The organism is Guptibacillus hwajinpoensis, assembly GCF_001039475.1.
In the GTDB taxonomy this organism is placed as follows: Bacteria; Bacillota; Bacilli; order Bacillales; family Guptibacillaceae; genus Guptibacillus; species Guptibacillus hwajinpoensis.
This window is the reverse complement of sequence record NZ_LELK01000012.1, coordinates 1-52,857: the sequence shown is the minus strand read 5'-3', so window position 1 is coordinate 52,857 and position 52,857 is coordinate 1. Positions and strand designations below refer to the sequence as shown.

At 40.3% G+C, this 52,857-nt stretch carries 54 protein-coding genes, 2 tRNA genes and 1 rRNA gene; 1 reads left to right on the top strand and 56 read right to left on the bottom strand.

Annotated features, from left to right (window positions below; all coding sequences use genetic code 11):
- Positions 1 to 284 precede the first annotated feature (284 nt).
- From lysS to metG, 45 genes are all read right to left on the bottom strand, one after another.
- A complete protein-coding gene (lysS, locus tag AB986_RS19980) occupies positions 285 to 1,778 on the bottom strand; it encodes a lysine--tRNA ligase (protein ID WP_048313414.1) in 1,494 nt (497 codons plus the stop codon).
- 340 nt (positions 1,779 to 2,118) lie between these two features.
- Positions 2,119 to 2,343, bottom strand: coding sequence for a helix-turn-helix domain-containing protein (locus AB986_RS19975; protein WP_048313413.1), 225 nt, complete (start codon positions 2,341 to 2,343; stop codon positions 2,119 to 2,121).
- Complete coding sequence (gene folK / locus AB986_RS19970) at positions 2,295 to 2,819, bottom strand: 2-amino-4-hydroxy-6-hydroxymethyldihydropteridine diphosphokinase (protein ID WP_048313412.1); 525 nt, start codon at positions 2,817 to 2,819, stop codon at positions 2,295 to 2,297. The genes AB986_RS19975 and folK overlap by 49 nt, the downstream gene beginning before the upstream one ends.
- Positions 2,812 to 3,177, bottom strand: coding sequence for a dihydroneopterin aldolase (gene folB, locus AB986_RS19965; RefSeq protein WP_048313411.1), 366 nt, complete (start codon positions 3,175 to 3,177; stop codon positions 2,812 to 2,814). Before folB ends, folK begins: the two co-directional genes overlap by 8 nt.
- 17 nt (positions 3,178 to 3,194) lie before the next feature.
- Positions 3,195 to 4,019 (bottom strand): dihydropteroate synthase, encoded by an 825-nt coding sequence (gene folP / locus AB986_RS19960; protein WP_407921930.1) that lies wholly within the window; start codon positions 4,017 to 4,019, stop codon positions 3,195 to 3,197.
- A 69-nt stretch (positions 4,020 to 4,088) separates the two neighbouring features.
- Complete coding sequence (pabC, locus tag AB986_RS19955; protein WP_048313410.1) at positions 4,089 to 4,943, bottom strand: aminodeoxychorismate lyase; 855 nt, start codon at positions 4,941 to 4,943, stop codon at positions 4,089 to 4,091.
- On the bottom strand, positions 4,934 to 5,518 hold the full coding sequence (gene pabA / locus AB986_RS19950; RefSeq protein ID WP_048313409.1) for an aminodeoxychorismate/anthranilate synthase component II: 585 nt from the start codon (positions 5,516 to 5,518) through the stop codon (positions 4,934 to 4,936). The genes pabC and pabA overlap by 10 nt, the downstream gene beginning before the upstream one ends.
- Positions 5,519 to 5,536: 18 nt before the next feature.
- On the bottom strand, positions 5,537 to 6,913 hold the full coding sequence (locus AB986_RS19945) for an anthranilate synthase component I family protein (RefSeq protein WP_048313417.1): 1,377 nt from the start codon (positions 6,911 to 6,913) through the stop codon (positions 5,537 to 5,539).
- Positions 6,914 to 7,182: 269 nt separating this feature from the next.
- Complete coding sequence (gene cysK / locus AB986_RS19940; RefSeq protein WP_048313408.1) at positions 7,183 to 8,109, bottom strand: cysteine synthase A; 927 nt, start codon at positions 8,107 to 8,109, stop codon at positions 7,183 to 7,185.
- Positions 8,110 to 8,195: 86 nt separating this feature from the next.
- On the bottom strand, positions 8,196 to 9,077 hold the full coding sequence (gene hslO / locus AB986_RS19935; protein WP_048313407.1) for an Hsp33 family molecular chaperone HslO: 882 nt from the start codon (positions 9,075 to 9,077) through the stop codon (positions 8,196 to 8,198).
- A 197-nt stretch (positions 9,078 to 9,274) separates the two neighbouring features.
- A complete protein-coding gene (locus AB986_RS19930; protein ID WP_048313406.1) occupies positions 9,275 to 10,060 on the bottom strand; it encodes a type III pantothenate kinase in 786 nt (261 codons plus the stop codon).
- Between the two features lie 173 nt (positions 10,061 to 10,233).
- A complete protein-coding gene (gene ftsH, locus AB986_RS19925; protein WP_048313405.1) occupies positions 10,234 to 12,147 on the bottom strand; it encodes an ATP-dependent zinc metalloprotease FtsH in 1,914 nt (637 codons plus the stop codon).
- Positions 12,148 to 12,217: 70 nt separating this feature from the next.
- Positions 12,218 to 12,757, bottom strand: a complete 540-nt coding sequence (gene hpt / locus AB986_RS19920; protein ID WP_048313404.1) for a hypoxanthine phosphoribosyltransferase — start codon at positions 12,755 to 12,757, stop codon at positions 12,218 to 12,220.
- A complete protein-coding gene (tilS, locus tag AB986_RS19915) occupies positions 12,757 to 14,160 on the bottom strand; it encodes a tRNA lysidine(34) synthetase TilS (RefSeq protein WP_053216275.1) in 1,404 nt (467 codons plus the stop codon). Before tilS ends, hpt begins: the two co-directional genes overlap by 1 nt.
- Positions 14,161 to 14,250: 90 nt before the next feature.
- The gene (locus AB986_RS19910; protein WP_048313402.1) at positions 14,251 to 15,228 is read right to left on the bottom strand and encodes a serine/threonine protein kinase; all 978 of its coding nucleotides are present in this window, start codon (positions 15,226 to 15,228) and stop codon (positions 14,251 to 14,253) included.
- Positions 15,197 to 15,931 (bottom strand): VWA domain-containing protein, encoded by a 735-nt coding sequence (locus AB986_RS19905; RefSeq protein WP_048313401.1) that lies wholly within the window; start codon positions 15,929 to 15,931, stop codon positions 15,197 to 15,199. The genes AB986_RS19910 and AB986_RS19905 overlap by 32 nt, the downstream gene beginning before the upstream one ends.
- Positions 15,932 to 16,003: 72 nt before the next feature.
- Positions 16,004 to 18,463, bottom strand: a complete 2,460-nt coding sequence (spoIIE, locus tag AB986_RS19900; RefSeq protein WP_152671049.1) for a stage II sporulation protein E — start codon at positions 18,461 to 18,463, stop codon at positions 16,004 to 16,006.
- Between the two features lie 475 nt (positions 18,464 to 18,938).
- A tRNA-Glu gene (locus AB986_RS19895) sits at positions 18,939 to 19,013 on the bottom strand.
- 11 nt (positions 19,014 to 19,024) lie between these two features.
- Positions 19,025 to 19,101, bottom strand: a tRNA-Met gene (locus tag AB986_RS19890).
- Between the two features lie 188 nt (positions 19,102 to 19,289).
- A complete protein-coding gene (locus tag AB986_RS19885) occupies positions 19,290 to 19,775 on the bottom strand; it encodes a S1 domain-containing RNA-binding protein (RefSeq protein WP_048313400.1) in 486 nt (161 codons plus the stop codon).
- 74 nt (positions 19,776 to 19,849) lie between these two features.
- Positions 19,850 to 20,233, bottom strand: coding sequence for an FtsB family cell division protein (locus tag AB986_RS19880; RefSeq protein ID WP_048313399.1), 384 nt, complete (start codon positions 20,231 to 20,233; stop codon positions 19,850 to 19,852).
- Positions 20,234 to 20,244: 11 nt separating this feature from the next.
- Positions 20,245 to 20,835, bottom strand: a complete 591-nt coding sequence (yabQ, locus tag AB986_RS19875) for a spore cortex biosynthesis protein YabQ (protein WP_048313398.1) — start codon at positions 20,833 to 20,835, stop codon at positions 20,245 to 20,247.
- A complete protein-coding gene (yabP, locus tag AB986_RS19870) occupies positions 20,832 to 21,140 on the bottom strand; it encodes a sporulation protein YabP (protein WP_048313397.1) in 309 nt (102 codons plus the stop codon). Before yabP ends, yabQ begins: the two co-directional genes overlap by 4 nt.
- A gap of 149 nt (positions 21,141 to 21,289) precedes the next feature.
- Complete coding sequence (locus AB986_RS19865) at positions 21,290 to 21,550, bottom strand: RNA-binding S4 domain-containing protein (RefSeq protein ID WP_048313396.1); 261 nt, start codon at positions 21,548 to 21,550, stop codon at positions 21,290 to 21,292.
- A gap of 14 nt (positions 21,551 to 21,564) precedes the next feature.
- On the bottom strand, positions 21,565 to 23,022 hold the full coding sequence (gene yabN / locus AB986_RS19860; protein WP_048313395.1) for a bifunctional methyltransferase/pyrophosphohydrolase YabN: 1,458 nt from the start codon (positions 23,020 to 23,022) through the stop codon (positions 21,565 to 21,567).
- A 3-nt stretch (positions 23,023 to 23,025) separates the two neighbouring features.
- The gene (locus AB986_RS19855; protein ID WP_048313394.1) at positions 23,026 to 24,618 is read right to left on the bottom strand and encodes a putative polysaccharide biosynthesis protein; all 1,593 of its coding nucleotides are present in this window, start codon (positions 24,616 to 24,618) and stop codon (positions 23,026 to 23,028) included.
- Between the two features lie 129 nt (positions 24,619 to 24,747).
- Positions 24,748 to 25,278, bottom strand: a complete 531-nt coding sequence (gene spoVT / locus AB986_RS19850; protein WP_048313393.1) for a stage V sporulation protein T — start codon at positions 25,276 to 25,278, stop codon at positions 24,748 to 24,750.
- A gap of 239 nt (positions 25,279 to 25,517) precedes the next feature.
- The gene (mfd, locus tag AB986_RS19845) at positions 25,518 to 29,051 is read right to left on the bottom strand and encodes a transcription-repair coupling factor (RefSeq protein ID WP_048313415.1); all 3,534 of its coding nucleotides are present in this window, start codon (positions 29,049 to 29,051) and stop codon (positions 25,518 to 25,520) included.
- 91 nt (positions 29,052 to 29,142) lie between these two features.
- Positions 29,143 to 29,373 carry an anti-sigma-F factor Fin gene (gene fin / locus AB986_RS19840; RefSeq protein WP_048313392.1) on the bottom strand — a complete coding sequence of 77 codons (231 nt, stop codon included), beginning with the start codon at positions 29,371 to 29,373 and terminating at the stop codon, positions 29,143 to 29,145.
- A gap of 57 nt (positions 29,374 to 29,430) precedes the next feature.
- A complete protein-coding gene (gene pth, locus AB986_RS19835; RefSeq protein WP_048313391.1) occupies positions 29,431 to 29,988 on the bottom strand; it encodes an aminoacyl-tRNA hydrolase in 558 nt (185 codons plus the stop codon).
- Between the two features lie 121 nt (positions 29,989 to 30,109).
- Positions 30,110 to 30,760 carry a 50S ribosomal protein L25/general stress protein Ctc gene (locus AB986_RS19830; protein WP_048313390.1) on the bottom strand — a complete coding sequence of 217 codons (651 nt, stop codon included), beginning with the start codon at positions 30,758 to 30,760 and terminating at the stop codon, positions 30,110 to 30,112.
- Between the two features lie 76 nt (positions 30,761 to 30,836).
- Entirely contained in the window at positions 30,837 to 31,787 is a 951-nt protein-coding gene (locus AB986_RS19825; RefSeq protein ID WP_048313389.1) for a ribose-phosphate diphosphokinase, read from the bottom strand.
- 124 nt (positions 31,788 to 31,911) lie between these two features.
- Positions 31,912 to 33,279 carry a bifunctional UDP-N-acetylglucosamine diphosphorylase/glucosamine-1-phosphate N-acetyltransferase GlmU gene (glmU, locus tag AB986_RS19820; protein WP_048313388.1) on the bottom strand — a complete coding sequence of 456 codons (1,368 nt, stop codon included), beginning with the start codon at positions 33,277 to 33,279 and terminating at the stop codon, positions 31,912 to 31,914.
- A gap of 188 nt (positions 33,280 to 33,467) precedes the next feature.
- A complete protein-coding gene (gene spoVG, locus AB986_RS19815) occupies positions 33,468 to 33,758 on the bottom strand; it encodes a septation regulator SpoVG (protein WP_048313387.1) in 291 nt (96 codons plus the stop codon).
- Positions 33,759 to 33,913: 155 nt separating this feature from the next.
- Positions 33,914 to 34,288 (bottom strand): RidA family protein, encoded by a 375-nt coding sequence (locus AB986_RS19810; RefSeq protein WP_048313386.1) that lies wholly within the window; start codon positions 34,286 to 34,288, stop codon positions 33,914 to 33,916.
- A complete protein-coding gene (gene purR / locus AB986_RS19805) occupies positions 34,285 to 35,139 on the bottom strand; it encodes a pur operon repressor (RefSeq protein WP_048313385.1) in 855 nt (284 codons plus the stop codon). Before purR ends, AB986_RS19810 begins: the two co-directional genes overlap by 4 nt.
- Positions 35,140 to 35,200: 61 nt before the next feature.
- Positions 35,201 to 36,070: a 4-(cytidine 5'-diphospho)-2-C-methyl-D-erythritol kinase gene (gene ispE, locus AB986_RS19800; protein ID WP_048313384.1), complete on the bottom strand. Its 870-nt coding sequence runs from the start codon at positions 36,068 to 36,070 to the stop codon at positions 35,201 to 35,203.
- Between the two features lie 180 nt (positions 36,071 to 36,250).
- A complete protein-coding gene (locus AB986_RS19795; RefSeq protein WP_048313383.1) occupies positions 36,251 to 36,433 on the bottom strand; it encodes a small, acid-soluble spore protein, alpha/beta type in 183 nt (60 codons plus the stop codon).
- A gap of 140 nt (positions 36,434 to 36,573) precedes the next feature.
- Positions 36,574 to 36,831, bottom strand: a complete 258-nt coding sequence (veg, locus tag AB986_RS19790; protein WP_048313382.1) for a biofilm formation stimulator Veg — start codon at positions 36,829 to 36,831, stop codon at positions 36,574 to 36,576.
- Between the two features lie 216 nt (positions 36,832 to 37,047).
- The gene (gene yabG / locus AB986_RS19785; protein ID WP_048313381.1) at positions 37,048 to 37,926 is read right to left on the bottom strand and encodes a sporulation peptidase YabG; all 879 of its coding nucleotides are present in this window, start codon (positions 37,924 to 37,926) and stop codon (positions 37,048 to 37,050) included.
- Positions 37,927 to 38,103: 177 nt separating this feature from the next.
- Positions 38,104 to 38,985, bottom strand: a complete 882-nt coding sequence (gene rsmA, locus AB986_RS19780; RefSeq protein WP_048313380.1) for a 16S rRNA (adenine(1518)-N(6)/adenine(1519)-N(6))-dimethyltransferase RsmA — start codon at positions 38,983 to 38,985, stop codon at positions 38,104 to 38,106.
- A complete protein-coding gene (gene rnmV / locus AB986_RS19775) occupies positions 38,982 to 39,539 on the bottom strand; it encodes a ribonuclease M5 (protein ID WP_048313379.1) in 558 nt (185 codons plus the stop codon). Before rnmV ends, rsmA begins: the two co-directional genes overlap by 4 nt.
- A 146-nt stretch (positions 39,540 to 39,685) precedes the next feature.
- Positions 39,686 to 40,954, bottom strand: coding sequence for a resuscitation-promoting factor (locus AB986_RS19770; protein WP_048313378.1), 1,269 nt, complete (start codon positions 40,952 to 40,954; stop codon positions 39,686 to 39,688).
- 152 nt (positions 40,955 to 41,106) lie between these two features.
- Positions 41,107 to 41,877, bottom strand: a complete 771-nt coding sequence (locus AB986_RS19765; protein ID WP_048313377.1) for a TatD family hydrolase — start codon at positions 41,875 to 41,877, stop codon at positions 41,107 to 41,109.
- A gap of 279 nt (positions 41,878 to 42,156) precedes the next feature.
- Positions 42,157 to 44,097, bottom strand: coding sequence for a methionine--tRNA ligase (metG, locus tag AB986_RS19760; protein ID WP_048313376.1), 1,941 nt, complete (start codon positions 44,095 to 44,097; stop codon positions 42,157 to 42,159).
- Positions 44,098 to 44,626: 529 nt separating this feature from the next.
- Here metG and abrB point away from each other — a divergent pair.
- On the top strand, positions 44,627 to 44,905 hold the full coding sequence (gene abrB / locus AB986_RS19755) for a transition state genes transcriptional regulator AbrB (protein WP_048313375.1): 279 nt from the start codon (positions 44,627 to 44,629) through the stop codon (positions 44,903 to 44,905).
- A gap of 70 nt (positions 44,906 to 44,975) precedes the next feature.
- On the opposite strand, the gene rsmI is transcribed toward abrB, so the two are convergent.
- The 11 genes from rsmI to rrf form a co-directional block, all read right to left on the bottom strand.
- Positions 44,976 to 45,845, bottom strand: a complete 870-nt coding sequence (rsmI, locus tag AB986_RS19750; protein ID WP_048313374.1) for a 16S rRNA (cytidine(1402)-2'-O)-methyltransferase — start codon at positions 45,843 to 45,845, stop codon at positions 44,976 to 44,978.
- Positions 45,805 to 46,107, bottom strand: a complete 303-nt coding sequence (locus tag AB986_RS19745) for a GIY-YIG nuclease family protein (protein ID WP_048313373.1) — start codon at positions 46,105 to 46,107, stop codon at positions 45,805 to 45,807. The genes rsmI and AB986_RS19745 overlap by 41 nt, the downstream gene beginning before the upstream one ends.
- Complete coding sequence (locus tag AB986_RS19740; RefSeq protein ID WP_048313372.1) at positions 46,094 to 46,831, bottom strand: tRNA1(Val) (adenine(37)-N6)-methyltransferase; 738 nt, start codon at positions 46,829 to 46,831, stop codon at positions 46,094 to 46,096. Before AB986_RS19740 ends, AB986_RS19745 begins: the two co-directional genes overlap by 14 nt.
- Positions 46,832 to 47,046: 215 nt before the next feature.
- Positions 47,047 to 47,385 carry a DNA replication initiation control protein YabA gene (gene yabA / locus AB986_RS19735; protein ID WP_048313371.1) on the bottom strand — a complete coding sequence of 113 codons (339 nt, stop codon included), beginning with the start codon at positions 47,383 to 47,385 and terminating at the stop codon, positions 47,047 to 47,049.
- Positions 47,386 to 47,401: 16 nt separating this feature from the next.
- Positions 47,402 to 48,229, bottom strand: a complete 828-nt coding sequence (locus tag AB986_RS19730) for a PSP1 domain-containing protein (RefSeq protein ID WP_048313370.1) — start codon at positions 48,227 to 48,229, stop codon at positions 47,402 to 47,404.
- 4 nt (positions 48,230 to 48,233) lie between these two features.
- The gene (gene holB / locus AB986_RS19725; RefSeq protein ID WP_048313369.1) at positions 48,234 to 49,220 is read right to left on the bottom strand and encodes a DNA polymerase III subunit delta'; all 987 of its coding nucleotides are present in this window, start codon (positions 49,218 to 49,220) and stop codon (positions 48,234 to 48,236) included.
- Between the two features lie 26 nt (positions 49,221 to 49,246).
- Positions 49,247 to 49,576 (bottom strand): cyclic-di-AMP receptor, encoded by a 330-nt coding sequence (locus AB986_RS19720; protein ID WP_048313368.1) that lies wholly within the window; start codon positions 49,574 to 49,576, stop codon positions 49,247 to 49,249.
- A gap of 38 nt (positions 49,577 to 49,614) precedes the next feature.
- On the bottom strand, positions 49,615 to 50,253 hold the full coding sequence (tmk, locus tag AB986_RS19715) for a dTMP kinase (RefSeq protein ID WP_048313367.1): 639 nt from the start codon (positions 50,251 to 50,253) through the stop codon (positions 49,615 to 49,617).
- Between the two features lie 4 nt (positions 50,254 to 50,257).
- A complete protein-coding gene (locus AB986_RS19710) occupies positions 50,258 to 51,706 on the bottom strand; it encodes an aminotransferase class I/II-fold pyridoxal phosphate-dependent enzyme (protein ID WP_048313366.1) in 1,449 nt (482 codons plus the stop codon).
- Positions 51,707 to 51,871: 165 nt separating this feature from the next.
- Complete coding sequence (locus tag AB986_RS19705) at positions 51,872 to 52,069, bottom strand: sigma factor G inhibitor Gin (RefSeq protein WP_048313365.1); 198 nt, start codon at positions 52,067 to 52,069, stop codon at positions 51,872 to 51,874.
- Between the two features lie 510 nt (positions 52,070 to 52,579).
- A 5S ribosomal RNA gene (gene rrf, locus AB986_RS19700) occupies positions 52,580 to 52,696 on the bottom strand.
- Positions 52,697 to 52,857 lie beyond the last annotated feature (161 nt).

Here is a 52,857-nt window from a genome sequence, read left to right as displayed (position 1 = left end):
TAGCTTTTAAAACAATGTTTTGTTTCCGTAGAAACAACTACTTACATGGCGTTTCGTTCAGTTTTCAAAGATCAATTCGTTTTTTTAATGTCGTTTTCAGCGACTTTACTAATATAACATATCAAGTAAGTTTGCGTCAACAACTTTTTAAAATTATTTAAATCGTTGATGCCGTGTTTTTAACGGCGAGTATTAATATACCATGTAAAATTAAACCACGCAATACTTTTTCTAAAAAAAGAATTAAAAAATGAAGCCCTCGTTAGGGCTTCATTCTTAACCTATTATCTTTCGGTGTTTCTCATTTGAGGGAAAAGCAGCACATCTCTAATAGAAGGTGCATTAGTTAATAGCATAACAAGACGATCTATCCCGATTCCAAGCCCTCCGGTTGGAGGTAGTCCGTATTCGAGAGCCTCAATAAAATCATGATCCATCATGTGTGCTTCATCATTACCCTGTTCACGTTCAACAAGCTGTGCTTCAAAACGCTCTCTTTGATCGATTGGATCGTTGAGCTCAGTAAATGCATTTGCATGTTCACGTGCAACAATGAATAATTCGAATCGATCTGTAAATCGACCATCTTCAGGATTTTTCTTTGCTAGTGGTGAAATAGAAACAGGATGACCATAAACGAATGTAGGTTGGATTAAAGTATCTTCTACTTTTTGTTCGAAGAATTCATTTACAACATGTCCAAAATCCATTGTTTCTTTAACATCTACACCGTGCTCTTTTGCTAGGTCACGAGCTTCTTCATCAGTCATTTGCTGCCAGAAGTCTACGCCTGTTACTTCTTTCACTGCGTCTACCATATGAAGTCTCTTCCATTCAGGTTCTAGATTTATTTCATCTTCACCATATTGGACTGTTGTAGAGCCTGTTACTTCTTTCGCAATATGAGCAACCATTTGCTCGGTTAAAGACATTACATCTTTATAATCAGCGTAGGCTTCATAAAGTTCTAACATTGTGAACTCAGGATTGTGTCGAGTTGATACGCCCTCATTACGGAAGACGCGACCTATTTCATATACGCGTTCCATACCGCCAACGATCAATCTCTTCAAATGTAGTTCTATCGCAATACGCATATACAATTCCATATCAAGTGCATTATGATGCGTGACAAACGGACGTGCAGATGCTCCGCCTGGAATAGAATGCATCATAGGAGTTTCCACTTCAAGAAACCCTTGATCATCTAGATAGCGTCTCATTGATTGGATAATGCGACTTCTTGCAATAAACGTTTGTTTCGATTCAGGACTCATGATGAGATCTAAATAACGCTGACGATAGCGCTGCTCTACATCTTTTAAGCCATGAAATTTATCTGGAAGTGGACGAAGTGATTTAGAAAGCAGCTGCAAGTCGCTTACCTTTACAGATAGTTCGCCTACTTTTGTTTTAAACGCTTCACCACTAACACCGATAATATCTCCAATATCCATTGAATCGAATAGTTCGTATTGCTCATCACCTACTGCATCTTTACGAACATAGAACTGAATTTGACCAGTTAGATCTTGTACGTGCGCGAATCCGGCTTTCCCTTTTCCTCGCTTCGTCATAATTCTACCAGCTAATGAAACAGTCTTTTCTTGTTCAGCAAGTTCTTCCTTTGTGAAGGAATCGAACTCTTCTAGCATTTTGCTTGCAGTATGAGATCGGTCGAATCGATGTCCGAACGGATCAATGTTATTATTCTTAAGAACGTCAAGTTTTTCTCTTCTTACTTTTAGAAGATCATTTAGTTCAAGCTCCTGACTCATCTCTATCACTCCTGTCAATCTATGTTTATCCCGCTATTACTTTATCGGAAAGCAGGATGAATAGCAAGCATTGCCGTGCATATTATCAATGACAAACGCCCCGGGTGTATCGAGGCATATATGAAGAAAACTGCCAGTATTCTTACTGGCAGTTTGTCATTTCCTAGCTGTAGTATAGAAAATGCTAGTTCGAAAGTCAAACGGCTAGTTTCAATTCAATCTCTTGAATTATCCGTATAGGAGTTCAGCAAGACCATCTCTAGTATTTATCTTCTTCATACAACAGCCATTAGCGCTAACACCCAAAATAAGTGTTAACGGACTAGCTTCTAATATGCCTTCATCTCATTCCTTGGTTCTCTTCAGTAGGAAAGAGCTCGCGTAGCGGCACTCTAAGCTGCTCAGCTACTAATTGCATAAAATCTTTGGTCGGCTTTCGATTTCCGCGCTCAATCTCCCCTAATATCGAAACCGAGATACCCAGTTGTTTAGCAAGCTGCTCCTGAGTATAACCTTTTAACTTTCGAAAAGCGCGAATACGTCTCCCGCAGACTTCTTCTTCCATAGACGTACACCTTCTTTATCTTCTATGTGGTCAAGATAAGAATCAATTCTTTTGTTTGTAGTTGGAATAGTGGCATCCGGACTAAGTTCGTGAAGAGGAATAATCACAAAACCTCGCTCTAAAAGTCTAGGATGTGGAATCACGAGACCCTCTGCTACAATATTTTCGTGATTATAGAGTAATATGTCAAGATCTATTGTTCGAGGTCCCCAGCGAATATCTCGTTCTCTACCGAGAGACTGTTCGATTCCTTGAAGAATTTCTAATAGCTGAAAGGCATTCATTTCGGTTTCTAGAAACGCGACCATATTCAAAAAAGCAGCCTGCTCCGTTACACCTACCGGGGCCGTTTCATACAGGGAGGACACATCAGCGATATCTACCCCAGGATACTCTTGAATTCTTTTAAGGGATGTTTTAATGTAACTCTCTCGATCCCCAATATTGGAACCAATCCCAATATACACACTATTCATTCCGTTCCCTCTTCATCTCAATTGCCACTGAGTCATAATGACCATCAATTGGTGGATCTGGTTTAATTACTTTAACTGTACAAGCTTCGACAATTTCAAATGTCTTAAACATCTTAGTTGTAATTTCTTCAGCAATAGTTTCAACTAATTTTCTTGGTTCTCCCTCTACAATTGCTTTAATCGTATTATAAGCATCGGCATAATTAACCGTATAATTAAGATCATCTGATTCACTTGCCTTCGAAAGATCAGCTTCAAGTGTCAAATCTACACAGAAACGCTGACCAAGCTTGTTTTCCTCGGGAAAGACTCCGTGATAGCCATAAAACTTCATTCCGTTTAAATAGATCTTATCCATTCGCTTCATCCTCCTGATTAGTAATTCATTTGTGGCTTGAGCATAGCATCCATCATTCTTGCCATTCGTACAATAGGCTTTACATCGTGTACTCGGATAATGTGACAACCTCGCTCTATTCCAAGACAGACAGTAGCACCTGTTCCCTCAACCCTGTCGTCCGGTGGTGTATTTAACGTTTTTGCTACAATTGATTTCCTTGACGTTCCTAGTAAGACTGGATAGCCAATCGCTGCAAACTCGTCTAACCTTCTCATCACTTCAAGATTTTGTTCATGCGTTTTGGCAAAACCGATACCTGGATCTAGAATGATGTTACGATCAGATACACCCGCTTCAAGTGCAATCGCAATACTTTCTTCCACATCCGCTTTTATATCTTCCATTATGTCACCATAGTCTGCATCATAACGATTATGCATTAAGATAATTGGAACTGCATGGGATGCAGCTACTTTCGCCATTTCACTATCAGCTTTAGCTCCCCATACATCGTTAATGATATCGGCACCTGCTAATATTGCCTGATCAGCCACTTCTGCTTTGTAAGTGTCAATTGAAATGGGAACATCGACCACTTTTCTTACGGCTTTTATAACTGGAATGACACGATTAAGCTCTTCTTCTAATGATACCGGTGTAGCACCGGGACGAGTAGATTCCCCTCCAATATCAATAAGATCGGCGCCTTCCTCTACAAGTTGTAAAGCATGAGCTACTGCGTGATCGACCGTGTTATACTCTCCACCGTCTGAAAAAGAATCAGGCGTTGCGTTTAAAATCCCCATGATCCATGTTTTCTGATTCCAATCGATTAAGCTATCCCGCCACTCCATCACCATAGGATGATTCGTTTGTTTATTCATTACCGTCGTCAAACGGCTCACTCCTTTATGTCCATATGTTCTTGGTTAGCATTCAGTTCGACTAAATAGCGAAATGCGGTGTTGTTCATAGTGGTGGATGAGCCTGTTCGTGACAGAACCATCAAGTCCAGGTAACAGCACATGTTCGATCTGATATAGCGGAACAATTTCTTGAATAGAGTTCGTAATAAACGCTTCATCAGCTGCAAACAGTTCTTCTTTTTCAAAGCTACCCTCTATGGCCTTTATTCCAAGTTTCTGTGCAGCGTATAAAATGTATTGGCGCGTAATGCCATTTAATATACCAGTGCTTATAGCAGGTGTATATAAGACGCCTTCCTTAATCCAGAATAAGTTGGATACAATTCCCTCAGCGAGCACACCTTCCTGTGAGAGGAAAATGCCTTCTATAGAAGGATCATTTCCAACTTCGCGTTTCGCCAAAATATTATTTAAGTAATGGTGAGACTTGAGCCGTACAGCTCCTTCAGGCGAGTTTCTTCTCAGTGACAGAATGACGCCACGCTTCTCTTTACGAACTGGTTCACCAATAGGCTTTACATAGATGATGATTTGAGGTGAGTGATAAGGTTCTGTTTGAAGTCCTATTTCTCCTGATCCTGCGGATATGTTTAAGCGAACATAAGCATCCACCATATCGTTCGCCTGAATCGTCCGCTTCACCTCATCCAAGAGCTTCAGTTTTGTATAGGGTAGCGTAATCTGTAATTCTTCGAGCGATGCTTTCAATCGATCAAAATGATCATCAAACAAAAAAGGATGACCATTATATGTGCGAAACGTCTCAAAAACACCGATACCGTACAAATAACCATGATCGTAAACTGAAATGACCGCTTCTCTCTCATCTATAATATTACCGTTAATGTTTATAAACATGGCTCTTTCCGATGTGTATCAATAAAGTTTTTGAGAAGCGTCTTTCCAGTTCCCGTCATAATGGATTCAGGATGGAACTGCACTCCTTCAACAGCGAGCTCCTTATGTCGGATAGCCATAATTTCGCCTTCCTCAGTCCAAGCACTAATTTCAAAGCATTCTGGTAAGGTTTCTTTTTTAACAATTAAAGAATGATACCTTGTTGCGGTGAAAGGATTCTGAATCCCTTGGAAAATGGTTCTTCCATCATGGCTCATTTCGGAAGTTTTACCGTGCATTAATCGATCAGCTTTAACAACATCTCCACCGAACACTTGTGCAATCGACTGATGTCCAAGACAAACCCCAAAAATAGGAATGCGGCCAGCAAAGTGCTTGATGACTTCCATACTTATGCCTGCCTCATTCGGGCTGCACGGTCCAGGTGAAACCATAATAAACGCTGGATCAATCTCTTCAATTTCCTTAATCGTTATTTCGTCATTTCGCTTTACGACGAGCTCCTCACCCATCTCCCCCAAATACTGTACAAGGTTATACGTAAATGAATCGTAATTATCAATCATTAAAATCATAATTATTCCTCCTCTAAGCTAATCTCCGCTAGTCTCTTCACTTATTTCTTTCGCTTTCCAAAGTGCTCTTGCTTTTTTTAACGACTCTTTATATTCTGCTTCTGGATTAGAGTCAATGACAATGCCAGCACCTGCTTGAACGTGCGCGACTTGGTCTTTAATTAACATCGTACGAATTGCGATGTTCAATTCCATATCATCGTTGAAACCTATCCACCCAATAGAACCAGTGTAAACGCCACGACGAACAGGCTCAAGTTCTTCGATTATTTCCATCGTTCTAATTTTGGGGGCACCGGTAATTGTGCCACCTGGAAACGTTGCTTTGATTGCATCAAATGCCGTACTGCTAGGAGACGCAATGCCTCGAACGTTGGAAACAATGTGCTGAACGTGTGAATACTTTTCAATTACCATGAATTCATCAACTTCTACAGTTCCATACGTGCAGACTCGCCCAAGATCATTTCGCTCAAGATCAACTAGCATCACATGCTCAGCCCGCTCTTTTTCATTTTCAATCAGCGTCCTCGCTAGTCGTACATCTTCTGAATCATCTTTTCCACGTGACCTTGTGCCCGCTATTGGTCTTGTGCTTAATTCACGTCCCTTTTTCTTTATAAGGAGCTCTGGAGAAGCACTAACAATATCGAATGAATCTGTGTGGATGAGAGACATGTAAGGTGAGGGATTGATCTCTCTCAACATCTCATAAACCGATAAGGGATCACTATGCAATGTTCTCGATTCCCTCAGTGAAAGGTTCACTTGAAAAACATCTCCATTAGAGATATACTCCTGCACTTTTTGAACTGCATTAGCAAAAGTTTCTTCACTCATTGAAAAGAATTGCTTCGTTTTTTCTGTGTGAACAAAAGGTTTACTTGAAATAATATCAATCGGTTTCGTCCACTCTTGTTTATATGTTGTTAGTCGAGCTCGTCCTTCATGCTCCCGTCCTTTCTCAACTTGAGAAATGAACCACAATCTTTGTTCTTCATGATCATATACACCAACGTCTTCGTAGACAACAAAAGACAGTTCCGGAAGATCAAGGTCGTCATCAGAGAGGTTTGGTAAATTCTCTATTTGGCGTACGATATCATAACTGAAAAATCCCATCGCCCCTCCCTGGAAGTCAGGTAAACGGTGATCTGTACTACTCACATTCTGCTGCATCCATAACTGCATAAGATCCAATAAATTACCTTCTTGCGTCTTAGGTTCTTCACCGGATTCCGTAACCGTTAGGAAAGATCCTCTTCCATAAAGGTGAGCGATAGCCTTCATGCCAAACATACTATACCTACCACCACGAGTACTATCCAACAAAATATGCTCCGATTGATCTTTACTAAACTGTTTATACCGTTGGAACCACTCCTCAGACCCCATTTCAAGAGTCTCAAAAATCGGATTGCGTGCTGTTTTTTCTAGCTGGTCTAGCAATATTCTTCACACCCTATCAAAAGCTAAGCGTATGCTTCCGCTCTATTTATGCCTTTATTCTACATGAAGTGACGTATTGCTTCATCCTTTTTATACTCCCCTAACTCTTTACAGCAGGCCATTAGAAAAACTTTCCTTTAAATTTAGATCCACTCTGCATCAACTATCACTTTTTCGTATAAAAAAAAGCAGTCCTCTAAAGGACTGCTTCATTGTCACTCATCGTCAAATTGAAAAAGTGGTGTACTAAGATAGCGTTCACCATTACTTGGAATGACAGCTAACACTTTCTTACCCTTACCAAGCTTTTTCGCTACTTCCAGTGCTGCATAGATTGCAGCACCAGATGAAATACCACCTAGTACTCCTTCTTCACGAGCAGCTTTTCTAGCCCATTCAAACGCCTGATCATTCTGCACTTGAATAACTTCATCGTACACTTCAGTGTTTAGAATAGATGGTACAAAACCCGCTCCAATTCCTTGGATCTTATGAGGTCCAGGCTTACCACCAGATAAAATTGGCGAGTCAGTTGGTTCTACTGCATAGAGCTTAATGGAAGGGAAGTGCTTCTTGAGTTCTTCTCCAGCACCTGTAATGGTACCACCAGTACCGATTCCTGCTACAAATCCATCAAGGCTATCCATCTGGTCAATAATTTCTTTACCAGTTGTACGTCGGTGTACTTCAGGATTGGCTTCGTTTTGGAATTGTTGCGGCATAAAGTAACCATGTTCCTTTGCTAGTTCTTCCGCTTTGCGAATTGCTCCGCCCATACCCTCAGAACCAGGAGTTAAGACAAGCTTAGCTCCATACGCTTTTAATAGATTACGGCGCTCCACACTCATCGTATCAGGCATAACGAGCACAGCCTGATAGCCTTTTGCAGCAGCGACCATCGCAAGACCAATACCAGTATTACCGCTGGTCGGCTCAACGAACGTATCTCCAGCTTTGAGCTCACCCTTCTCTTCAGCAGCTTCAATCATTGCCAAAGCAATACGATCTTTCACACTGCTTCCTGGGTTCATAAATTCTAGCTTTAAATACACCTCTGCGTGGTTATCATCTGTGATGCGATTCAGTTTAACAATTGGTGTTTGACCGATTAGGTCTGTAATTGAATTTGCTACTCTCATCATCACGCCTCCTCAAACCCGAGTGTTTTAATAGGGATTATCTAAGTTAAAGAATAGCACCCCTGTGATTAACTGTCAATTTCAAAATTCTATAGTTTACTTTCCTTATACAGCTCTTGTAACTCTTCTTTCGAGAAATGATAATGCGCGTTACAGAAATGACAAGACGTTTCAGCTTCTCCGTCTTCTTCAATCATATTATTAATTTCTTCTTTCCCAAGTCCCATAATACCGTTTGAGAAACGCTCTTTGGAACAACTGCACTCAAATTTAACCGGCATTTTATCAAGGATTTTGATGTTTTCTTCCCCAAGAAGTTCATTTAGAATTTCTTCTGGCGTCTTACCATCTTGAATGAGCTTAGAAATTGGCGGTATAGCTTCAATACGTTTCTCGATAAAGCGAATCGTTTCTTCTTCTGCTCCCGGAAGCAATTGAATCATAAAGCCACCTGCAGAAAGAATAGTATTATCTGGATTAACTAGAACACCAACACCAACTGCAGAAGGAACCTGCTCTGATGTTACGAGATAGTAAGTAAAATCATCTCCAAGTTCACCAGAGACAATCGGAACCTGACCGGTAAACTTCTCTCTCATACCGATGTCTTTTACAACAGATAGAAATCCGTCGCGTCCAACTGCACGAGCAACATCTAGCTTACCCTGCTCATTAAGATCAAAATGAACGTGCGGGTTGCTAACATATCCTCGCGTTTCACCTTGAGCATTAGCATCAACGATAATTGCCCCAATCGGGCCGCCGCCTTCGATTTTGACAGTTATCTTTTCCTTACCTTTAAGGCCAGAAGCCATCATTGTAGAAGCAGTCATTGCGCGTCCTAGAGCAGCAGAGGCTGTTGGCCACGTTGTGTGACGACGCTGTGCTTCCGCTACCATTTCAGTACTTGATATCGCATAAGCTCTAACATTGCCATCGAATGCTAGTGCTTTAATTAAATAATCATTCATTATCTATTTCTCCTTTCACTAAGGGCATTCACCCAATTACACGATACATGATTTGAATAAGAAGTTCCATTCAGACAAACCGAAGTGACGTTTACTATCTACAGAAAAGTTATTGTATCTTACTACTTTACCCTTTGCCTAAACTAAACTTTCTAAAATCCACAAACATATTAAGAAAAAAGGAAAAACGCATCCCTCTATCGGTATGCGTTTAGTTCTTCTTTGTTTTTATTATAAATTAAATGGAGACCCTTTAGCGTTAGAAATGGATCAACAACGTCAATCAAACTACACTCTTCAGCAATTAACGAGGCAAGTCCACCAGTTGCAATCACAGTCGGTTCTTTAGTAGCATGTTTCTTCATTCTAGATACAATACCTTCTACTTGTCCTACATAGCCGTATAATGTACCGCTTTGCATGGCACTCACTGTATTCTTGCCTACAATATGATTTGGCTTCGCAATTTCAATTCGCGGAAGTTTCGCTGCATGCATGTACAGAGCTTCCGTTGAAATGTTAATCCCAGGTGCAATTGCACCTCCAACGTATTGCTTCTGTTCATCTATATAGCAATAGGTTGTCGCTGTTCCAAAATCAACAATGATGAGCGGCGCTCCGTATAAGTGAATACCTGCAACAGCATTTACAATTCGGTCAGCTCCCACTTCTTTAGGATTATCATACTTTATATTGAGTCCTGTCTTAATTCCAGGACCAATTACTAATGGTTTATGATGAAAATACTTCTGGCACATACGCTCAAGAGCAAACATAATTGGTGGAACAACAGATGAAATAATAATGCCTTCAACATCTTCAAAGGAAAGACCTTCATGAGAGAAGAGACCTTTAATGACCATTGCATATTCATCTTCTGTCTGCTTTCTGCTTGTTCCCATACGCCAGTGATGCGTTAATTCTTCACCTTCATATACTCCTAGAACAATGTTCGTGTTCCCTACGTCAAGCACTAGTATCATATTATCACCTTATTCAAAAAATTAACTTCTATCATGCTCTCTATAGTTATACCATACATTGTATTCAAAAACGAAGTTCTTTTTTGAAAACGTTTACCATCAACAAAAAGCATATGATAACAACCAAACCATATAAAAAAGCAGGGTGTCGTTAAACACCCTGCTTTACTTACTTATTCTTGTTCTTCGTTATCTTCAGGTTTCTCTTCCTTCTTAGAGATGTTTACTTTCACATCTTCTGAAGTACCATTTGCATGGTGTCCTTCTGGAAGTTTACCATCTTCAACAAGAGAACGGATTTGTTCAGCATCAAGCGTTTCAAGCTCTTTAAGCGTTTCAGCTACAAGATTTAACTTGTCCTGATTATCAAGTAAGATCTTGCGACAACGTTCATATGATGATTTGATGATCTTCTGAACCTCAAGATCAATCTCATTAGCAAATGAATCACTATAGTTCTGTTCATTCTGGATATCACGTCCTAGGAAGACGTTTCCTCCTGAACCAGAACCGAACTGCATAGGACCAAGCTTTTCGCTCATACCATATTCTGTAACCATGCTACGAGCGATCGCTGTTGCGCGTTGGAAGTCATTACTTGCACCAGTACTTGCTTCACCAAACGTAATTTCTTCTGCTACACGACCACCAAGTAGACCGATAATTTTATCTTCTAACTCAGGCTTCGTCATCAAGTAACGGTCTTCCTTAGGAAGGGTTACAGCATAGCCGCCTGCCTGTCCACGCGGGACGATGGTAACTTTATGAACAATATCAGCATTATCAAGCTCGGTACCAATAATGGTATGACCCGCTTCATGGTATGCAACAATGTTCTTTTCTTTCTGAGAAATAACACGACTTTTCTTAGCAGGTCCTGCAATAACACGGTCCGTTGCTTCGTCAATGTCATTCATGTCTACTTTCTTCTTGTCATGACGTGCAGCAACAAGTGCAGCTTCGTTTAACAAGTTCTCAAGATCCGCACCAGAAAATCCTGGTGTACGCATCGCAATGGTTTTTAAATCAACTTCATCACTGAGAGGCTTGTTACGTGCATGGACTCTTAGGACTGCTTCACGACCATTAACATCAGGACGGTTTACCGGAATTTGACGGTCAAAGCGTCCAGGACGAAGAAGTGCCGGGTCAAGAATATCAGGACGGTTAGTAGCTGCAACGATAATGATTCCTTCGTTTGCACTAAATCCATCCATTTCAACTAGAAGTTGGTTAAGCGTTTGTTCACGCTCGTCATGACCGCCGCCAAGACCCGCGCCACGCTGACGTCCAACTGCGTCAATTTCATCAATAAAGATAATACAAGGTGCGTTTTTCTTGGCGTTTTCGAATAGATCACGTACACGTGAAGCACCAACACCAACAAACATTTCTACGAAATCAGAACCAGAAATCGAGAAGAACGGTACTCCAGCTTCACCAGCTACAGCTCGTGCTAGCAATGTCTTACCAGTTCCCGGAGGTCCTACTAGAAGAACACCTTTTGGAATACGTGCGCCCACTGCTGCGAACTTACGAGGATCTTTCAAGAATTCAACAACCTCGACAAGTTCTTGCTTTTCTTCATCAGCTCCAGCTACATCTTTAAATGTTACTTTCTTTTTCTCTTCACTGTATAGCTTCGCTTTACTCTTACCAAAGTTCATAACACGGCCACCGCCGCCTTGAGCCTGGTTAAGCAAGAAGAAGAATAAAATGAAAATAATAATGAAAGGAATAATCGATGTTAGAAAAGTAACCCAGCCGCTTTGCTCAGGTGCCTTTTCAACTGTTACCGTTGTGTTCTCTGAGTTGATAATATTTTCTATAGCGTTCTGTGAGTCAGGTACGTTGGTAACGAAAGTGTTATCCTCTCCATCACCTGTTAACTGACCAGTAACAGTGTATACACCACGCTCAGGTTGTAGCGTTAATTCTTGAATCTCACCATTATTCAGTTTTGATTGAAATTCGCCGTAATCTAATACATTAGTGTCATTGTTTGTTCCGTTAAAGAAGCTAACAACACCTACTACGACGAGGAATATTAACAAATAAAATATTGTATTACGGAAGATACGATTCATTCCTTACCTCCTCCCACGAACAGGAAACCATAGATTATCTTACCATATTGGCACAACTGACTACAACAAATTAACCTTGATAAATCTCGGGCTTAAGAATACCGATAAACGGTAGGTTACGGTATCTTTCAGCAAAATCCAGACCATAACCAACAACAAACTCATCTGGAACGATGAAACCAGCAACATCAGGCTTAAGATCAACCTTTCTGCCAGTTGGCTTGTCAAGAAGCGTCACAATCTTAATCGATTTTGCTTTACGGTATTTCAACAGATCGATTAGATAGCTTAGCGTTAGACCACTATCAATAATATCTTCAAGAATAAGGACGTCTCGCCCTTCTACAGATGTGTCAAGATCCTTGATAATCTTAACTTCACCAGAAGATACGGTTGAATTGCCATAGCTTGATACGTCCATAAAGTCCATTTCAAGATGGCAAGTCATACGCTTTGTTAAATCACCCATGAAAGGCATTGCACCTTTTAGTACGCCAATCACAAGTGGGAAGCGGTCATCGTACTCATCAGAAAGTCTCTTACCCAATTCACGGCATTTCTCTTGAATTTGTTCTTCACTAATTAATGTTTCTTGAATTTCATTTAACATCAGTGGTATTGCCCTCCCAACCTATGTAATTTTTTTGCATAATGTAAATGCACGAGCTTATTCTTTTTTGCAGACAGTGTTGCTTTTTCAGAACGAGTAACTCCAGCGACCCAAATGATGTGACCCATTCGATCCTCAACAATCGGCCAAACATCACGCTCTGAACGGTCTATTTTACGGTCGATAAAAATATCTTTTACCTTTTTCGTTCCTATCATGCCTTTTGGCTGAATTCGATCACCAGAATGTCTTGAGCGCACTACCAATGGAAAAGCCACTTCTTCCATTATGAGATCATTAGGAGAAAGTTGTGGTGGAATCGAATCGATTGGAACGGCCGTAATCGTTCCGAGCGGTGTTTCCACAGAGCCTCTCAAAGATAGATGATACTCATACGGTTCTGGATGCAAAAAGGTTTCAAAAGAAAAATAACAGGTGGTATAAGATTTTACCGCCCTCAGTTCTAGGGGCAGATTAAGGGAAGCAGAAGGGTGCTCAGAATCGAACATTAACCGCAAATCCTCAATATGTATAGAAGAAAAAGGAGCATTGCCTGTATAAAGATAATTTAATATTAGATGAATCACTCTTCTTTGTAAAGGAATAGGCAGGCTTTGAAGCGACTTGATATCCAACTTCACAAATTTGTCATTTTGTTCAACGATTACATCTTCCAAATGAGCGCTTGCTTGCTGCATTAAATACTGCTCGTCACTTTGTAGACGTTCACTATATAACTGGTACCTCAGATGGACACTTGGATTCTCTTCTTTTAAAAAGGGCAATACATGATGTCTGAAACGATTTCTCACATATCGGTCGCTTGAATTAGATGGATCGATTCGATATGAAAGCGAGTGAGTATCACAGTAATCCAAAACCTGCTCTTTTGTTATACCTAAAAATGGACGAATGATCATCCCGGTTGAAAACGGTCGTTTTACAGGCATACCAGCTAAACCAGCACCAGTGCTACCATGGACTTGCCTCATCAACATTGTTTCAATCTGATCATCACCATGATGAGCAAGTGCGAGAGCATTTGCGTGATACCTTTCCATAACCTGCTCAAAAAAATGATAGCGACATTCCCTTGCAGCTACTTGCGTTGATAGTTGGTGAACTTCTTTGTAACGACCAACATCTTCGGAAGAAGCCTCAAAAGTAATTCCTTCTTGCTTACAATACCGTTCCACGAAGGCAAGATCCTCTAGTGATTCCTCGCCCCGGAGTTCATGATTCATATGCGCAGCAATAACCGATAATTGATAGTCGGAAAGCGCATTCGTTAGATAGTGGAGTAATGCGATAGAATCTGGTCCTCCCGAAACACCAACGACAACGGTATCTCTTTTGCCCAACAAATCATGTTTCTCGATAAAACGGTCAACATCCTGTAACAACCTCTGTCTTCCTCTCGCTTCCTGTTTATCAAAACAGTTTTTCATTTAGTACTAATAGCCTAACGGTGTCTTCTTCAAACCTTTTTATCATTAAAAGACATGGCCAACTAAGTATAAAGTATAAAAGAACAGAATAAAAGCGAACAAAAGAACAGTTTCAATCCACCCAGAACGCTTTTGCTTCTTTGGTTTCTGACGTTTTTGTCTCGATTTCACTCTCGATTTAGATGATGTAGGGGAACGATTACTTGCTACCGACTTTACACCCTGCAGAAGTGAGAAGAGTTCTTGGCGCATTTCTGAAGCATTTTGATAACTTCCCTTAAGCGCCTTTTTAAGAATCGGCTTGTAAGCATTAAGAAGTGGACTTTTCTCTATTTTGTTCAGTAGAAAAAGTTCTGAGTCCTTCTTAGGTCTTTCAAAACGCTGCGGATAGGCTGCATTAATCATAACCATTGCAGCAGAGAACAAATCATATGAAGGTTCTGCAACTCTCGTTCCGAGCCCCCAATATCCACGATCGAAGAATTCGGTAAACTCTTTAACAGACCTCCCCATTCCTGTTGTACCCCCAACATCAAGCCAGCGTATAGTTGGTGGTGATCCTTCAACGAGTAAATTATCCGGCTTTAGATCTCCAAACACCCATCCTTCACGGTGAAGTGCTCCTAAATCACGTAGAAGCTGAAGCATCAAGATGCCAAGCCATTCTTTCCCCCTTCTCTCAATAAAGGAAAAAAGCGGCTCTCCATTGATATACTCCATTACATAGAAAGGATAACACCTTCCGTTCATCTCCCAATCATCGACCTCATAGAAAAACGGCCCAAGAACCGTTCCCTGGACCATCGAAAGCTGTTTGAGAACATTGACTTCAGAAGTAATTGACATACTATCAATCCCTACTTTGATAGCTACGTTTCCTCTGTTAGAGTCTGCTAAATAAACGGTGCCGAGCGCGCCGTTACCAAGCTTTTTAATAACTTGATAGCTTTGTTTGTTCCATTTCCCTCTTATTCTTGTTCCACGAGGAACATTAGCTGCCTGATTCTTCGAAGTAGCCGCCATCTTCTAGCAGTCCTCTCTTTGAACGTTTTTTCTGATAGGCTTCAATTGCTTCTTTAAGTGCAGGACCTGTTGGTGTGATACCACCAGAGCTCAGCTTAGGAAAAATCGTATGAATATCTTTCATTTGAGGTGTCCAATCCATCAGTTGTTCGACTTGCTTCCGTTTCCCGGGAAATGCATATAAAGCATATTCATTCTGACCAATTCTTGAGTGGAGACTAATGGAAAGGTCTAGAAGGGCATCCTCTACCGTTGGAAGTTTATGCTGCATGCTCGCACTCGTATCAATCATAATCAACACTTCAAGATCCATCGTTTCCCCCAGTTCATCTACCACTTCTACCACCTGCCCCCGCTTATCAGGCGGTAAATCTTCTATCTCTTTTTCGGCACCTAGAATAGATTGTAATTCTTTATGAATAAATCCCTGGATCGTCTGAGTCATCGCTTTCCGCGTAACCATCTGCACCGTATGCGACAATTGTCTAGCATAAACTAGCTGGTGGATGCCCCCTCCAGATAAAGCAATATTCTCAATCTCCTTAAGTCCGCTGTCAGTCCGCTCATTTTCATCAAGTACACCAATAACATTTACCGTCATCCCGTGCTCTCTTGCAAGAGCCGCCATTGCAACCGGATCTTCCCCCTGATTAGAACATCCGTCTGTTATTAATAGAATCTGTCTAAGCGTTCCTTTTTTCATCTCGACTCCTCCTTTTTTGCTGTTACAAGCATCGCCTTCAGGAGGAGAGTTTATACATGCTGTAGATTGATCCTATTGTGCTTTTTTCTTTCTGAATGAAGGTGCCGAATAGATTGGAATCGTAGACCATTTCGGAATGTTCCTCTTCACCCTTGCTACGACGATTGTCATATCATCATCAATTCTTCCATACTCTGTTCGAATCACTTCTTCCATTATCAGATCAGCTATTTCTTGAGGTTTATCTGTTGCTAGTTCCCTTATTTTACGCTTCATCCAGAACTCCGGATTCTCAATGTTTTTCACACCTTCATAAATCCCATCGCTCATCATAATTAACAAATCCCCAGCTTTCAGCTGTTCACTAACCACTTCCACATCGAATTCAGGAATAATTCCCATTGGTAGATTAGCTGATTCGATCATCATGACTCGATCTCCGCGTTTGATAAAGCTAGGGATCGACCCAATTTTGAGGAATTTAGCTGATGCATCCTGCAAATCAATCATAGCAAGATCAAGTGTTGAGAAAATTTCGTCCGTGTTACGAAGCGAAAGAACGGAATTCACCGATTTAATCGCAACGGTTTCATCTATGCCTGAGTGAAGAATTTTCTGAAGCAGTTGAATCGTTTCTGTACTTTCTTGGTGCGCTCGCTCTCCGTTCCCCATTCCATCACTAATCGCAATAGCATATTTACCTGCACCTAATTCAATCGTCGAATGACTATCCCCTGATATCCAAGCTCCTCCTTTCGCAGCATTCGCAACACCCGTTTCTACAATAAAATCTCTTGCTGATCCAAAATAAAGATGACAAGTTTCATGCTCGTGTTCTGCACAAACCTCTTTTTTCACGACTATATTTTCTTTTAAAATGTCTGATAACATTGGAGCAATAACTTTTTCTCCTTCTCCCCGACCTCCACATGCCGGTATCTTCATTTCAACGTCGACATTTCCCTCGTCAAGGCTATAGATTTCAACTTGTCCAACCTCAAGCCCCATACTTTGAATCGCATCCATAATTTGTTCTTCCTGCTGATGAAGATTATCACGCTCTTTTTGTATCTCTTTAGCAAAGTCTCCCATTACGTGTGATACGCCTCGCAACTGATCTGCTACGATTTTTCTGCTTTCACGGACCTGCTTCTTTAACATACGGTTAGCGTGGTAATGACTCATCTCCTTTCCGATAATATCTATGACTTTATTTGCCTTAATACAATGTTGATCAAAATCTCTTTTCAAACTATAATTCTTTAATTCTGTTGTTTGCTCAAGTTCATGCATAATTCCGGTCATATAATCATATGTTTTATCAAAATTCTTTGCCCAACACGTTTCTTTCTTAAAGCAGTTCTGACAGGTTTTCTCAGTAACATGACTGAGAAAGTAGTCAACTTCCCTTTCGCTCTGATCATCTTGTTGAACGTCGACATCTGTAAAGCTACTCGAAAGGGCTTGAAATAAATTCGAGAATTGCTCGACTCGATTTGCTGTAACATCACGAACCTTTCTTAAGTACTGTTGCTGTTCGTTGGCGTGTTCAACTGTGCCAGGTATATATTTTGAAAGCTGTGATGTAATTCCGGAAGGTGTACAGAAAAACAATAGTACCGCGATAGCAGACTCCATCAGATTAGGATACAGAAATTCAGGTCCGCTTCCATAGAGGGCAATTAACAAGGTGCCGATTAATAACCCCATACCGACACCTATTTTTCTCCCATCCTTTAGCAACCCTCCTAATAACCCTGAAAAAGCAAGCATACTCATCTGATAGAGACTGGCAACGTTTGCAAGAGCGAGAATCAAACCAGTTACAACCCCTACGGTCGAACCAATAGCCGCACCACCCACATACGCAAAAATAAGAACAAGGTACCGCGATAATATATTTTCAATTGAAAAGCCATAGACGACCCATCCAATCGTCCCTGTTAACATTGTCGCTAAGAGAATAATAAAACTTATGATTTCTTCATTTTTAAGTGCCGCCGTTCTTTTTTTCATAGAAAGAACGGGTATACTTTGGATGAAAATAATTGTTAATATCATTCCTAGCGCACCTTCTACAGCCGCTAGTATCCAGTTAGTATTCATCAGTGATCGTTCTGTAATTAGACTTAAAGCTAACCTTCCTAACAAACTTGTAGCAAAAACAAGTATAGGTAGTGTCCTAACAAGTGACAGAGAAGATAACTTAATGAATCGATTGATGATTAAGAAAACAATAATACCGAGCATAATAAACGCTGTATTATAGAAATTTGATGTGGAAGCTGCACCAGCCAAAAGAGCAATCATAATCATCGGTGCACGTTCACGCTTCAAGAAGAACACTGCCCCAAAGAAAGGAATCGCAAAAGGCGTCACTTGCGTAAGAATAACAGCTCGTCCTAACAGGAACCCAATAACAAAAAGCAAAAGTCCTCGTTGAAAAAGGACAATTTCCAACTTAGCTTTCAATCCATGTACCCATTTTCCCATCCTCGATTTTGACCTTTCCATTACTAACTCGCTTTGCATTCCCCCACCTGCTTTCTTTCATCCTATTTTTCATCGCCGATCTGCTTAAAGCAGTTTGTGATATATATTAAAGCACAGGCAATATTCGCTTTTTGTCAAAAAAAAGTACGAGTAATGGATAAACTTCTCGACTTCTTTCCCTGAAGCTTGTCAATCAGTTGTAGAGACTAGAGAAATCTGTAAACAACTGGAAGTAGGAGGGAAGTGTGTTAGCAAGCACAAATCTAGTAATAGTCGGGTTTGCTTTCTTTTTATAGGTGTCATGTCAACTGGAAATAAAAAGGTCGAAATGTTAAAGATAAAAAAGAAAATAACTACCACATTCTTCAGAGATAAGTTATTTCACCTTGGATCAACGTTTTACTTTTCAACTTACAATCCATGTATACACAAAAAAAGCCCTGCATTTTATGAAATGCAGGGCTTTTTTATCAAACTATGTATTTACGAAGTTATCATTTAAATTAAATAATAGTGGTGACCCGTACGGGATTCGAACCCGTGATACCGCCGTGAAAGGGCGGTGTCTTAACCACTTGACCAACGGGCCAAACGAAAATATGGTAGCGGCGGAGGGGATCGAACCCCCGACCTCACGGGTATGAACCGTACGCTCTAGCCAGCTGAGCTACACCGCCATATGACTGTTGCTTTCTTAAGCACAAGATATATAATACATTGCACGTAAGTTTGTGTCAACTTATTTTTCATACTTTTTAATGATTGCTTTTCATAATACCATTGTACATCTTTCAGTAATAACAAAACAGGCATGCAGATGCATGCCTGTTTTGTTTAGAAAATATGAATTAGTAGACAACAAGCCCTAGCCGCGACGAGCGCCGCGACCACCTCGTTTTGACTCAGTTTGTTTCTTTAAGGTTGAAAGGCGGTCTTCACTATCTTTAAGGAACTTGCTCATTTTATCCTCAAATGATTCTACTTGCGGACGGCCACCACCACCGCGTGGCTTACCTTTGAAACCACCACCGCCAGGTCTTCCGCCGCCTCCTTGAGGTCGGCCTCCACCTTGTGGACGACCTTGAGGGCGTCCCTGAGGACGTTCAGAAGCTGGTCGATCTTTTGCTTTTTTGATTGATAAACCAATCTTACCGTCGTTTTCAACCTGGATGACCTTTACTTCAACCTGATCGCCAACTGTTAGAAAATCATTAATGTCCTTCACATAATTGTCTGCAACTTCACTAATGTGAACGAGACCTGTTTTGCCATCTGGCAGTTCAACAAACGCGCCAAAATTTGTAATGCCTGTTACCTTTCCCTGTAACTTGCTGCCTACTTCGATTGCCATGTAAAAAAAGCTCCTCCTTAGAATCTTTAAAAGATCAGTCGTACGTTAATTATACCCCTTGAAAAAACAGCGTGTCAATTTGAGGAAGAAGGAAGCTTAAAGATTGTCTCACCGGGTTTTGACATAAAGTAGTCTCTTCTAGCCAGTTCACCGATATAATCGAGATTATTAAGTTTCTCAATTTCTTCCGTTAAATAAGTTTCCTGCTCTTTAAGACGTACCAATTCTTCTTCAGCCTGCTTTTGCTGTAGATTCTTTTCTTCGATCGTTGAAGCCTGTGAAGTGAATACGGAGATAAATAGAATAGCTGTGGCTAAAGCAGCTGCCGCGAATGCAGTGAGACGTCGGACAAGGCCTCTCCGTCTACGTTCTCTAACTTTGTCCTGAAGCTGTTTCTCCTGATGATAATCCGAATGAACTTCTGTCACTTTAGGCTTGTGTTTATTCGCAGTAACCAAGCTTTCCCTCCTCACTTTCTTAGTTTAGACATCCAATGGTATATGTAGTTCTTTATTTTATCGGCAAGTCCTGCTGTTTTTATTAGTAATGAGCGAACAGATCGAGGAATTAGTTTCCACAACAATAAAAGGATCCACTTAAACGGTACCCAAAAAAGTTTAATGATAAACCAAAAAATGGTTACCCCGACACTCACTATCATCATACATAAGCTTAATAGAACTTTCAATATAAACCGAATTGGTTTATAGATGAGGTGTATAAATAGTGAACGAACAAAATGAAAGAGTCCAATTACTACTATAATAATTCGTTCTAAACTATTGCGGTATAACTGTTGAAAAAGAGCTCGATATGCTGCGTACCCACATAATAACGCAAGAAAGACATAGAATCGCAGCGCACCTTCGTTTACTTCGAACAAAACATAGAAAATAAGAAGACCTTGCATTAACCAAAACACAATATCATTTCCGTAAAGCCATATACTTTTATTCTTCCTTGGATGAAGAAAACGGCTATAGGTATCCATGGCTACACCAAGCCACACCCCCATAGCCACCATGGCGATCATTGTATAAAATTGAACAGTTAGCGTCATTTGAACAACTTACTAAAGAAACCTTTAGCTTTTTCCCCTTCGTGATGATCAAGATAACTGAGATCAAATATCTTACCTTCAATTGATACTCTCCCTTGCTCGACATTTAAATTTTTCATTTTTAAATGTTGTCCTCTAATAGCAAGAAAACCCATCGCTGTTTCAAGAAGAAATTCTTCGTTATCGAAGCTATCGACATGCTTGACTCCTGTAATTTCAAGTGATTTACGAGATTTCATCACAAGATCATGTTCAGGTGTGTTAGCTGACTTCTCATACGAACCATACTCATAGTAATTATCCATCGCTCTCCTCCTCTTCTCGATACAATTCTATGAACTGAATGAGGCATTTAGAACAAGCTGTGTATGGCATCTATATTCTAATAAGAGAGAGATTAATACCTAAAAGAATCATTTGTGAGCAACAAAAAAAGACCCGCTTGGGTCTTTTCCTATTCGCCTGCTGCTTCTTCTTTCACAATGGTAAACATGCTAGCCGCTTCATCTTTTTTCGTTGTCTCTTTTAGTTCATCAACACGCGCCGTTACTTTCTTATGACCGAAGGAAATCACTAGTTCATCACCAGGCTTAACGGTTGTACCTGCTTTTGCTTTATTACCATTCACTTCAATGCGTCCTTTGTCACATATTTCTTTAGCAATGGAGCGACGCTTGATCATTCGTGAAACTTTAAGAAATTTATCTAATCTCATGGTTTTCTCTCTCCTTACTTGATTCCTTTTTGCTTTGCTTCTTCCCAAAAGTGATCTAATTCTTCAAGAGATAACTTCTCTAATTGCAATCCCTTTTCCTTTACCCGTTTCTCAATATGCTGAAAACGAGCAATGAATTTTTGGTTCGTTCGATGAACCGCCACTTCTGGATCGATTTTATAAAAACGCGCTAAATTGACGAGTGCAAAGATCAAATCCCCAAGTTCATCTTCCTGGTCCTCAAAGGTTTTCTCCTGTACGGCTTCTTTAAATTCAGACAGCTCTTCCTGGATTTTCTGCCAAATAGGCTCAACTTCATCCCAATCAAATCCTACTTTTGCAGCAGTCTTCTGAAGTTCATTTGCGCGCATTAATCCTGGAAGTCCTTTCGTAACATCATCAAACTGAGAAGGGGAAATCTCCTTCTCTCCCTCTTTCACCCGATTCCATAGTCCGGCAACTTCTTCGGCTGTTTCTACCTTCTCATCTCCAAACACATGAGGATGACGTCGAATTAATTTATCACTGAGGTTCTGGATAACATCATCTACTGTAAACATGCCCTCTTCTTCACCGATTTGTGCATGCAGTAACACTTGAAGCAACACATCTCCAAGCTCTTCTGCAAGATGATCCTCATCATCCTCGTCAATTGCTTCGAGTACTTCATATGATTCTTCAATAAGGTATTTCTTAAGAGATTGATGCGTCTGCTTCATATCCCACGGGCACCCACCAGGCGCACGTAAAGTGGCTACTACTTGTCTTAACCATCCAAAATCGTGATAGAGTAGCTTTTCATCACGAACGGGTGGAACGTACACGGCAGTTAAGTTATTAACTTCCATTGCACGATCAAGTTCATACAACGGCACCTTAATAACTTTCTCCTCACGGCTGCCTACAGCCTGGAGTACTGTTACTTCATAGTCATCTGGCAGAAGCTCCATTAGCGTAAGCTTGACGTTAGAAGCGGTAAATTGATCATAGACTTGTACAAAAATGAGGTGGTTTCGCACCTGAACTTCAGGTTTAGCGAAACGGGTCGCATCAAGAATTTGACACCCTTCAATTGGATCAATTCGTACAGCAGTAAAGAGCGCATCTAGAAAGCTTTGTCCTCCAGCTACTATCACTTCAATACCATGCATTTCTTGTTCCTCTAATAACAGTTGAACTGTAGATTCAGCCATCATAGGATGACCTGGTACTGCATAGACTAAGGATCCCTTTTTCGCTTCTTCAAATAGCCGATCTACAATAGCGCGATACGTGCTTTCGAAGGAGTTATGATCTTCATAAATTGCATCAAACCCTGTCATCAAAATTCCATCTTCAATCAATTCCCTTAAGACAGGGTGATCAAGCGTTCTTGCAAAAATTCTTTCTGCAGACTGAAGCGTTCGGTAACTTCCTAGAGAAAGCTGACTTAAATCGCCAGCTCCTGTACCAACAATTGTTATTTGTGTCATGCCTTAGACTCCTTTTCTTAAGTTATTCTGTAATAACCTTATTTTATGGCCTTTGGGTAACTGCACTAATTCGTTATCCGTAAAGACGCCGATCATCATGAGTGTTAATCCCAAAACTGAAGCCCCTACTACTGCTCCACCTAATGCAGATACACTAGCTAGGGTTCTTGAACCTACTGAAGGAAATAGGATTTGAAGCATAATAACTGCACTACACATGATGAGCACCGCTGTAATGGTACGACCAATATGAAACGGATATTGAATAAGCCCGACTTTAGAATGAACAGCATAGATCGTAAGCAACGCAACAGTTGCAAGTCCAATAACTGTTGCTATTGCAGCGCCGTCAATTCCTATAATTGGAACGAGAACGATGTTCAAAAAGCCCTTCAAGAGAATACCCAATCCAGCATATCGCGCAGCCGTTCTTGCAAGCCCAATCCCCTGCAGAATACTTGCCGCAGTCATAGCGAGCGAACTAAATAATATTGAAACTGCAAGAAAGCTAAGCGTACGTGAAAGTGAATCATCTGTAAAAAGCATGGTATTGGTTTCACTCATAATGCAAACAAGTCCTGCTGCTGCAGACAGCCCAATAACAAAGCTTATTTTAAGAGAAAGTCCTGCTTTTTCTTGAATGAGCAAGTTATTCTTTTCTGCTCTTGCTTTGGAAATAACGGGAACAATCGATAGCGACAATGATGTAGCAAGAACTGTTCCTACTTGGATGAGAGGTTGACCACGATCAAATATGCCTTTGGTTTCCCGAGCTTCTATCGATGATAAGCCATACTCAGATAAACCCGATACAATTGTTAATGCATCCATTAACTGAAAGAGCACCATCACCAATGCACTCACACAAATCAGTGTGCCTTCTGTTAAAAGCCTGCGTGCAATCCCCCAAAAACGCAATGCATTAATGCGGCGAGGGATCACTTGTACTTTACGCACTCTTATTCGAACAACAACTAGAAGCACGAGTGCAGCAACTCCGCCCAATAGAGATCCTAGTGCTGCACCTGTTCCAGTCGAATAAGCTCCATATCCATTCATAACGAGACTAATGGATATGGCAAGAATAGCGATTACACGAACAGTCTGTTCAGTAACTTGAGACCATGCAGTAGGAATAACATTTTCGTGCCCCTGAAAATATCCCCTAATAGAAGCAATACCAGGCATAATGAGAAACGACAATGCTGTAGCGCGCAGTGGCATGATTAATCCTGTATCGTCCATTAAATCAGCTAATGCTGGTGCCCCTATATAAAGAGCCGCAAATCCAATTAGTCCAAGTAAAGTAAGAACATAATAACTATAGCGCGAAATTTCCTCTGCCTTCTCGCTATTGTTTCTTGCCATTTGTTCAGCAACAAGTCTCGAGATGACAACCGGAAACCCATATGTAGCAAGAATAATGGCAATAGAGTAAAAGGGATAAATTTGTTGATAGACATAAAACCCGATGTCACCTGTTATATTTTGATAAGGAATTCTATAACCGACGCTCAAAACCTTCATAAAAAGAGCTACTGCGGTGAGCAGAAGTGCGCCATGCCAGAATCCTTTTTGATTTTCATTTGACGTCATACACACCTACCAAACGTAAATTCAACCATATTATTATGTACGAATTATATCATAAGATGAAAAGTGGAAAACTTTTCAAACATTGAAACACACAAAAAATGGAGGCATAAGCCTCCACTTTTTATTGCTCTATTGTTCCATTTGTCTCGCAAGAAAACCAGCAGCTGTTTCAGCAAGCTTCTGCTCTAATTCAGATACCTTGTCTGCCTCTTTCGCAAGCAATATGACTGTTCCGATTGGATCGCCATTCGCAATGATAGGAGCAATCACATGTCCAGTATCAACGGGAACACCTTCAATGAGCTCACATTTATCTTCGTTTAATAGACATCTACGCTCAGTCATCGCTTTTTCGACTACATCACCAATGCTTTTGTTGAGATAATCCTTTTTGGAACCTCCAGCAGTCGTAATGTAAACATCACGATCAGAAATTAGCGCGATATGACCGGAATGTTCTGCAAGTGATTCTGCATATTCTTTCGCGAAGTCCCCTAACTCGCTAATCGGAGAGTATTTCTTAAGGATAACCTCTCCTTCCCGATCAACGAATATTTCTAGAGGATCTCCTTCTCTGATTCTGAGTGTTCTGCGAATCTCTTTTGGGATGACAACACGACCTAAATCATCAATACGACGAACGATACCTGTTGCTTTCATCTAAGTTGCCTCGCTTTCTGGAAATGGTATGAGATTGCTCCAATCACTGTGAAGATGGTGTAATCTACATGATCTTTCCATTAGTATCTTTTCGACGTATGAGTTCTATTCACAATTCTGTCAAAAATGTGCTGTACATCCAAAAAAGAGTCTTCATCCCTCCCTTGAGAGACAGAAAAAACCTCTGGTTCAATTAACCATCAGTGGGGTAAAAAACCCCTCTGATGGTTAGTTTCACCTTATTTCGCATTGATTGGTTGCTTGATCGCCTTCTTCATTTTCTTTAAAACGTTCTCCACAAGTTGCAAATGATCTTTTGTTTCAAGGCCTCTTCCTTTAATCGTTACCTTTACTTTGTCACCATCGGCGCCCAATGCTAACTTATTACCAAATTCGTTAGCGACATCAAAAATGGTTTCGCCACCGATTGCTTCGCGAGCGGATTCATGGAAAAGAAGCTGTATGTCCTTCTTGCTACGACCAATTTTCTCAACCTTTAATTCTTTCGCAATTTCTTTCATTCGTGAAACTTGGAAAAGGTAGTCAACTTCTTCAGGGAAATCCCCAAAACGATCCATCATCTCATCCTGTAAGTCCATAATATCCTTCAGAGAATCAATTGAACGGAAACGTTTATACATGTCGATTTTTTGCTTCTCATCATCAATGTATGTTCCTGGAATGTACGCATCCACTTGAAGATCAATTTCGATTGTAAATGCTTCTTCCTTTGGCTTGTCACCTTTTCGTACTTCAATTGCATCTTTTAGCATTTGAGAGTAAAGATCAAACCCGACTGAATCAATAAAGCCATGTTGCTCAGCACCAAGCAAGTTACCTGCTCCCCGAATAGACAGATCTCGCATCGCAATCTTAAACCCTGAGCCGAGCTCCGTAAATTCTTTAATTGCTTGCAATCGCTTCTCCGCTACCTCTGTTAGTACTTTATCTCTTTGATACGTAATATAAGCATAGGCAACTCGATTGGAACGTCCAACACGCCCACGTAGCTGATAAAGTTGGGAAAGTCCCATTTTATCGCCATCATAGACTAGAAGCGTATTTACGTTCGGAATGTCCACTCCCGTTTCAATAATGGTCGTGCTTACGAGCACATCAAAGCTCCCGTCAAGAAAATCAATCATGACTGACTCAAGTTCTGTTTCACTCATCTGTCCATGAGCATAGGTGACCCTTGCCTCGGGGACGAGTGTTCTAATTTGATCGGTCATATACTCTATTGATTCCACCCGATTATATAGGAAGTACACCTGTCCTCCCCTGGCAAGCTCTCGTTCAATCGCTTCTCTTACAAGAGTTCCACTGTATTCGACAACATACGTTTGAACAGGGAAGCGGTTCTCTGGTGGCGTTTCGATAACTGAAAGATCACGCACCCCAAGCATTGACATATGAAGCGTCCGTGGAATTGGTGTTGCAGTGAGTGTTAGCACGTCTACGTTTGCTTTTAGCTTCTTAATTTTCTCTTTATGCGTTACACCAAAGCGCTGTTCTTCATCGACAATAAGAAGTCCTAGCTGATTGTACGTGACATCTTTTGAGAGTAGCCTATGAGTTCCAATCACAATGTCGACTGTTCCATTTTTCAACCCTTTTAGCGTTTCATTCTGTTCTTTGCGTGAACGAAATCGGCTTAATAATCCAATATTAATTGGATGATCGGCAAAACGCTCCTGTATCGTTGCAAAATGCTGTTGAGCTAGGATTGTTGTCGGGACAAGGAAAGCAACTTGCTTTCCATCCATAATAGCTTTAAAGGCCGCACGAATGCTCACTTCTGTCTTTCCGTATCCTACGTCACCGCATAATAGGCGATCCATAGGTCGTGATTTCTCCATGTCCTCTTTGATTTCTTGAATGGCGCGAAGCTGATCGTCTGTTTCTTGATAAGGAAAGGCTGCTTCAAACTCTCTCTGCTCTTCCGTATCCTTCTCAAAACTATGACCAACACTCGCCTCACGTTCGGCATATAACTTGATTAAATCATCTGCAATGTCCTCAACAGAAGATTGTACTTTCCGCTTTACTTTCTTCCATTCTGTTCCACCTAACTTATATAATTTAGGCTCTTTCCCTTCTGAACCAACATATTTCATAACCTGATCGATCTGTTCAACAGGAACATATAAATTGTCGTTTCCAGCATAGCTCACATAAAGATAATCTTTATGAATGCCACTAACTTCTAGTGTACGAATACCAAGATATTTTCCTATTCCGTGGTTTACGTGAACAATGTAATCGCCAACTTTTAGTTCAGAATAACTTTTAATACGTTCTGCATTGGACATCTTCTGAGAACGTCTTGGCTTTTTCGACTGTTTCGTAAAGACTTCAGCTTCAGTTAGAACAGCAAGCTTTTGCATAGGAAGCTCAAAGCCACCATTAAGGCTACCAATTAAAATCTGTGGCTCCTTATGAGAAATAGGCGTATCCTGTTCAACCATCATGGCGTTAATATCATAATCTTCAAGTACTCGTTCAAGTCTTTTACGACGCTCTTCAGAAGCAGCAAGAAATACGATAGCCATTCCGCTCTTCTTCCACCGTTCAATTTCAGTACTTAGCACCTTCATTTGCCCGTGGAAATTCTGCATAGCCTTACTCGATACATTAAGAATGTTCTCTGGATTCGTATAAGGAACATGCCTTAGAAAAATAGACAGGTACAATGTAGAGTGAGTAGGTTTTGAGAACAACGTATCATAAGATCTCGATAGGGAAACGGATGACACAATTTCCCCTTGGTTAAGAAGGGCTGTTTGCCACTCTGCTTCTTCCTTATCCAGATCCGCTGACATTTCCTGAATTCTACTCACTTCGTCAAATACAACAAGACCATCCTTAGGTAAATAATCTAGTAAACTGGCAGGTTGGTCATAATAAAAGTCCATGTATTTAATAACACCCTGGAAACTTTGTTTGTTCTTTAACTGATCGATTTCATAAGTGATGTTTGAGTGCATAGCTTCTTTCGCTTTTTGATCCTTAACCTTCTTCATTGAAAGCTGAAGCTCCTGTTGAAGTCGATCAGCTCCCTTTTCATAATGCTCAGGAAACAAAACAACTTCATCCGCAGGCCCAATCGTAATTCGATCGGTCTTATTAGCTGATCGTTGTGATTCAATATCAAAGAATCGAATCGAGTCGACCTCTGTATCAAACAATTCAATTCGAATTGGATTGTTTTCCGTTAGTGGATAAATATCGATAATACCGCCACGAACGCTAAATTCACCAGGGGACGAAACCATTGGTACACGCTCATACCCCATAGCAACAAACGTTTCTAGTGTTTGATCAAGCGGAATGTCGTCACCTACTGAGAAGGAGACTTGACTCTTCTCCCATACATCTTTTGGAGGAAGATACCGTCTCACCCCAGAAATAGGAGCAATCACAATCCCATTGTTATTCTTCATCCAATAGTTTAGGGCTTCCATTCGCTGTCCCCTCAACTCGGGGCTTGCAATAGCAATTTCTGAAGAAATGAGCTCATTTACTGGATATAAATACACTTCATCAGAAGGGACCAGCTCGCTCATATCTTCGTATAGTTTTTGAGCCTGATACAGATTATGTGTAATGATCAGCTGTGGGCGCTTTGTTTCATGGTAAAGGGAGGCCATAAGAAGCATACGTGCAGATCCAGATAATCCTGCAACAAGCTGTTCTTTAAGACCCTCTTCTACCCCGGAAAAGACCGACTGAAATTCATCGCCTTTACTGAAATATTCTCTTAAACCTAACATCGTTTGCATATTCTCCCCTCTCACTCTATAACCCGTCCTATTACTCTCATTTAAGAACGCAAAAATGCTTTGGTTCTCTTCCCAAAGCTACTTACTGAATAAATGTATCAAGCTCATGAAAAGATGGTGAACGTCCCATCGCCTCATGACAGTCTTCGCATATGGCCTTCACTTCAATAGTGCCATCTTGATGATAGTAAATCATGGATTGTCTCTCTTCTTCTGTAAGCTGTTGAAAACCTAGTTCGTCTGTAGAGACGTTTTGAGGATTTAACTTCCCTAATCCAGTCCCACAGTGACGACATACATAATGAATATCCATAACAGATCCTCCCTGTCCTTATCTTGTATTAGTATGGACGGGAGAATGGAAGGATATTCAAGCGTTAAACTTATTCATAACTTCTGGAAAAGAATTTGTTGTCCAAGCTTCACAGGCTTTTACAGTACGTTCAATGGCATCCTGAATCGGTTCAGTCTCTTCTTTAGAAAACGGCTTTAATACGTAGTCTATGACAGAATGACGTGAAGAACGATCAATTCCGATTCTTACTCTCTTAAAATCTTGCGTGTGAACATGCGTAATGATGGATTTCATACCATTATGTCCACCTGCACTTCCTTTTTGACGAAGCCTCACTTTGCCAGTAGGAAGATCAAGATCGTCATAAATCACTAATAAATCTTCAACCTCAATATTAAAGTATTCCATTAGAGGGCGTACTGATTCACCAGACAGGTTCATATACGTTTGTGGTTTTAATAAATAGACGGCTTCTCCATTTACGATACCTTTACCATAAACACCTTGAAATTTCTTTTGATCTAACGAGATGCCAAGCTCTTTTGATAGCTCATCAATTGCCATAAATCCTACATTATGCCTTGTTTGCTCAAATTTCTTCCCGGGATTTCCGAGGCCTACAATTAATTTCAACGGATGACGTCCTACCTTTCATTACTTTTCTTCTATCGTATCAAAAAACAGGGGGATTATTCACCTATTGGCCCTATATCTTGAAAAAAAGGCGTAACCTGCTCGGTTACGCCCTTGTTGTTTATTCTGTTTTCGTTGTTTCATCGTCAGTTTCTTCTTTATCAGCTGGCGGCTCTTCAGCCACTTCATCTGCTTCTTCTTCATCCTCAACAGGCTCTTCTGTTGGAGGTACGATTGAAGCAATTGGCTCCTCATCGTCTAAAACGATCTCATACTTATCGCCCTTTGGAAGATCTCCAGCTTGTACTGCGTCCCCGATGTTAAGTTCAGAAATATCTACATCAATGCTATCAGGGAAATCGTTCGGCTTCGCCTTCACTAGAATTTCGTGAAGCATTTGCTGAACAACGCCGCCTTCTTTACTGCCCGCAGCTTCACCTTTTAAGTGAACTGGTACTTCCGCTTCTACTTCTTTGTTAAGATCAACAGAATAGAAATCAACGTGTAGCACATGATTTTTAATTGAATCAACCTGCATGTCATAAACCATAACAGGATATTTACCTTGACCTTCAAAATCCAGTTCAATTACACCGTTCTTTCCGACTTCACGGTAAACTTTAATGAATTCTAAAGCATCAACTTGTACTGGAGCGCTTTTACGATCTTTACCGTAGATTACGGCTGGAAGACCTTCTTCTTTTTCACGCAATGTTCTAAGTTCGCTTCTTTTTGTAGTATTACGATCTAATGCTTTTAATGTTGCTGCCATTTGAAATCACCTTCCTGATTAGGTTTTACTCTTCTATATGGATACCCATAATCAGTAGGCAATAAACATATTTTATTTAATCAAATAGTTTACTTACAGAAAGTTGCTCATGAACACGGATAATCGCTTCACCTAAAAGTGGCGCAACAGACAGTTGTGAAATCTTATCAATTCGCTTTTCGTCTGGTAGCGGAATTGTGTTTGTAATAGCAAGCTCTTTAATCTTAGAATTGTCGATACGCTCAATAGCAGGACCAGAAAGAACTGGGTGAGTACAGCAAGCAAATACTTCTTTTGCTCCATTCTCAATAAGAGCATTAGCTGCAAGTGTGATTGTGCCAGCTGTATCAATGATGTCGTCAATAATAATAGCCGTTTTGCCTTCAATATTACCTACGATATTCATTACCTCTGCAACGTTAGGACGAGGACGGCGCTTATCAATAATTGCAATCGGTGCTTTAAGTCGTTCTGCAAGCTTACGAGCACGTGTCACTCCACCATGGTCAGGAGAAACAACAACAATATCGTCCAGGTTTTTCTCTTCGAAATGTTTAGCAAGTGTCGGTACACCCATTAGCTGATCAACCGGAATGTCGAAGAATCCTTGAATTTGCGATGCATGAAGATCCAATGTAATGAGACGCGTCACGCCAGCTACCTCTAGAAGATTTGCAACTAACTTAGCTGTAATCGGCTCACGTGATCTCGCTTTTCGATCCTGACGTGCATAACCGTAGTATGGAAGGACAATGTTAATGGTTTTTGCTGAAGCACGTTTTAAGGCATCAACCATAATAAGAAGTTCCATAATATTCTCATTTACAGGCGCACATGTTGATTGAATCACATACACATCACATCCACGGATACTTTCTTCGATGTTAATTTGAATTTCTCCGTCGCTAAATCGAACAACAGAACATTTTCCCATTGGAACACCAATATGTTCTACAATTTCTTCGGCAAGGTCAGGATTCGAGTTTAAACTAAACACTTTCAGGTTTGGATCTAAATAATTAGCCATTGGCTGGTACCCCTCCATTAATTAATAAGAAAAGCGCAACTGCCTCATCCTTCTAAAGCATGCTTAATGAAACATTAGAAGTAATGCTAGACACCTTTTTACACTTTCTTACCTTCTAGAAAAATTACTTGTCCTTCATTTTCGAAGCATAGTCTTCTTTATTCGTCTGACGAGAGCGAGCAATCGACAGTGCTTGTTCAGGAACATTGTCTGTTATCGTAGATCCTGCAGCAACTGTAGCACCTTTACCTACAGTAACAGGAGCAATTAAGTTCACGTTGCATCCAATAAACGCACCGTCTTCTACTTTTGTAAGGTATTTATTTTTGCCATCATAATTCACAGTAATCGATCCACAGCCAAGATTCACATTTTTACCGATTTCCGCATCGCCTACGTAGCTCAAATGTGAAGCTTTACTGCCTTGACCCATAACGGCTTTTTTCACTTCAACGAAGTTCCCAATTTTCACATCATCACCAATTTGTGATGAAGGACGAACATGAGCATACGGACCTATATTTACAGCATTTCCTACTTCACTGTCGTGAATCACAGATTGTTTCACAACACTCATATCCCCAACGATACTATCTTTAATTTCAGAGTTCGGACCAATATGAGCTTCATTACCAATAATCGTTTTTCCAGAGATTGTAGAGCCTGGATAGATGATGGTATCCTGACCAATCACTGCTTCAGGAGAGATATAGGTTTGATTAGGATCAATTAACGTAACGCCATTACGCATATGCTTCTCATTAATTCGTTTTTTCATCGCAATTTCAGCTTTTGAAAGAGCTACACGATCATTTACACCCATTGTTTCATCAAAATCTGCGGTTTGATAAGCACCGACGACTTCTCCTTGCTTTTGAAGGATTTCAACAACGTCTGGAAGGTAGTATTCGCCTTGTGCATTCTCATTCTTAACGAGTTGGAGCGTCTCAAATAGTGTTTTGTTATCAAAACAATATGTACCAGTGTTTATTTCAGTCACTTGCTGTTCTGATTCATTAGCATCTTTCTGTTCAACGATTCGCTGTACACTACCGTTCTCATCACGAATAATACGTCCATACCCAAATGGATTATCCGCTTTGGCAGTAAGGATTGTTGCTTTCGCTCCCTGCTCTTCATGGTAAGACAATAAAGAATCCATCGTTTCACTTGTAATTAAAGGAGTGTCTCCACAGACAACAAGCGTAACGCCATCTTTATCTGATAATGCATCCTGTGTCTGCATGACAGCATGCGCTGTTCCAAGTTGTTCTTCTTGAAGAACATATTCAACCTGAGCACCAAGCTGATCACGAACCTTTTCGGCACCATGCCCAACTACCGTAACAATGTTCTCGAGCTTAAGCTTCTCAAGCTGATCGACAACATGCTCAACCATAGGCTTCCCACAAACGGGATGAAGAACTTTATATAACTTTGATTTCATCCGTGTTCCCTGACCCGCTGCTAACACAACTGCAAATCTATTCATGTATATGGTTCCTCCATTATATCCTATTTTTCCACTATGACTATATCTCAAAAACCCCTTATTTTCAAGGTCGTTCATTAAAACATCATCATAATGAAGCTGGAAAAGAACGGTATATGACCATTCCTAGATCTAACGCTTTTTGTGACAACACAAAAAAGCTCGGTCATTTGACCGAGCTTTTCTGATTAGGAGGCGCCAGCTTCCTCATAAGCAGTTTCCATTTCACCAACGCGATGATATTCAGCTAATACTGCCGTTTGAATCTTTTCCCTTGTATTCGAGGAGATAGGATGAGCGATATCGCGAAACTCACCATCAGGAGTTCTTTTGCTTGGCATCGCTACAAACATGCCGTTATTTCCATCAATGACACGGATATCATGAACAACGAATTCATGATCCATTGTGATGGAAGCGATCGCGCGCATGCGTCCTTCCGTATTCACACGTCGTAGGCGAACATCTGTAATTTCCAACTCGGTTGCACCACCTTTTTCCATTAATTAGAGCATATATGCACTATTCAACTTATTTACAATAATTCCTTCTTCTAAATATAAAAAATCTTATAATAATTTGACTTTTTGCATATCAAAAAAAACACACCCCTTAGTGGAGTGTGCTTCTTGTATTAACCTACAAGTGCAATTACTTCTATTTCAATAAGTGCGTCCTTTGGTAGTCGCGCTACTTCTACACAGGATCTTGCTGGTTTATGAGTATGAAAGTATTCACCATAGATTTCATTAATGGCACTGAATTGGTTCATGTCTTTAATAAATACGGTCGTTTTGACTACATTCGTAAGAGAAGAACCAGCTGCTTCTAATACTGCCTTAACATTAGCAAAAACTTGATGCGTTTGTTCTTCAATCGGGCCGTCAACCAACGTTCCATCTGCTTTAAGAGGAATCTGTCCTGAGCTATAGAACATGTTGTTTACAATCATTCCCTGTGAATATGGCCCAATTGCTGCTGGTGCTGACTTAGTATAGACTGTATTCATTCGCTTTCCATCCCTTCAGTTAATCGAGTAAGAAACTTCTTATAATTTCCAGGAGCAACTTGTATCGTACGTTGCTTCATATCGACCCCACCAAGATTCATCATGGATACGTATTCTTCTACTAGACGTTCTTCCCCTTCACCTTCAGCTTCTACAAGGACTCCGATTCCTGCTACATCAGCTTGAAATTCTTCGAGAAGGTTGACCATTCCTTGAATGGTACCGCCAGCTTTCATAAAATCATCTACTATTAATACATTTGCACCTGGTTTTAAACTTCTTCGCGCAAGCGCCATTGTTTGAATTCGTTTTGAAGAACCTGAAACATAATTAATGCTTACTGTAGAACCTTCTGTAACCTTGCTATCACGACGTACAATAACGACAGGAACATTCAAGTGGCTTGCAGCTGCGTATGCGAGAGGGATGCCTTTTGTCGCAACCGTCATGACGACATCAATTTTGCGATCTGCAAATACAGATGCGAATAAGCGTCCAACCTGGTTCATAATTTCTGGATTGCCTAGTATATCGGTTAAATATAAATACCCACCAGGAAGAAGGCGATCTGGGCTTTCAAGAAATTCACAAAGCTCTCCAACAACACGGTCTGCTTCCTCTTCACTGATAAGAGGCATGTATTTAACTCCACCAGCCGCACCAGGAACCGTTAACAAGGATCCGACACCCTGCTGTTCAAAATTTTCTTTAATAATGACCAAATCCTCACTAATTGACGATTTAGCCGCTCCATACCGTTCTGAGAAATAAGTTAGCGATACTAACCTATGTGGGTGCTCTAACAAGAACCTGGTCATGTCTACCAGTCGAGAACTCCGTTTCATCTTCATAGAAGAACCTCCAAAAAATCCGAATAATTAATCATAATATATCACTAATGTACGGATTTATTCAAGGGTTCTTCTCACCGAGTAAGCGAACAGCATAAACCTGTCCACAGAATCCTCTTAAACCATTGTAAATACGCTGCATTCTTGATTCATGACGAGTTAGACCAAAAACAGTAGGTCCACTTCCACTCATTAGAACGCCATCTGCCCCAAGGCTCTCCATCTTTTCTTTAATCTGTCTCACTTCTGGATGAAGCTTTAATGTGACATCTTCAAGTACATTGCCTAGGTTGTGACAGATGCCTTCGTAATTCTTTTCTTCAATTGCACGCATCATGCCTTTCACGTCTGGATGCTTCATCTCCATTGTACGAAGACGTCTATACACATCAGCGGTGGAAACGCCTATTGAAGGTTTTGCAAGAATGACCCAGCATGGGGGTGGGGCATCCAATGGTTGAATCACCTCTCCACGGCCCTTTGCAAGAGCAGTACCACCATGGACACAAAATGCAACATCAGAGCCAATTTCCGAGCCAAGCTCAGCAAGTTCATCATAGCTAAGGCCAATTTGCCAGAGCTCATTTAATCCACGTAGCGCTGCGGCGGCATCACTACTTCCCCCGGCTAGCCCTGCTGCAACAGGAATTTGCTTATCTATTTTGATCGATATCCCCTGTTTGATTCGATATTTCTTCTTCAAAAGCGCAGCAGCTTGATATGCCAAATTTCTTTGATCATCAGGTACAAAGCCGCTTGTTGATTCAAGAATAATTTCATCGCGTCGGAGCTCAGTTAACTCAAGACGATCTGCTAAATCAACATTAGTCATGATCATTTCAACCTCATGATATCCATCAGGTCGTTTATGAAGCACATCAAGTGCCAAATTGATTTTTGCCGGTGCTTTCACACTCAGTTTTTGTCTCATCTCGTTCACCTACATTTTAGTTCTACCGTTCGACATTTTTTCTTACTGTGAATTATTGTAACACAACAAGCCGAAAAGAAAGAAACACTTTCAATTTCTTCATTCCGCTGTAGGAACGACCTAACGAAGACATAGAAAAAAGAACTCAGGCATGATGCCAGAGTTCCTTCGTCACAGGGTTCAGTGTTTTTGTTGGTTAACAAGCTGTTCTTCAGCTAGCTGGATTGCACGCTTCACGATGTTACCAGCATCGCGAGCTTTTATTCCTCCCCAACCTTCTTTCTGAACCGTATCATAAAAACCAAGCTCTTTCGCAATTTCTTCTTTCAGTCGATCAGACATTATACCTCTATGTCTCGCCATGCGAATCAAGCTCCTTTCCATCCTGTGACACTCTTATTGTTAGGATTCAAAGGGCTAGCTATACCACGAATATGTATCCAATAGAGGAAGATCGTAACGTAACCTCTAGAAAAAGCAAAAAAGCAGTTAGACCATGTGCCTTAACCGCTTACTGCCGCTGTTTCTTCATTAAATGTAATTTGTACTGTATCTGTAAGAATATCTGTGTAGCTGTACGAAACACGCTCAAATGCGTTCGTGTCCTGATCCAGCTTAACAATGAAAACTGCCGGGTAGGTTTCTTCAAGGATGCCTGAACGTTGAATTGTCTTTCTGCGACCACCGTTTGCCTTTAAGGTCAACCGTTTGCCAACCTGAGACTGTAACGTCTGTTTGATTTCAATAATCGTTTTTGCCATCGGAACCTCCACCTCACTTAGACAAATTATAACATCTTTTGCACACTCTTGTCAAATAAAACTTAAATTATAACAACGAAGCAAAAACAATGTCAATTGTTATTTCTTAAAGATGTGCACTTTTATTGTTTCTCAGTTTGTCGAAAAATATGTAAATCTTTTAAGAATACCGCCAAAAACAAGAAAACGGCGGTGTTAAACTCACCAACCGTTTTCTTATTCAGAGTACTCTTCATTTTCCTTCATCGGCATACCTGTACGTAAGATTCCTTTTGTTTCCACGCCGCCTAAACCATCTTCACCTGTTAATGTATTTCTCAGTGCATCCCAAACATTTACATGATCTGTAAATGAAGTTAACGCAATTTTAGAGACAATAAAGACGGGGTCTAACATATGAATATTAATGCGTGCCGGCGAACTAGCGAAGTTTGCTCCAGCCCGAATAAGTGACTCAAAATGTGACTGACAAGCTCCAGCAAAGATAACCATATGATCTAAATTCGGAAAGACACTTCTTACTTCTTTCACAGCACGTACGAAATAACGTGAATTTCGATAACATTGGAGATCTTTTTTCTCTCCTTTATGTTTTATATAAGCATCGTGACCTGTAATCACAAGAATATCAGGTCTCACATTGTTCACAAGCTTAATAATATTCTCCGGGATCTCACTTTCCTTCATATACAAGCCATATACCGGAACCCCAAGACGTTTATACATCTCTAAACACTTACTTAAGTAGAGCGGATCGCCATCAATATGAAGAATTTTACCTGGCAACTCAAAGAAACTCGTTTCTTTCTTAAAATGACTTGTTGCAGTATACTCACGCTTCATTCGTAACAACTGATAATCCTGACGAAACAGACGAAAAGAATAGTCCTCCTTTTCTTTCGATTGCTCTCGTCTCATTTTATGCTCACTGGAATCAATTAACACCAAATCATCAAATGGTGCATCTGCAATGAGCCTCATATCTTCACCAACTAATTCTGCCGTTTGACTTGAATCGTTTAGCCTAGTTACCCGAAAGATTAGATCACAGCCATAAGAACGCCTGGCAACGATATCTCCTTCTTTCATCGTCATCGACTTCCCTCCACGCCGCTTGACCTCTTTATACGTGTTCTCCTTTTTCTACTATATGAGAGCTTTATAAAAAAATGAGTCTTGTAGGAAAGCTCAATCACATAACAAGAGATTATATGAGTGGGTATTCACTAAATTAACCTTTGGATAAATAAAAAAAACACCTTTTAGGGTGTTTTAGTTCATATCTTTCCGTTTATAAAATGCATTACTCAATGCAGCAAACTCTTCCATAGATAGTGTTTCGCCACGACGTTTACCGTCTATACCAGTTTCACTTAAAACTTCTTCAATCATCGGTTTATTCTCTTTCCCAAGTAAGTTGTTTTGTAAGTTATTTAGAAGTGTTTTCCTTCGCTGACCAAAGCTTGCTCGAATAACTTCAAAGAAATATGACTCACTCATAAGATCGACAGGAGGCTTCTCACGCAACTCTAAATGTAGTACAGCAGAGTCCACATTCGGTTTAGGTACAAATACCGTCTTTGGCACCGTAAGGGCCGTTCTAGCTATAGCGTGGTACTGAACTGCTAGCGATAATGAACCATATTCTTTTGATCCTGGCTTCGCTGCAATGCGTTCTGCAACTTCCTTTTGTATCATAACAACGATCCCGCGTACAGGTAACTTTTCTTCTAACAATTTCATTAAGATCGGTGTTGTCACATAGTATGGAAGGTTAGCAACAACCATAAGATCCTGTCCTTCGTCGAACTCCTCAGAAATAACTTGATGAACATCTGCAGCAAGAACATCGCTATGGCGAATCGTTACATGTGGATATGGAGAAAGCATATCTTCTAAAATTGGAATAAGACGCTGATCAATTTCAAATGCAACGACTTTTTTCGATCGTTTTGCTAGCTTCTCTGTTAATGCGCCTATACCAGGTCCAATTTCAATTGCTCCTGACTCAGGTGTTAACTCTGCCTGATCAACAATTTTCGTTAGTACATTCGAATCGATTAAAAAGTTCTGGCCAAGGCTTTTCTTAAATGTAAATCCATACTTTGCTAAAATTTCCTTCGTTCTAAAAGGTGTTGATATTTCTTTGTTCATTCCTCTTCCTCCTGTAGCACATCTACTAATGCACGGTTAAACTCATCTCTTGAGATTTGGAACATTTGCAAACGTTTATAGAGCTGTTTTCCATTCATATATCCCATTTGAAGTCGATCGCCAAGCGCCTTCCTTCTTGCTTTTGCACGTTCACCAACAACAAGACCAGCAGTAATGAGATCCTGCCACTCAATTATGACCTTTGGTGCTTCAATCTCTTCTCTAACGGATAGAATCGCTTCCTGTATGTCAGTTATTGATGCATGCTCAATACCAACCTTCTTGCCATTTGATGAAATTGCATGTTTTTTATTTAAAAAAGCATGCTTGCAAGAAGGTAGTCGCTCACTAATGATTTGTCTAATTCGTGTACCTGGGTAATCAGGGTCAGTAAAGACAATAACGCCTCTTCTCTTCCATGCAAGTTCAATTCTTTGAAGTGTTTCTTCACTAATTTCTGATCCGTTTGTTTCAAGTGTATCTGCATCAACAGCTCGTTTTACTGCTAACGTATCATTCTTACCTTCTACTATTATTATTTCTTTGATTTTCACTCAGTTTCCTCCGTACTACAAAACCATTTCTCTTTTTATTCTGTACTACATGAATTTGTATAGTTTTCCTCATTAGTTGCTTCTTAATCATACAAAAAACACAGAGGGAGTCCACTCTGTGTTATTAGCATATCATATCTTTCTCTCTAGTTGAGAATTGTAATTTTGACGGTCTTGTTTCCCCATGCATATGCTGCTGATTTAGAAGAGAAAAACACATCAATTTTATTACCTTTGATTGCTCCACCAGTATCAGCTGCAATTGCCGTACCATAACCTTCCACGTGGACTTTCGATCCGAGTGGAATAACACTAGGGTCAACAGCAATAACCTTGGCATTTGGGTTTGTCTTTAGATTATACCCTGTAGAGGTAATGCCTGAGCACCCCGTACAGTTAGCTGTATAGGCTGTCGTAGATACGTTTAGCACTTTACCACCACTCGTGCTTGCATTAGACTTACTTTTAGGTGCGGAACTAGATTTAGAAGCAGTCGATTTTTCCGTTTTTGCAGGAGCATTACTGCTCTTTTTCTCAGCCAATTGTGTAATGACTTGTGTACCTACTGAAACAATGCGATCGCTTTTTTGCTTTACAACTTTTGTTTTCTTTAGCTCTCTTGATACTTCTTTACCGTTCTCAAGTACAACTTCATAATGCTTTTCCTGCTTACCTTCACTACCTGCCTCAAGAATTTTCTCTTTCCCTTTTTGCATTGAACGATCTTCTTTTGTTACCGTCGCATAATCGATCGATTCTTCCACTACATCGGTGACTTTTTCTACTCTAATCACTTTGATTTCCGAATTCTCTTTAACGTTACTATCCTTTTCGGGTTCTACGCGATCAAGTTCTCCAAGTTGTATATTCTGCTGTTCTAAAAAGCCAGCGACCGTAGTCGAAGTTGTCCAGACATTCGTTTGTTTCCCACCATCATTTACCGTCATTTGAAATGCCTCATCTACGGTAATGTTCATGTCTTCCTTAAGCTTATCATCTCTTGATGCAGATAATTGATCATGCTCACTCACTTTAACGTTCTCATCTTCTAGTAGTTCATCTACCGTATCTCTAGTTGTCCATACTTTTTTATTCTCACCGTTAATAGTCAATGTAACTTGAACAGCTGGTTTCCACTCAATTACTTCACCTGAAGTAAGCTCTGCTGTTAAATCGTGGCTAACATAATCATGAGTGGTTGGTTTAATCTGTTCTTCCTGTAATAATTCCTCGATTGTATCCGCATGTGTTTCTACAGGCTTCTTTTCCCCATCAAGAACAAGTGTGACAGAAGCTTTCGTAGTTTCAAACACGATAAAGCCGGAGACCAAACCCAATACAATTACACTTAGCAAAATCATGAAGACGTTCTTTGCGTTTTTTAAGCGAGCAAAGTTGTTCATGCTTGATTTCATTGTTATAGATTCCTCCCTGAACCGTTTGTTTAAAGAAAAGCTTCTGACTTACACCCCTGTTACTAGATTGATAGAATTAATATCCTGGCTTTCAATAGGGGGGAATTTAGCAAAAAGCATTTATTTCCTTTTAACTACAACAGTCATTTTAATTAACGACTAATACCAAATAAATTCATGGCGTTCTCAGTCGTTCTTTCTGCTAATTCTTCGTAATCCATTTCTTTCAAATCAGCAATTTGTTCAGCCACAAGCTTCACGTACGAAGGTTCATTTCGTTTACCGCGGTTAGGATGTGGTGCTAGAAATGGACAATCCGTTTCAATTAGCAATCGATCGATTGGTATTTCTTTCGCTACTTCTTTCGGCAATTTTGCATTTTTGAACGTCACTGGCCCACCAAGTGAGATGTAGAAATTCATATCAAGACACTCATTTGCTTCCTCTACGGTTCCAGCGAAACAGTGCATAATACCGCCAACTTCTGCAGCGTTCTCTTCTTTCAATACATCAATAACATCTCGCGTCGCTTCACGATTATGTATGATAATTGGTAAATCCACTTTCTTTGCAAGCTGTATTTGCCTACGAAAAACATCTTTTTGTATGTCATGAGGTGATTTGTCCCAATGATAGTCAAGTCCCATTTCGCCTATCGCCACTACCTTAGGATGTTCAGCAAGTTGCTCAATCCACTCTAGATCTTCATCTTTCATGTCAATAGCGTCAACAGGATGCCAGCCTACAGCTGCATATAGAAAATCGTATTCTTCTACTAATGCCATAGCTTGAATAATGGTTTCGCGATCGAAGCCAACTACAACCATCTTACTTACTCCAGCTGCCTGGGCACGCTCAATTACTTCTTTTTGATCTTCGGAAAATTGTTCAACATTCAAATGCGTGTGTGTGTCGAATAACATGCCAAAACCCCTTCTCCGGTCTAGTACGATGCTAGTGTACCAAATGTCCTAGTTTTTTACTAAGTCTAAATAGTTTCATTTCAATTACATTTTCTTTACAACGCCTACAAAAGAAGTTAGAATATTCAGTATAATAAGTGGTTTTTACTACTACTGCTAATTATTTTGTCCCATAAGACAGGAATGCTAGTCATAAAAGAAGAAATGATGCGTAGGAATATATTGTGAATTAAGAAGTAAAAAAGACCCGGTCTTTTAAAGACCGAGTCCAGCTGGAAGTTATTTAATTTGCGTTCCGTTTGGCAGGGTTTCAGCAATAGTCGACAACTTCAGTTCACCGTCGTGCTCACCTGCTAGAATCATTCCTTCTGATAGTTCTCCTCTTAGCTTCACCGGCTTAAGATTTGATACACAGACAACCTTTTTGCCGATAAGTTCTTCTGGTTTATAGTGTTTTGCTATACCAGACACAACCTGCCTTGTTTCATAACCAAGGTCTAGTTTTAACTTAAGAAGCTTATTGGCTTTTTTAACTGGTTCAACTTCAAGTACTTGAGCAACTCGCAAGTCAACTTTAGTGAAATCATCTATTGTAATTTCTTCAAGATCCGGCTTCTCAATAGGTGGCGCTTCTTGAACGACGTTACCACCCATCTGTTCAACAATGTACGCAACTTCTTCATCACGTTCAAGTCGTGGGAATAAAGGAGAAGCTTTCTGAACTTTTGTTCCTCCAAATCCTTTTTGGAAACCTAGGGAATCCCAACTTGTACGCTCTCCTTCTTCAACTCCAAGTTGTGACCAAATTTTCTTAGGAGTCTGAGTTAAGAATGGCTGTAGCAGAATCCCAACTTGTCTCAATGATTCAGCAAGGTGAACCATTACGGCGCCAAGCTGATCTTTATTGGCATCATCCTTGGCAAGAATCCACGGAGTCGTCTCATCAATGTACTTGTTCGTACGGCTAATAAGTTGCCAGATAGAAGCTAGAGCTACCGAGAACTCCATATTTTCAAGTGATTCTTCTACTTTACTAATAGTTGAATTCACCATCTCTACAAGGGTGTCATCATACTCTGTTACCGAGCCATTGTATACTGGAACCTCTCCATCGAAATATTTATCGATCATTGCTACCGTACGATTCAACAGATTGCCGAGATCATTTGCAAGGTCATGGTTAATCCGTTCTACAAAGCTTTCAGGGGTAAACACACCATCTGAACCGAATGGTACTTCACGAAGCAAATAATAACGGAGCGCATCTAAGCCATAACGATCAATCAAGGTCACGGGATCGACCACATTCCCTTTGGACTTAGACATTTTACCGTCCTTCATTAGCAACCATCCGTGTGCAAATACTTTCTTTGGTAAAGGTAAGTCCAACGACATTAACATAATCGGCCAATAGATCGTGTGGAACCTTACAATCTCTTTACCAACAAGATGAACGTCAGCTGGCCAGAACTTATTGTACAACTCATCGTTTTCAGTTCCATATCCGAGGGAGGTGATGTAATTAGACAGTGCATCAATCCACACGTAAATAACGTGCTTTGGATCTCCTGGAACTTTTACACCCCAATCAAACGATGTTCTAGACACAGCAAGATCTTCAAGGCCTGGCTTAATGAAGTTATTGACCATTTCGTTTTTGCGAGATTCGGGTTGGATAAACTCAGGATTATCTTCATAGAACTTTAGAAGTCGATCAGAGTATTTACCCATCTTAAAGAAGTAAGATTCTTCTTTAACTTTCTCGACTTCTCTTCCGCAATCAGGACATTTACCATCTACAAGCTGACGTTCCGTAAAGAAAGCTTCACATTGGGTACAGTACCAACCCTCATATTGATCCAGGTAGATATCACCTTTTTCATACATCTTCTGGAAGATTGTTTCGACGATATCTTCGTGGCGTTTCTCTGTCGTACGAATGAAATCATCGTAGCTAATATCCAGTTTATCCCACAAATCTTTAATGCCAGCTACAATGTCGTCTACGTACTTTTGAGGTGTAACACCTTGTTCTTGTGCTTTCTTTTGAATCTTTTGACCATGTTCATCAGTTCCAGTTAAATATTGAACCTCAAAACCTCTAAGTCGCTTGTATCTTGCCATTGCGTCGCCGGCAACTGTTGTGTAAGCATGACCGATATGTAACTTACCACTCGGATAATAAATTGGTGTTGTAATATAAAATGTCTTGTCACCCATGATACTTCCTCCTTGATTAATACAGTTATAAAGTGGATCTTCGAACCTGATGCGGCTTGTTCTGTTCCATCTGCTAGATCATTTAATCAGTCCTGCATTTGTGAGAATAAAAAACTCCCGCCCTTTAGGACGAGAGTGCTAGCAACTCTCAGCTACAACCCACGATAAGGCTAATAATTATCGTTATGTACACTATTTCTATTCGTCCTATTACTAAATCTTCTTCATCAAAATATACCTAATTTAAGGAAGAATTGCAAGGACATCAAATTTGGATAAACTTACCTACACAATTTTACAATTAATGTCGAAGGATTTACAAGAAAATTGTCGAATTATCATTTAAATCGATAACTTTGACTGTCTATATAATGCGATAAAACGTGTGCTAATGACTGTTATGAAGGAAATATTTACCCTATTAAAAACATTGACGCTAATGGGAAACACTGGTATTATATAGAACATAAATAGAGAATTTTGTCGAAATTTGACGTATTATAAAATTGGGAATAGGGGAGATTTAAAAATGAAATCTACTGGTATCGTACGGAAAGTTGATGAGCTAGGTCGCGTTGTAATTCCGATTGAACTTCGTCGTACGCTCGGAATTGCAGAAAAGGATGCTCTTGAAATCTATGTTGATGATGAGCGCATTATTTTAAAGAAGTACAAGCCTAACATGACTTGCCAGGTAACTGGGGAAGTATCTGACGACAACCTTGCAATTGGTGATGGGAAGCTTATCCTTAGCCGTGAAGGTGCAGAACAAGTATTAGAAGAGATTCAAAAAGCTCTAGCAAAATAATTTTCTTATTAAAAAAGCTCCTGCCAATTTTGGTAGGAGCTTTTCTTCTATCCTATATGTTTACCATCACTTACGATTCGACATGGTAGGCTTGATAGACATCTCTTTTCGGTATCTCTCGTTCTGTAGATACCTGCTTTATAGCTTCTTTACTCTTCATTCCTTCATTAATATAGTGATCAACATGCGCATGCAACGATAGCGTTTCCCACCATTGCTTTTCCTGAACGGGTTCCTCTGTGCTGCCATTCACAATAACACAAAATTCACCACGTATCTCATTCTGATCACACCATAGCAGTACTTCTTCAGCACTACCTCTAATAAATTCTTCATACTTCTTAGTTAACTCTCTTGCTATAATAATTTCTCTATTCCCGAGATTCTCAAGGATTGCTTTCAGCATTTCTTTAAGACGATGTGGTGCTTCATAAAAGAGAACGGGTGATGGAATGCTTTTCAATCCATTCAATTCATTCTTCCGCTCTTTTTTCTGTCTTGAAAGGAAGCCATAGTAATAGAAATGTTGAGTAGGTAACCCTGATGCAATGAGTGCTGTAATAGCTGCATTTGCACCTGGCAAAGGAATGACTGGAATATTCTCATCAACACATGCTGATACAAGTTCATAACCTGGGTCTGAGATAGCGGGCATTCCTGCATCGCTGATAAGAGCAATATTCTGTCCTTCGCGCAAACGTTCAAGTAATTTCAGACCGCTTGCTTCTTTATTATGTTCATGATAACTCGTTAACCTTGTTTCAATTTCAAAGTGATTGGTTAGTTTCTTCGATTGTCTAGTATCTTCTGCTGCAATCAGGTCGACATCTTTCAAAGTTTGAATGGCGCGAAATGTCATGTCATTTAGATTGCCAATTGGCGTTGGCACAAGGTAGAGTTTACCGGTCTCGCTTTCTTTGTAACTCTGCTGACTCCTCATTGGTTTGCACCTCTTCTGTAATGATCTTTTCTTTCTGAGCGCGAGTTAGTTGTTTAATGCGATATTCCTCTTGCATTGCTTCACGTTTTGTCTCAAATAGTGCATGATAAACAAGTGATAACGGTGCTCTTCCCCTTGTATACTTTGCCCCTTTGCCACATGCATGTTGCTCCAATCGATGTGGTAAATCGGTTGTATAGCCGGTGTAATAAGTACCGTCTCGACACTCCAAAATATAAACAATATGCTTAGAGCTCTTCATAAACTGCTCTCATTTCATCTGTATACGTATTATCTCCATTATAAACAGTAAATGGAGGGAGCACTTTAAGATCTGGCTTTCCATCTTTGATGCCTTCAATTAATAGTGTGTTCGCTTCCTTACCTGCCTTTGGATAAACTAGCTGCATTCGCTTTGGTTCAATTCGATACTTCCGCATTAACGTCATAATATCAAGCAATCTTTCAGGACGATGAACAAGAGACACTTTTCCACCCTGTTTCGCAAGACTGCTACATGATTGAATAACGTCCTCAAGCGTGCACATAACCTCATGGCGAGCAATCGTTAAATGTTCGTTGAGATTCCGTTGTTCATTACGCTTACTTTTGAAATATGGCGGGTTGCACGTAACGGCATCATATGACTCACGCTTTAACTCTATAGGCAAATCACGAAGATCTGCACGATGAAGCGTAATTTGATTCTCGAGTTGATTTAATACTACGCTTCGAGTTCCCATATCATATAGTCTTTCCTGTATCTCTACACCTTCAATAGAAATTTCACTTTGCCTTGATAAAAGTAACGGAATAATGCCATTACCTGTACAAAGGTCAATAATCTTACCACGCTTAATTGGTACCCAAGCAAAACTGGCAAGTAGTAGGGCATCAAGAGAAAATGAAAAAACAGTCGGACTCTGAATGATTTGTAACTCATCTTGAATGACGTAATCGATACGTTCATCATCGTTTAATTGCATGATGGCGATCTCCTATCTCTAAACTAATTCTATTTTAATATGGCTCTTTTCTAATAGATTGTTTTTTGAATCAATGAATGAATAAAAACCACACTTCGCTAATTGGAGCGGAAATTAACCACTTATCTAAAAGCATCAATGTATACCAAAAGAGCCTTGATAATTAGGCCAATAAGTGTAAAAAAGGTCTTTCCAGATTTGGAAAGACCAGATCACTACTTTTTATTTAAGAACGACAGGCAGAATAGACAATCTCCTTCTGTTCGTATACTTCCATAGTGTAGATTGCAGATGTGGAAGCCTTCTTGATACAGACGGGCAAGATTATCGTAGCCCTCTCCAACTTCTGGCTTTCCTCGCTTCTTTCTGCCAGATGGCTTTGGCTCAGAAGTTTGTTCCAACCTCTCTCGCAAGTGGTGATTCTCAATTTCGAGATGGTGATTTTCTTCCAGAAGTCCTGCAAGATGTTCTTTAAGTTCGCCTAATTGTTTGTATAAGTCACCAATCTGTTCTTCCATTGAGCTTACACGTGAAAAAACTTCTTTTTTCTCCACTTCCGTCCCACCTCAATCAATCTGTGGCTTGCGTAGATACTGCGCCGTCTTGAATCAATTCATCAAGCGTATATTCTGTCACACGGTTAAGTTCGAATAACTCTACCTGTACAAGACGTTCTAGAATATTCAACCCGACAACTTTTCCTTTGCCCTGACCTGTATTAATCGTCTTCCCAACATCGGGAAGTTCCTTCTTACCTGATTCATACGCATCATTTTCGTACTTCAAACAGCACATTAATCTGCCGCACAGTCCAGAAATTTTGGCAGGATTTAAGGAAAGGTTTTGATCTTTCGCCATTTTGATCGAAACAGGCTCAAAATCTCCAAGCCATGTTGAGCAGCAAAGCATTCTGCCGCACGGACCAATCCCACCGAGCATCTTCGCTTCATCTCTTACGCCAATTTGGCGTAATTCAATTCTTGTTCTGAAGATCGATGCGAGTCCTTTAACAAGCTCGCGAAAATCGACTCTTCCATCTGCCGTAAAATAAAAAATGATTTTATTGCGGTCAAATGTATATTCTACATCAACAAGCTTCATATCCAGCTTGTACTCTTCAATTTTAGCAACACACACATCAAATGCTTCTTGAGCTGCATGTTTATTATCTTCAACCGCTAACCGATCTTTTTCATCAGCTATACGGATTACCTTTTTGAGAGGGAGTACTACATCCTCTTCATCAACCTGCTTGTTGGCTAAAACGACTTTACCGAATTCAACCCCTCTTGCAGTCTCCACTATGACATATTCTTTGTCTGATACCTGGAGGCTACTCGGATCAAAGTAATAGATCTTACCCGCTTTCTTGAAGCGAACACCGACTACTTCATACACAAACTTATCCCTCCCGTAACCTGAGCACTAACTGTTCCATCACAAACTGCGGGTTTGTATTGGCACTCAGACGTCTTTTGGCATCAAGTATTGCCATCATATGCTGGCTTATCTTCTTTCTTCCGAATTGAAGGGCATAACGTTCGAGCTTATCCTTCTGATCTGCATAGACAATGCGGTTATCTTGCAGTTGTATTTTCATTAAATCCTTATACCAGAAAAGCATAAGATTAAGTCCCATATCTTGCTGCGATTTATCCTTGAAATGTGGTAGCCATTTGTCATGGATCGTTAGGAAAACCTGATGAGGTCTTTCCTTCAACTCTTCAGTCAATTGTATCACTATCGCTCTCGCCTGTGCAAACCACTCATCAAGCGCTAACTCCTTTGCAGTACGTTGATCATTCGTTAATTGTGATGCTGTTTTTGCAAGTTGTGGAGGTACACCTTCACTCACAAGAGCTTCTTCAACGCCATTTGTTGAGAGCGGACGAAATGTGATAACCTGACATCTCGAATAAATAGTTGATAAAATATGCTGTTTTTGTTCAGTTAATAGAATAGCCATTGTCATCTGTCCGGGCTCTTCAAGAAACTTAAGTAAACTATTGGCAGCTTGTGTTGTCATTCGATCTGAATGATTCAATATATAAACTTTCTTACGAGATTCTACTCCTAGATAAGAAAACTCTTTTTGCAACTTACGAATTTGATCAATTTTGATCGATTGTCCATCTGGCTCAATTAAGTGGAGATCAGGATGATTCCCTGAATCGATTCGCTTGCAATCCTTACAATCTTGACAAGGTTCAATATTAGTACGTTTCTGACAAAAATAGGTTTTTGCCATGTGTACAGCTATATCCTTTTTCCCCGTACCTGCCCCTCCATCAAATAAATACGCATGAGAAAGGCGATCTTTATGAAAGCTGTTCATTATCATACGGACAACGGTCGGCTGCCGTTTTTTTAATTCATTCCAATCTATCATAACTATCACTCATCCTACCGCACAATTTAGAAATGGTGGAACGCTTCTACTGGAAGCACAAATACTGTTGCTCCTCCAACTGAAACTTCAACCGGATATGGAACATAAGAATCCGCATTACCACCCATAGGTGATACAGGAGCGACCATCTGTTCTCTACTTTGACAATTGTCTTTAATAATATCGAGAAGCTTCTGTACTCGATGATCCTCAGTACCAACCAAGAAAGTTGTATTACCTGCGCGTAAAAACCCACCGGTGGTAGCAAGCTTGGTCGCCTGAAAATTATGATCCACCAGGGCGTTGGATAATCGGTTGCTATCCTTATCCTGAACAACAGCCATAACTAGTTTCATATTTATCCCTCCCCGGGCAGCAAGCATTCACCCGTTAATTAGTTGTTCTTACAATAGTTATCCCAAAGAGATATAAAATCCTTTTTTATAGTACGAAAAATCTCTTCGACATTATTCTCACCGTTTATAAGTGTGATGCGTTCTTGTTGTTCTTCGTACAATTCTAGGAAAGCTCCACGTACAGTCTCATGATACGCTGTTCCTTTTTGTTCGATACGATCCAATTGATTTCTAGCAGCCATTCTTTCTCTTCCAACTGAAACAGGAAGATCAATCATATAGCTACGATCTGGCGTTAGACCACCTGTTGCAAATTCATTAATCAGTTTAATCTTTTCTACATCCAGTCCAAGCCCGACACCCTGATAAGCAATGGATGCATCAACAAAGCGATCACAAAGAACAATATAGCCTTGCTCAAGTGCAGGAACAATCTTCTCTTTCACATGCTGAGACCTTGAAGCTGCATATAATAGCACTTCAGTCTCATCAACCATTTCCTTATGCACAGGATTAAGAATTAACGAACGAATTTGATCGCTAATAGCTGTGCCACCTGGCTCTCTTGTATGGATAAAAGGAATTCCTTCCTCAGTTAAGTAATTCGATAATTTCTGAACCTGCGTCGATTTACCTGCGCCATCAGGTCCTTCAAATGTAATAAATAAACCTCTCAATGCCCTACTCCTCTTCTATAGCAATCTCAATCCTATTTTCCTTCATCCCTTGTACGTGCCCTCCACCTTGTATAACAGTTTCAAGCATCCGTATACTCCTCATGCTTATTCTTTCTCCTGGCATTACGATCGGAATTCCGGGGGGATATGGAATAATTGCTCTAGCAGCAATTGAACCAGCTGCTTTTTTAAAATTAACTTCTTCTTTATTCATCGTCTCCAACTCTATAAAGGAATAAGCAGGAAATGTAATATCTTCTTCCAACCAATGAACGCCATGACGTACTATCTCAGTATTAGTATTGCCAACCCCACTCACAATTTGATCAAAAGCCATTCTAGCTTTTTCAAAATGATCAGGTAGAGAAGCAAGTGGACAAACAAGAAGAACATTTAACGGATCAGCTAACTCAACGAAAATCCCTTCCTTTTCTAGTTGGGCTGCTAACTCATAACCTGACAGACCTCTTACCTGTACCGTAATTTTCAAAGGATCTAGTTGATCATAGGCTTTACCATTCTTTTCAATAACGGTAATACCAGACAGAGTTTTTAACTGTTCTCTAAACGTATTGATCTCGCTTACTATCTGTACTAACTTATCATCAGATAGAGAAGAGAGATAGTGTCTCGACAGATCTAATGATCCCATAATTGGATAGGATGGACTGCTTGACTGAAATAGTTCTAGATATTCATTAACCGCTTTTCGAAATACTGCATTACCAACATGCAAATAAGATCCCATCGTCATGGCAGGAAGTGTTTTGTGGGCAGATTGTACAACCAAATCTGCACCAAGCTGCACAGCACTTCTAGGAAAGTACGGCTCTCTTGCATAATGAGCCCCATGCGCTTCATCAACCAGAACGGCCACTCCGTTCTCATGAGCATATGAGATAATGGGTTTAAGATCTATTGTCATACCGTAATAATTAGGATTTGTGAGTACGATGGCTTTCACACTTGGATACGTAGCGAGCGCCTTTCGTAATGTATCGATTGTTATTCCAGTTGCCACCTGACTTTCAGAATCTACCACTGGAGAAAGAAAAACTGGGCATGCTTTTGATAGGCGAAGTCCATTCAAAACAGATTTATGACAGTTTTTTTGGACAAAAACTTGATCTCCTTCAGAACAAACTCCCATTAGCATCGCAAGGTTACCTGCAGTTGATCCTCCTACTAGAAAGCGGCTATCTATACTACCATAAAATTCAGCCGTAAGTTGCTCAGCCTCACGAATAGGACCATCTGCTGCATGTAAATCATCAAGCCCAGAGAGCTCTGTTGCATCGATCGATAACAAACCACGATACAATTGATCTGCATTCCAATCTTTCGAAAAAACTGCTCCGTTTTTATGTCCAGGTACATGAAAGGAAACTGGCTCTTTCTCTTTCCATTTTGTTAATGCTTCAAAAAGTGGCGCCTTTTTAATATGGTGCTTCATTCACGCTCTATCTCCTAAACATCATCTTTGTCCTTATACTAGTATTCTATCACTATCTGCAAGTTGATAGAAGTACGGTGAAGTCCTTTTGAGGATGTTTCCATGTGAATGCTTTCGGCCAACTAAACAAAAAAATGCAGATAGCTCAGGCTTACAGCTATCTGCTTATGCTAATCGACTTAAACTTAATTTCCGTAGTTTCTTTAAGTAGTATTGATAATCTTCATGACTCGTATCTGTTTCAACAACCTTACGTTCACATTCGTTACAAATAAACCGCCCGCATATATGAATTCCTACTAAGCTGGTTTCTTCACAAACAAGGCAACATTCACCTGCAGTATGCCTGATCGCATTCTCCATTGTCCCCACCTCCATGATAAAAGCTTTGCCCAATTATGGTGGATCTATACTAGTTTTCTGACTTGTAAGATGAATTCTTACTTCTTTTTAAGCGTATGTTACTCTAACTTATCCCGTGTCAGTCATTTACAAAAGAAAGTAAAATTTCATTGGTATACTGATCAAGCTGGGAAGGACGTGAGTTTGGATTTGAAATGTATTTCCGCGATATTTACGATATATCCGCGTTTTTCTGGGTATATCCGCGATTCCCATCATTTTATCTGCGAATTTGAGATTATATCCGCGATTTCTTTTGAAAGCTGCGTTTGCTAGCTTAAAACTACATGCCAGATCCTCATGGATCTCCCGAATATCCACTCCGGTCTGACATCACTTGCTTCCTCGAATTTCTTGCTTCTCCCACCCCTGCGTAGCTTTCGAAGATGCTTTTCTTGTTTATTCATGAAGTAAGATTAGCTAAAACCATACAAAAAAAGNAGATCATTTGATCTCTGACTTTTCATCATTGCCCAGCGACGTCCTACTCTTGCAGGGGGAGATCCCCCAACTACCATCGGCGCTGAAGAGCTTAACTTCCGTGTTCGGCATGGGAACGGGTGTGACCTCTTCGCCATCATCACTAGACTAACAGGGTATTCCCTGAAAACTAGATAGCACTTCCAACGATTCCAATAAGAATGTCTAGCTACGTGAGCCAAATCCTCGATTGTTTCACCTTTTTCGCCTGACGCATAAAGCGCGTCTGACTCAAAAGCTTCCAACGCTTGTCGGATTTAAACGGCTCA

Coding starts and splice junctions, on each gene's coding strand:
- lysS (WP_048313414.1), bottom strand. CDS start 1,778: ATGAGTCAGGAGCTTGAACTAAATGATCTTCTAAAAGTAAGAAGAGAA.
- AB986_RS19975 (WP_048313413.1), bottom strand. CDS start 2,343: ATGGAAGAAGAAGTCTGCGGGAGACGTATTCGCGCTTTTCGAAAGTTA.
- folK (WP_048313412.1), bottom strand. CDS start 2,819: ATGAATAGTGTGTATATTGGGATTGGTTCCAATATTGGGGATCGAGAG.
- folB (WP_048313411.1), bottom strand. CDS start 3,177: ATGGATAAGATCTATTTAAACGGAATGAAGTTTTATGGCTATCACGGA.
- folP (WP_407921930.1), bottom strand. CDS start 4,019: ATGGTGATGGAGTGGCGGGATAGCTTAATCGATTGGAATCAGAAAACA.
- pabC (WP_048313410.1), bottom strand. CDS start 4,943: ATGTTTATAAACATTAACGGTAATATTATAGATGAGAGAGAAGCGGTC.
- pabA (WP_048313409.1), bottom strand. CDS start 5,518: ATGATTTTAATGATTGATAATTACGATTCATTTACGTATAACCTTGTA.
- AB986_RS19945 (WP_048313417.1), bottom strand. CDS start 6,913: ATGGGGTCTGAGGAGTGGTTCCAACGGTATAAACAGTTTAGTAAAGAT.
- cysK (WP_048313408.1), bottom strand. CDS start 8,109: ATGATGAGAGTAGCAAATTCAATTACAGACCTAATCGGTCAAACACCA.
- hslO (WP_048313407.1), bottom strand. CDS start 9,077: ATGAATGATTATTTAATTAAAGCACTAGCATTCGATGGCAATGTTAGA.
- AB986_RS19930 (WP_048313406.1), bottom strand. CDS start 10,060: ATGATACTAGTGCTTGACGTAGGGAACACGAACATTGTTCTAGGAGTA.
- ftsH (WP_048313405.1), bottom strand. CDS start 12,147: ATGAATCGTATCTTCCGTAATACAATATTTTATTTGTTAATATTCCTC.
- hpt (WP_048313404.1), bottom strand. CDS start 12,757: ATGTTAAATGAAATTCAAGAAACATTAATTAGTGAAGAACAAATTCAA.
- AB986_RS19910 (WP_048313402.1), bottom strand. CDS start 15,228: ATGGCGGCTACTTCGAAGAATCAGGCAGCTAATGTTCCTCGTGGAACA.
- AB986_RS19905 (WP_048313401.1), bottom strand. CDS start 15,931: ATGAAAAAAGGAACGCTTAGACAGATTCTATTAATAACAGACGGATGT.
- spoIIE (WP_152671049.1), bottom strand. CDS start 18,463: ATGCAAAGCGAGTTAGTAATGGAAAGGTCAAAATCGAGGATGGGAAAA.
- AB986_RS19885 (WP_048313400.1), bottom strand. CDS start 19,775: ATGGCAATCGAAGTAGGCAGCAAGTTACAGGGAAAGGTAACAGGCATT.
- yabQ (WP_048313398.1), bottom strand. CDS start 20,835: ATGACGCTAACTGTTCAATTTTATACAATGATCGCCATGGTGGCTATG.
- yabP (WP_048313397.1), bottom strand. CDS start 21,140: ATGGATAATTACTATGAGTATGGTTCGTATGAGAAGTCAGCTAACACA.
- AB986_RS19865 (WP_048313396.1), bottom strand. CDS start 21,550: ATGAGATTAGATAAATTTCTTAAAGTTTCACGAATGATCAAGCGTCGC.
- yabN (WP_048313395.1), bottom strand. CDS start 23,022: ATGACACAAATAACAATTGTTGGTACAGGAGCTGGCGATTTAAGTCAG.
- AB986_RS19855 (WP_048313394.1), bottom strand. CDS start 24,618: ATGACGTCAAATGAAAATCAAAAAGGATTCTGGCATGGCGCACTTCTG.
- spoVT (WP_048313393.1), bottom strand. CDS start 25,278: ATGAAAGCAACAGGTATCGTTCGTCGTATTGATGATTTAGGTCGTGTT.
- mfd (WP_048313415.1), bottom strand. CDS start 29,051: ATGTTAGGTTTAAGAGAATATTTCAGTAAAGGCGATGAATTTCAGTCG.
- fin (WP_048313392.1), bottom strand. CDS start 29,373: ATGGATATTCATTATGTATGTCGTCACTGTGGGACTGGATTAGGGAAG.
- AB986_RS19830 (WP_048313390.1), bottom strand. CDS start 30,760: ATGGCAGCAACATTAAAAGCATTAGATCGTAATACTACAAAAAGAAGC.
- AB986_RS19825 (WP_048313389.1), bottom strand. CDS start 31,787: ATGGCTAATTATTTAGATCCAAACCTGAAAGTGTTTAGTTTAAACTCG.
- glmU (WP_048313388.1), bottom strand. CDS start 33,279: ATGAATAGATTTGCAGTTGTGTTAGCAGCGGGTCAGGGAACACGGATG.
- AB986_RS19810 (WP_048313386.1), bottom strand. CDS start 34,288: ATGAATACAGTCTATACTAAGTCAGCACCAGCAGCAATTGGGCCATAT.
- purR (WP_048313385.1), bottom strand. CDS start 35,139: ATGAAGATGAAACGGAGTTCTCGACTGGTAGACATGACCAGGTTCTTG.
- ispE (WP_048313384.1), bottom strand. CDS start 36,070: ATGAGACAAAAACTGAGTGTGAAAGCACCGGCAAAAATCAATTTGGCA.
- AB986_RS19795 (WP_048313383.1), bottom strand. CDS start 36,433: ATGGCGAGACATAGAGGTATAATGTCTGATCGACTGAAAGAAGAAATT.
- veg (WP_048313382.1), bottom strand. CDS start 36,831: ATGGCAAAAACGATTATTGAAATCAAACAGACGTTACAGTCTCAGGTT.
- yabG (WP_048313381.1), bottom strand. CDS start 37,926: ATGACGATGAAAGAAGGAGATATCGTTGCCAGGCGTTCTTATGGCTGT.
- rsmA (WP_048313380.1), bottom strand. CDS start 38,985: ATGAACAAAGAAATATCAACACCTTTTAGAACGAAGGAAATTTTAGCA.
- AB986_RS19770 (WP_048313378.1), bottom strand. CDS start 40,954: ATGAAATCAAGCATGAACAACTTTGCTCGCTTAAAAAACGCAAAGAAC.
- AB986_RS19765 (WP_048313377.1), bottom strand. CDS start 41,877: ATGTTATTCGACACACACACGCATTTGAATGTTGAACAATTTTCCGAA.
- metG (WP_048313376.1), bottom strand. CDS start 44,097: ATGGGTGACAAGACATTTTATATTACAACACCAATTTATTATCCGAGT.
- abrB (WP_048313375.1), top strand. CDS start 44,627: ATGAAATCTACTGGTATCGTACGGAAAGTTGATGAGCTAGGTCGCGTT.
- rsmI (WP_048313374.1), bottom strand. CDS start 45,845: ATGAGGAGTCAGCAGAGTTACAAAGAAAGCGAGACCGGTAAACTCTAC.
- AB986_RS19745 (WP_048313373.1), bottom strand. CDS start 46,107: ATGAAGAGCTCTAAGCATATTGTTTATATTTTGGAGTGTCGAGACGGT.
- AB986_RS19740 (WP_048313372.1), bottom strand. CDS start 46,831: ATGCAATTAAACGATGATGAACGTATCGATTACGTCATTCAAGATGAG.
- holB (WP_048313369.1), bottom strand. CDS start 49,220: ATGATAGATTGGAATGAATTAAAAAAACGGCAGCCGACCGTTGTCCGT.
- AB986_RS19720 (WP_048313368.1), bottom strand. CDS start 49,576: ATGAAACTAGTTATGGCTGTTGTTCAGGATAAGGATAGCAACCGATTA.
- AB986_RS19710 (WP_048313366.1), bottom strand. CDS start 51,706: ATGAAGCACCATATTAAAAAGGCGCCACTTTTTGAAGCATTAACAAAA.
- AB986_RS19705 (WP_048313365.1), bottom strand. CDS start 52,069: ATGGAGAATGCGATCAGGCATACTGCAGGTGAATGTTGCCTTGTTTGT.